This window comes from Pseudaestuariivita rosea (assembly GCF_017592335.1).
Classification (GTDB): Bacteria; Pseudomonadota; Alphaproteobacteria; order Rhodobacterales; family Rhodobacteraceae; genus Parasulfitobacter; species Parasulfitobacter rosea.
This window is the reverse complement of sequence record NZ_JACNMP010000022.1, coordinates 1-56,047: the sequence shown is the minus strand read 5'-3', so window position 1 is coordinate 56,047 and position 56,047 is coordinate 1. Positions and strand designations below refer to the sequence as shown.

General features: G+C 54.7%; 58 protein-coding genes and 1 pseudogene. 25 read left to right on the top strand and 34 right to left on the bottom strand.

Annotation, left to right across the window (positions count from 1 at the left end; translation table 11 throughout):
* Window positions 1–346 precede the first annotated feature (346 nt).
* The 5 genes from H7848_RS14220 to H7848_RS14200 all read right to left on the bottom strand — a co-directional run bounded on the left by H7848_RS14220 (window position 347) and on the right by H7848_RS14200 (window position 4,945).
* Window positions 347–1,381, bottom strand: coding sequence for a HesA/MoeB/ThiF family protein (locus H7848_RS14220; RefSeq protein WP_208352716.1), 1,035 nt, complete (start codon window positions 1,379–1,381; stop codon window positions 347–349).
* Window positions 1,378–1,848 (bottom strand): dUTP diphosphatase, encoded by a 471-nt coding sequence (gene dut, locus H7848_RS14215; RefSeq protein ID WP_208352715.1) that lies wholly within the window; start codon window positions 1,846–1,848, stop codon window positions 1,378–1,380. The genes H7848_RS14220 and dut overlap by 4 nt, the downstream gene beginning before the upstream one ends.
* Entirely contained in the window at window positions 1,845–3,044 is a 1,200-nt protein-coding gene (gene coaBC, locus H7848_RS14210; RefSeq protein ID WP_208352714.1) for a bifunctional phosphopantothenoylcysteine decarboxylase/phosphopantothenate--cysteine ligase CoaBC, read from the bottom strand. The genes dut and coaBC overlap by 4 nt, the downstream gene beginning before the upstream one ends.
* Before the next feature lie 210 nt (window positions 3,045–3,254).
* On the bottom strand, window positions 3,255–3,938 hold the full coding sequence (locus tag H7848_RS14205) for a ChaN family lipoprotein (protein WP_336512109.1): 684 nt from the start codon (window positions 3,936–3,938) through the stop codon (window positions 3,255–3,257).
* 128 nt (window positions 3,939–4,066) lie between these two features.
* Entirely contained in the window at window positions 4,067–4,945 is an 879-nt protein-coding gene (locus H7848_RS14200) for an RNA polymerase factor sigma-32 (RefSeq protein ID WP_208352713.1), read from the bottom strand.
* A 100-nt stretch (window positions 4,946–5,045) separates the two neighbouring features.
* On the opposite strand from H7848_RS14200, the gene cobU reads away from it, so the two are divergent.
* From cobU to H7848_RS14180, 4 genes are read left to right on the top strand one after another with little or no spacing between them, the layout of a single operon-like run.
* On the top strand, window positions 5,046–5,570 hold the full coding sequence (cobU, locus tag H7848_RS14195; protein ID WP_208352725.1) for a bifunctional adenosylcobinamide kinase/adenosylcobinamide-phosphate guanylyltransferase: 525 nt from the start codon (window positions 5,046–5,048) through the stop codon (window positions 5,568–5,570).
* Window positions 5,571–5,614: 44 nt separating this feature from the next.
* On the top strand, window positions 5,615–6,142 hold the full coding sequence (locus H7848_RS14190) for a histidine phosphatase family protein (protein WP_237072748.1): 528 nt from the start codon (window positions 5,615–5,617) through the stop codon (window positions 6,140–6,142).
* A 57-nt stretch (window positions 6,143–6,199) separates the two neighbouring features.
* On the top strand, window positions 6,200–6,880 hold the full coding sequence (locus H7848_RS14185) for a glutathione S-transferase (protein ID WP_208352711.1): 681 nt from the start codon (window positions 6,200–6,202) through the stop codon (window positions 6,878–6,880).
* A gap of 58 nt (window positions 6,881–6,938) precedes the next feature.
* Entirely contained in the window at window positions 6,939–8,450 is a 1,512-nt protein-coding gene (locus H7848_RS14180) for a YifB family Mg chelatase-like AAA ATPase (RefSeq protein WP_208352710.1), read from the top strand.
* Between the two features lie 11 nt (window positions 8,451–8,461).
* On the opposite strand, the gene H7848_RS14175 is transcribed toward H7848_RS14180, so the two are convergent.
* Genes H7848_RS14175 through H7848_RS14160 form a run of 4 tightly spaced genes read right to left on the bottom strand, consistent with a single transcriptional unit; the run spans window position 8,462 to window position 11,164 of the window.
* Window positions 8,462–9,109, bottom strand: a complete 648-nt coding sequence (locus tag H7848_RS14175) for an RluA family pseudouridine synthase (RefSeq protein WP_208352709.1) — start codon at window positions 9,107–9,109, stop codon at window positions 8,462–8,464.
* A 38-nt stretch (window positions 9,110–9,147) separates the two neighbouring features.
* Window positions 9,148–9,522 (bottom strand): GFA family protein, encoded by a 375-nt coding sequence (locus H7848_RS14170; protein WP_208352708.1) that lies wholly within the window; start codon window positions 9,520–9,522, stop codon window positions 9,148–9,150.
* A gap of 14 nt (window positions 9,523–9,536) precedes the next feature.
* Complete coding sequence (locus H7848_RS14165; RefSeq protein WP_419555513.1) at window positions 9,537–9,992, bottom strand: GAF domain-containing protein; 456 nt, start codon at window positions 9,990–9,992, stop codon at window positions 9,537–9,539.
* A complete protein-coding gene (locus tag H7848_RS14160; RefSeq protein ID WP_208352707.1) occupies window positions 9,992–11,164 on the bottom strand; it encodes an acetyl-CoA C-acyltransferase in 1,173 nt (390 codons plus the stop codon). Before H7848_RS14160 ends, H7848_RS14165 begins: the two co-directional genes overlap by 1 nt.
* 85 nt (window positions 11,165–11,249) lie before the next feature.
* Here H7848_RS14160 and H7848_RS14155 point away from each other — a divergent pair, with 85 nt between their 5' ends.
* From H7848_RS14155 to H7848_RS14140, 4 genes are all read left to right on the top strand, one after another.
* Entirely contained in the window at window positions 11,250–11,588 is a 339-nt protein-coding gene (locus H7848_RS14155; protein ID WP_208352720.1) for an STAS domain-containing protein, read from the top strand.
* A gap of 31 nt (window positions 11,589–11,619) precedes the next feature.
* A complete protein-coding gene (locus H7848_RS14150; RefSeq protein WP_208352703.1) occupies window positions 11,620–12,060 on the top strand; it encodes an ATP-binding protein in 441 nt (146 codons plus the stop codon).
* Window positions 12,061–12,425: 365 nt separating this feature from the next.
* A complete protein-coding gene (locus H7848_RS14145) occupies window positions 12,426–13,997 on the top strand; it encodes a gamma-glutamyltransferase family protein (protein WP_208352700.1) in 1,572 nt (523 codons plus the stop codon).
* Window positions 13,998–14,006: 9 nt separating this feature from the next.
* A complete protein-coding gene (locus H7848_RS14140; protein WP_336512106.1) occupies window positions 14,007–14,981 on the top strand; it encodes a glycosyltransferase in 975 nt (324 codons plus the stop codon).
* A gap of 13 nt (window positions 14,982–14,994) precedes the next feature.
* Here H7848_RS14140 and H7848_RS14135 read toward each other — a convergent pair whose 3' ends face one another.
* Together H7848_RS14135 and ychF are read right to left on the bottom strand one after the other, a co-directional pair.
* On the bottom strand, window positions 14,995–15,918 hold the full coding sequence (locus H7848_RS14135; RefSeq protein WP_208352697.1) for a nucleoside hydrolase: 924 nt from the start codon (window positions 15,916–15,918) through the stop codon (window positions 14,995–14,997).
* The gene (gene ychF, locus H7848_RS14130; protein ID WP_208352693.1) at window positions 15,915–17,012 is read right to left on the bottom strand and encodes a redox-regulated ATPase YchF; all 1,098 of its coding nucleotides are present in this window, start codon (window positions 17,010–17,012) and stop codon (window positions 15,915–15,917) included. Before ychF ends, H7848_RS14135 begins: the two co-directional genes overlap by 4 nt.
* A 117-nt stretch (window positions 17,013–17,129) precedes the next feature.
* On the opposite strand from ychF, the gene trpA reads away from it, so the two are divergent.
* Window positions 17,130–17,921, top strand: coding sequence for a tryptophan synthase subunit alpha (trpA, locus tag H7848_RS14125; protein WP_208352692.1), 792 nt, complete (start codon window positions 17,130–17,132; stop codon window positions 17,919–17,921).
* 1 nt (window position 17,922) lies between these two features.
* Here the strand turns inward: trpA and H7848_RS14120 are convergent, their stop codons facing one another.
* From H7848_RS14120 to H7848_RS14045, 16 genes are all read right to left on the bottom strand, one after another.
* Window positions 17,923–18,372, bottom strand: a complete 450-nt coding sequence (locus tag H7848_RS14120) for a MarR family winged helix-turn-helix transcriptional regulator (protein WP_208352691.1) — start codon at window positions 18,370–18,372, stop codon at window positions 17,923–17,925.
* The gene (locus H7848_RS14115) at window positions 18,365–19,468 is read right to left on the bottom strand and encodes an Acg family FMN-binding oxidoreductase (RefSeq protein ID WP_208352690.1); all 1,104 of its coding nucleotides are present in this window, start codon (window positions 19,466–19,468) and stop codon (window positions 18,365–18,367) included. The genes H7848_RS14120 and H7848_RS14115 overlap by 8 nt, the downstream gene beginning before the upstream one ends.
* An 84-nt stretch (window positions 19,469–19,552) precedes the next feature.
* Window positions 19,553–20,356 (bottom strand): NAD(P)-dependent oxidoreductase, encoded by an 804-nt coding sequence (locus H7848_RS14110; protein ID WP_208352689.1) that lies wholly within the window; start codon window positions 20,354–20,356, stop codon window positions 19,553–19,555.
* The gene (locus H7848_RS14105; protein WP_208352688.1) at window positions 20,356–21,666 is read right to left on the bottom strand and encodes a P-loop NTPase family protein; all 1,311 of its coding nucleotides are present in this window, start codon (window positions 21,664–21,666) and stop codon (window positions 20,356–20,358) included. Before H7848_RS14105 ends, H7848_RS14110 begins: the two co-directional genes overlap by 1 nt.
* 151 nt (window positions 21,667–21,817) lie before the next feature.
* Window positions 21,818–22,321 carry a prepilin peptidase gene (locus H7848_RS14100; protein WP_208352685.1) on the bottom strand — a complete coding sequence of 168 codons (504 nt, stop codon included), beginning with the start codon at window positions 22,319–22,321 and terminating at the stop codon, window positions 21,818–21,820.
* Window positions 22,322–22,372: 51 nt separating this feature from the next.
* Window positions 22,373–23,233 carry a tetratricopeptide repeat protein gene (locus H7848_RS14095; protein ID WP_208352682.1) on the bottom strand — a complete coding sequence of 287 codons (861 nt, stop codon included), beginning with the start codon at window positions 23,231–23,233 and terminating at the stop codon, window positions 22,373–22,375.
* A 30-nt stretch (window positions 23,234–23,263) separates the two neighbouring features.
* Window positions 23,264–23,791, bottom strand: a complete 528-nt coding sequence (locus H7848_RS14090) for a tetratricopeptide repeat protein (protein WP_208352680.1) — start codon at window positions 23,789–23,791, stop codon at window positions 23,264–23,266.
* Between the two features lie 50 nt (window positions 23,792–23,841).
* A complete protein-coding gene (locus H7848_RS14085; RefSeq protein WP_208352679.1) occupies window positions 23,842–24,828 on the bottom strand; it encodes a type II secretion system F family protein in 987 nt (328 codons plus the stop codon).
* A 10-nt stretch (window positions 24,829–24,838) separates the two neighbouring features.
* Window positions 24,839–25,807 carry a type II secretion system F family protein gene (locus H7848_RS14080; RefSeq protein ID WP_208352678.1) on the bottom strand — a complete coding sequence of 323 codons (969 nt, stop codon included), beginning with the start codon at window positions 25,805–25,807 and terminating at the stop codon, window positions 24,839–24,841.
* Between the two features lie 5 nt (window positions 25,808–25,812).
* A complete protein-coding gene (locus H7848_RS14075; RefSeq protein WP_208352676.1) occupies window positions 25,813–27,273 on the bottom strand; it encodes a TadA family conjugal transfer-associated ATPase in 1,461 nt (486 codons plus the stop codon).
* 24 nt (window positions 27,274–27,297) lie between these two features.
* On the bottom strand, window positions 27,298–28,536 hold the full coding sequence (locus H7848_RS14070) for a CpaE/TadZ family protein (protein ID WP_208352674.1): 1,239 nt from the start codon (window positions 28,534–28,536) through the stop codon (window positions 27,298–27,300).
* A 199-nt stretch (window positions 28,537–28,735) separates the two neighbouring features.
* The gene (locus H7848_RS14065) at window positions 28,736–29,392 is read right to left on the bottom strand and encodes an OmpA family protein (protein WP_208352673.1); all 657 of its coding nucleotides are present in this window, start codon (window positions 29,390–29,392) and stop codon (window positions 28,736–28,738) included.
* Between the two features lie 14 nt (window positions 29,393–29,406).
* Window positions 29,407–30,801, bottom strand: a complete 1,395-nt coding sequence (locus H7848_RS14060; RefSeq protein ID WP_208352671.1) for a type II and III secretion system protein family protein — start codon at window positions 30,799–30,801, stop codon at window positions 29,407–29,409.
* Between the two features lie 206 nt (window positions 30,802–31,007).
* A complete protein-coding gene (gene cpaB / locus H7848_RS14055; RefSeq protein ID WP_208352670.1) occupies window positions 31,008–31,859 on the bottom strand; it encodes a Flp pilus assembly protein CpaB in 852 nt (283 codons plus the stop codon).
* A gap of 135 nt (window positions 31,860–31,994) precedes the next feature.
* Window positions 31,995–32,171, bottom strand: a complete 177-nt coding sequence (locus H7848_RS14050; protein ID WP_208352669.1) for a hypothetical protein — start codon at window positions 32,169–32,171, stop codon at window positions 31,995–31,997.
* A gap of 271 nt (window positions 32,172–32,442) precedes the next feature.
* Window positions 32,443–32,643, bottom strand: coding sequence for a hypothetical protein (locus H7848_RS14045; protein WP_208352668.1), 201 nt, complete (start codon window positions 32,641–32,643; stop codon window positions 32,443–32,445).
* A 561-nt stretch (window positions 32,644–33,204) separates the two neighbouring features.
* Between H7848_RS14045 and H7848_RS14040 the strand changes: the two genes are divergently transcribed.
* On the top strand, window positions 33,205–33,798 hold the full coding sequence (locus H7848_RS14040) for a lytic transglycosylase domain-containing protein (protein ID WP_336512105.1): 594 nt from the start codon (window positions 33,205–33,207) through the stop codon (window positions 33,796–33,798).
* A gap of 9 nt (window positions 33,799–33,807) precedes the next feature.
* On the opposite strand, the gene H7848_RS14035 is transcribed toward H7848_RS14040, so the two are convergent.
* The 5 genes from H7848_RS14035 to H7848_RS14015 form a co-directional block, all read right to left on the bottom strand.
* Window positions 33,808–34,791, bottom strand: a complete 984-nt coding sequence (locus H7848_RS14035; protein ID WP_208352663.1) for a lysylphosphatidylglycerol synthase transmembrane domain-containing protein — start codon at window positions 34,789–34,791, stop codon at window positions 33,808–33,810.
* Window positions 34,792–34,926: 135 nt separating this feature from the next.
* Window positions 34,927–35,211, bottom strand: coding sequence for a GNAT family N-acetyltransferase (locus H7848_RS14030; protein WP_208352660.1), 285 nt, complete (start codon window positions 35,209–35,211; stop codon window positions 34,927–34,929).
* Window positions 35,204–35,830: a 3-oxoacid CoA-transferase subunit B gene (locus tag H7848_RS14025; RefSeq protein WP_208352658.1), complete on the bottom strand. Its 627-nt coding sequence runs from the start codon at window positions 35,828–35,830 to the stop codon at window positions 35,204–35,206. The genes H7848_RS14030 and H7848_RS14025 overlap by 8 nt, the downstream gene beginning before the upstream one ends.
* Before the next feature lie 30 nt (window positions 35,831–35,860).
* Window positions 35,861–36,076 (bottom strand): hypothetical protein, encoded by a 216-nt coding sequence (locus tag H7848_RS14020; RefSeq protein ID WP_208352657.1) that lies wholly within the window; start codon window positions 36,074–36,076, stop codon window positions 35,861–35,863.
* A gap of 10 nt (window positions 36,077–36,086) precedes the next feature.
* Complete coding sequence (locus H7848_RS14015; RefSeq protein ID WP_208352656.1) at window positions 36,087–36,782, bottom strand: CoA transferase subunit A; 696 nt, start codon at window positions 36,780–36,782, stop codon at window positions 36,087–36,089.
* Window positions 36,783–37,121: 339 nt separating this feature from the next.
* Between H7848_RS14015 and H7848_RS20335 the strand changes: the two are divergent.
* Window positions 37,122–37,187: pseudogene (locus H7848_RS20335) on the top strand (SEC-C metal-binding domain-containing protein); the annotation flags it as partial.
* A gap of 95 nt (window positions 37,188–37,282) precedes the next feature.
* Here the strand turns inward: H7848_RS20335 and topA are convergent.
* The gene (gene topA, locus H7848_RS14010) at window positions 37,283–39,829 is read right to left on the bottom strand and encodes a type I DNA topoisomerase (protein ID WP_208352655.1); all 2,547 of its coding nucleotides are present in this window, start codon (window positions 39,827–39,829) and stop codon (window positions 37,283–37,285) included.
* A gap of 89 nt (window positions 39,830–39,918) precedes the next feature.
* Window positions 39,919–41,046: a DNA-processing protein DprA gene (gene dprA, locus H7848_RS14005; protein ID WP_208352653.1), complete on the bottom strand. Its 1,128-nt coding sequence runs from the start codon at window positions 41,044–41,046 to the stop codon at window positions 39,919–39,921.
* Window positions 41,047–41,288: 242 nt separating this feature from the next.
* Here dprA and H7848_RS14000 point away from each other — a divergent pair, with 242 nt between their 5' ends.
* From H7848_RS14000 to H7848_RS13935, 14 genes are all read left to right on the top strand, one after another.
* Window positions 41,289–42,050 (top strand): electron transfer flavoprotein subunit beta/FixA family protein, encoded by a 762-nt coding sequence (locus H7848_RS14000; protein WP_208352650.1) that lies wholly within the window; start codon window positions 41,289–41,291, stop codon window positions 42,048–42,050.
* A gap of 1 nt (window position 42,051) precedes the next feature.
* The gene (locus H7848_RS13995; RefSeq protein ID WP_208352649.1) at window positions 42,052–42,978 is read left to right on the top strand and encodes an FAD-binding protein; all 927 of its coding nucleotides are present in this window, start codon (window positions 42,052–42,054) and stop codon (window positions 42,976–42,978) included.
* A 145-nt stretch (window positions 42,979–43,123) separates the two neighbouring features.
* Window positions 43,124–43,411 carry a DUF2484 family protein gene (locus H7848_RS13990; RefSeq protein ID WP_208352648.1) on the top strand — a complete coding sequence of 96 codons (288 nt, stop codon included), beginning with the start codon at window positions 43,124–43,126 and terminating at the stop codon, window positions 43,409–43,411.
* A 146-nt stretch (window positions 43,412–43,557) separates the two neighbouring features.
* A complete protein-coding gene (locus tag H7848_RS13985; protein WP_208352646.1) occupies window positions 43,558–43,803 on the top strand; it encodes a DUF2484 family protein in 246 nt (81 codons plus the stop codon).
* 1 nt (window position 43,804) lies between these two features.
* Window positions 43,805–44,086: a hypothetical protein gene (locus H7848_RS13980; protein ID WP_208352644.1), complete on the top strand. Its 282-nt coding sequence runs from the start codon at window positions 43,805–43,807 to the stop codon at window positions 44,084–44,086.
* Window positions 44,083–45,003 carry a UDP-N-acetylmuramate dehydrogenase gene (gene murB, locus H7848_RS13975; protein ID WP_208352642.1) on the top strand — a complete coding sequence of 307 codons (921 nt, stop codon included), beginning with the start codon at window positions 44,083–44,085 and terminating at the stop codon, window positions 45,001–45,003. The genes H7848_RS13980 and murB overlap by 4 nt, the downstream gene beginning before the upstream one ends.
* A gap of 103 nt (window positions 45,004–45,106) precedes the next feature.
* On the top strand, window positions 45,107–45,985 hold the full coding sequence (locus tag H7848_RS13970; protein ID WP_237072746.1) for a D-alanine--D-alanine ligase: 879 nt from the start codon (window positions 45,107–45,109) through the stop codon (window positions 45,983–45,985).
* Window positions 45,973–46,857 carry a cell division protein FtsQ/DivIB gene (locus H7848_RS13965; protein ID WP_208352637.1) on the top strand — a complete coding sequence of 295 codons (885 nt, stop codon included), beginning with the start codon at window positions 45,973–45,975 and terminating at the stop codon, window positions 46,855–46,857. Before H7848_RS13970 ends, H7848_RS13965 begins: the two co-directional genes overlap by 13 nt.
* A complete protein-coding gene (gene ftsA / locus H7848_RS13960) occupies window positions 46,854–48,188 on the top strand; it encodes a cell division protein FtsA (RefSeq protein WP_208352634.1) in 1,335 nt (444 codons plus the stop codon). The genes H7848_RS13965 and ftsA overlap by 4 nt, the downstream gene beginning before the upstream one ends.
* Window positions 48,189–48,362: 174 nt before the next feature.
* Window positions 48,363–49,856: a cell division protein FtsZ gene (ftsZ, locus tag H7848_RS13955; protein WP_208352632.1), complete on the top strand. Its 1,494-nt coding sequence runs from the start codon at window positions 48,363–48,365 to the stop codon at window positions 49,854–49,856.
* 380 nt (window positions 49,857–50,236) lie between these two features.
* Window positions 50,237–51,157: a UDP-3-O-acyl-N-acetylglucosamine deacetylase gene (lpxC, locus tag H7848_RS13950; RefSeq protein WP_208352630.1), complete on the top strand. Its 921-nt coding sequence runs from the start codon at window positions 50,237–50,239 to the stop codon at window positions 51,155–51,157.
* A 131-nt stretch (window positions 51,158–51,288) separates the two neighbouring features.
* A complete protein-coding gene (locus H7848_RS13945) occupies window positions 51,289–52,119 on the top strand; it encodes an outer membrane protein assembly factor BamD (protein WP_208352629.1) in 831 nt (276 codons plus the stop codon).
* A gap of 26 nt (window positions 52,120–52,145) precedes the next feature.
* Window positions 52,146–53,795 carry a DNA repair protein RecN gene (gene recN / locus H7848_RS13940; RefSeq protein ID WP_208352628.1) on the top strand — a complete coding sequence of 550 codons (1,650 nt, stop codon included), beginning with the start codon at window positions 52,146–52,148 and terminating at the stop codon, window positions 53,793–53,795.
* A 111-nt stretch (window positions 53,796–53,906) separates the two neighbouring features.
* A complete protein-coding gene (locus H7848_RS13935; RefSeq protein WP_208352626.1) occupies window positions 53,907–55,595 on the top strand; it encodes a chloride channel protein in 1,689 nt (562 codons plus the stop codon).
* Window positions 55,596–56,047 lie beyond the last annotated feature (452 nt).

The window sequence follows — 56,047 nt, the reverse complement described above, 5'->3', positions numbered from 1 at the left end:
CGAGACGCCGCCGAACGCACGATAGAGGCAACATGGCGCAGGATCGGTAAGCTGCTCGACCGCTTCACCCCGCAGGAATGTGCGAATTACCTTGTCAACTCAGGATACGCTTCAACCTGATCTCATCTTGCTCTAGAGCATAATCCTAAAAAACTGCGATGTATTTGATAAGCGCTAAGGGCAGCGACCGGCCCGAGGGTGGGTGCTGGAAGCGCCCGCCCTGGGGGGCGGGTCGGGCGCTGCCCGGTGGTGCCCACCGGGCGGGATGGGTGGATATAACGTTACAGGTTCTAAGGCGATGCTCTAAACCGGTGGTGCCCACCGGGCGTTTGCTTGGAACTTCATACTATCCACCACACACCGGGCAGTCGGTGCGCTTTTTCAGCTTGATTTTCCTGGTCTCGGCATAAAGCCCGTCGTAGATCAGCATTTGGCCCGTTAGGCCCTGACCAGCGCCAGTGATTTCCTTGATCGCCTCAACCGCCATCATCGTTCCAAGAACACCGGGCAGGGGGCCAAGCACGCCGGCCTCGGCACAAGAAGGCGCTAGGCTGGGGTCGGGGGGCTTGGGGAAAATGCACTGATAGCAAGGGCCGACGGTGGCGTTATAGGTGCTGATCTGGCCTTCCCATTGAGTCAGGGCGGCAGCGATCAGGGGTTTGCCAAGCGCGACGCAGGTTCGGTTGACCAGATACCGGGTGTCGAAGTTGTCGGTGCCGTCCAGCACGATGTCATACTCGGCGATCAGGTCTTGGGCGATATCCTCGGTCAGGCGGCGGTTGTAGGGGCGGACGGTCGTATAGGGGTTCTGGGCCTTCATCGCGGTTTCGGCCGAAAAGACCTTGGGCATGCCGATACCGGCGTCCCGGTGGATGATCTGGCGCTGCAGGTTGGTGTTTTCGACCGTGTCGTCGTCGATCAAGCCGATGGTGCCGACGCCCGCTGCGGACAGATACATCAGCGCGGGCGCGCCCAGACCACCGGCGCCGATGACCAGCACCTTGGCCTCTTTCAGCTGTTTCTGACCCAGCCCGCCGATTTCGCGCAGCACGATGTGGCGGGCATAGCGTTCCAGTTCGACCTCGGCGAAAAGCTCGGTGCGTGGGGGTGGATCGGCGCTGACCGGGTTGGTGCGCGCGCGGATCCACATCAGGCCGCGACGATAGAGCAGGGCGACACCGACAAAGCCGCCAAGCAGCAGCCAGAGCTGGGGTGAGCCGCCCGTGCCTTCGCGGATCGGGTGACCATCGGGCAGCGCGATTTGCAGGGCCATGACTCCGGTGAAGAGAAGCCCGATCATGATCCAGCGCGCCTGATGCGGCGTTTTCATCAGCGCGCCGATGCCCCAAAGCACGCCTGCCATGACGAAGACAAAGATCATGCGCGCCCCGTTGATCCGAAGCCGCCCTGGCCGCGGTCGGTGTCTGATAGGTGGTCGGCGGCGGTGAACCGGGCCTGTATCACGGGTGCAATGACCATCTGCGCGATGCGGTCGCCGTGGGCGACTGTGAAAGGTTGATCGCCCAGGTTCATCAGGATCACACCTAGCGGGCCGCGGTAGTCGCTGTCGATGGTGCCGGGCGTGTTGGGCAGGGTGAGCCCATGTTTCAGAGCCAGGCCCGAGCGGGGTCTGATCTGCACCTCATACCCCGGTGGGATTTCGATGTGCAGGCCGGTGGGGATCAATGCGCGCGCCATGGGGGGCAGGGTGATGCCCTGGGCGCGCTGGTCAGGCGGCAAGTTGGCACGGATGTCGGCACCTGCGGCACCCGGTGTTTCGTAGGTGGGCAGGGGGATGGTCTGGTCGGCGTGCTCGGTCCAGATGTATCGGATGATGGGTGTAGTCATGCGGTCAGGGCCTGAGCGATACGGTCGGCCAGCTTGCGTGCGACGGCGGTTTTGTCCATGCGCGGCCAGTCCTCGGGGCCCTGATCGGTGATCAGGGTGACGTCGTTTTCCGACCCGCCCATGATGCCCGTTTCGGGGCTGACGTCATTGGCGACGATCCAGTCGCACCCCTTGCGTTGACGCTTGGTCGTGGCGTTTTCGATGACGTTGTCGGTTTCGGCGGCAAAGCCGATGACAAGGGGCGGGCGGGTGTCGGTCATTTGTGCGACCTTGGCCAGGATATCGGGGTTTTCGGTGAAGCTGAGCGTTGGCAGGGTGCCGGAGCCATCTTTTTTGATCTTGCTGGCGCTGGCGTCGGTGACACGCCAGTCGGCGACGGCGGCGGTGAAGATGGCGGCGTCTGCGGGTAGGGCGTTTAGGGTGGCGTCGTACATCTGCTGCGCGGTCTCGACCCGGATGACCTGGGCGCCGGTGGGCGGGGACGTGTCGGCGGGGCCGGTGATGAAGGTGATGCGCGCTCCCAGGGTCAGAAGCGCCCGGGCGATGGCGGTGCCCTGCGCCCCGGACGAGCGGTTGGCAATATAGCGCACCGGGTCGATGGGTTCATGCGTGGGGCCCGAGGTGACGAGGATATGCTTGCCCTTCAGCGGGCCATCGGTCAGCGCGGCCTCAATCGCCGTGACGATTTCCAGTGGTTCGGACATGCGGCCGGGTCCGTATTCACCGCAGGCCATATCGCCTTTGTTGGGGCCGACGGTCAGGATGCCGTCGCCGGTCAGAGTGGCCAGATTGCGCTGCGTTGCGGGGTGATCCCACATGCGGACGTTCATGGCGGGCGCGATCAAGACGCGTTTGTCGGTGGCCATCAATAGGGTTGAGGCCAGATCATTCGCGTGCCCGCCCGCCATCTTGGCCATCAGATCAGCGGTGGCGGGGGCGACGACGACCAGATCGGCGGCGCGGGACAGTTCGATATGGCCCATCTCGGCCTCGTCTGTCAGATCGAAGAGGTCGCGATAAACCTTCTGCCCGGCCAGAGCTGACACGCTGAGGGGGGTGACGAATTCTTCGCCCGCGCGGGTCAGAACGGGGGTCACGGCCGCGCCGCGTTCGCGCAGGCGACGGATCAGGTCGAGCGATTTGAACGCCGCAATCCCGCCGCCGATGATCAGAAGAATGTCTTTTCCTGCCAGCATTTGTGGTGCTCCGATAGGGTCAGTGCAGGTTTAGGCAGGTCGAGGGGGCTGCGCAAGTCTGCTTGGGGTTTGCTTATGAGGTCCCGGATCAAGTCCGGGACTGCGCAGCATGACAAATTGAGGCGGGCCGGCGATGGCCCGGCGCCTGCGGCGCGCTTACGGACCAATTTGCGCAGTGGCACGTCGGCACTTTAAACTTTCCACCGATTTTTATCGGAAGTTCAGGCATGGATCGGGGCGGTCAACGGGGTCGGTGATCAGCCACAGATCATAGGGTGGCGTATCTTCTGGGTGTGCTTCCAGCTGGCCAATCGATAACACGGTGACATTTGGCCGGGCGGATTGGATTTTCGCAGGCACGGCCCAGTCGGTGCGCGCATGTCCGTTGCCGGTGATCACAACGACGGGTCCGCCGGTTTCGTCCAGCGCTTGCAGAGTGGTGCGGGAGAAGGCGGCGTCGCGCAGGCGTTGTGCCTCGACCATGCCGGGCAGCATCTCACGTGGCAGGGCGTCGCAATGGGCGGTGAACTGCAATTCTTCGCGCGTGGCTTGCTGATCTTCGGGCAGGGGGTCCAGCAGAAAGGCCGCCGCGTTATCGCCGAACACTACCGCCGCGGTTTCCTGCATGGCGGACATCAGGTCATCGCGCCCCACAGCTGCGCCGTAGACCGTGGCATCAGGGGCGGCGGTAAAAATCGAGTGATACATAGCAAAATCGGGCCAACCAGACTGATCCCAAGCCAGAGTGTCCGCCATCAGGGTCTGATCCATTCGATCAATATTGCGTATCGCATCGGCCTGACCCGGCGTCAGCATTTCAAAAACCAGTGCCTTTGGGGTGATTGCGCCAACGGCCTGCGCCTGATTGACGTGATGGTGCGGGTTATCGTGGATTTCGCCAATGATATAAATGTCGGCGACTGGAAGTTTATCAAGATTGTCCGTGCCGATCAGCTCGGCACGGACGGGACTCGTTACGTTTATGATACTGGTTACAATGAAAACGGTGGCAATCGCCCGAGTTAGCCTAGAAATTCCAGAACCTCACGCGATTGAGTTTCAAGACTTTTGCGCATTTTGGCAAAGGCTGCGGCTTCAAGCTGACGAACACGCTCTTTCGAAAGACCCAGTTCCTGCCCCAGACTTTCCAGTGTGCGGGGGGCTTCACGCAGCTTGCGTTCACGTACGATGAATTGTTCGCGTTGGTTCAGCCCCGACATCGCGTCGACGAGCCAGTTGCGCAGAGTTTCCGTGTCATGCTGATGCTGGATCGTTTCAGCGGCTTGTTGACTGTCGTCTTCAAGCGTATCGATCCATTCACGACCTTCTTCTTCCGTTGATTGGGTCGCGTTCAGGGAATAATCCGATCCCGCCAGACGACCCTCCATCATTTCAACGTCGTGCAGGGGGACGCCGACCTCGGTCGCGATCATCTGGCGCAGTTGGTGCCGATCCAGCGTTTCGCCAGCGGCGGCGGCTTCACGTTCCAGACGCGCCTGTACGCGGCGCATGTTAAAGAATAGTGATTTTTGTGAGCTGGTCGATCCGGTGCGAACCATGGACCAATTGCGCATTACGTAATCCTGGATCGACGCTTTGATCCACCAGACAGCATAGGTTGAAAAGCGCACGCCGCGGTCTGGGTCGAATTTATCTGCGGCTTTCATCAGGCCAAGCCCGGCTTCCTGGATAAGGTCGTTCATCGGGGCGCCATAGCGTTTAAATTTGGCAGCCATTGATATGGCAAGGCGCATGTAAGCTGTTACAAGACGGTGCAGTGCGGCTTCGTCGCGCCGATCCCGCCAAGCATAGGCCAGTTCAAGTTCGGTTTCCGCGTCAAGAAGCTCGGCCTTCATGGCGCGCCGCGAGAGTGATTGATCAGAATATGCATCAAGTGGCATTTTGGACCCCCCGGTCTATACCCACAGTTGGGTTTGTGCTTCCATGTCATTCGGTGTTACGGAACGTTACCTGGATTGGATCACAAAAAGTTTGGAAAAAATGGTCTTGCCGGAAATTTCTTTGGTTCTAGGGGCGGCGGCCTCGGGTAAGTCGACCTTTGCCGAGCGTCTTGTTCGCGGAACGGGCGCGCCAAGGGTCTATATCGCGACGGCGCAGGTTTTCGATGACGAGATGCAGCGTAAGATTGATCGGCACCGCGACATGCGGGGGCAGGGTTGGCGCACAATCGAAGAGCCGTTGCATGTTGTGTCAGTCTTAGGCGACGCCACTGCGGGCGAGGTCATATTGCTGGATTGCGCAACGCTTTGGCTGAGCAATCACCTGTTGGCCGAAAATGATCTGGTTGAGGCCCGTAATGTGCTGCTGCACGCGCTTGAGGTCTGTCCGGCGCGCGTCGTTGTCGTTTCAAATGAAGTCGGGGCGGGAATCGTGCCGGATACCCCGCTGGGTCGTCGTTTTCGCGAAGCGCAGGGGCAGTTGAACCAGCGATTGGCGGAAAAAGCTGATCTGGTGGTCGCTGTTATGGCGGGGTTGCCAATAGTGCTGAAGGGCGAATTGCCTTGACGCGGTTGTCTTTGGTACGTCACGGGCCGACACATGCGAAAACGATGGTTGGGTGGAGTGATCTGCCCGCGGACCTGTCGGATACGGGTCAGGTGGCCCGGTTGGCGGCGTATTTGCCCGACGATGCTGTTATTGTGTCTTCGGATTTGACGCGTGCTGTTCAAACCGCTGATGCGATTGCGGGTAAGCGTCGACGCTTGGCGCATGATTGTGATTTGCGAGAGATGCATTTCGGGGCTTGGGAGCTGCGCAGTTTTTCTCAGATTGAGGCCGAAGACCCCGAACGCATCCGCGCCTTTTGGGATCATCCGGGCGATGTACGGCCCCCCGGTGGCGAAAGTTGGGATGATATCAGCCAGCGTGCGACGCGTGCGGTGGACGGTTTGCTGCAATCGGGGGTTAGCCACGTTATCATCGTGGCCCATTTCGGGACAATCCTGACTCAGCTGCAGCGGGCGTTGGGGATCACGGCCTATGAAGCCTTTGGCCACCGCATCGATAATCTGTCTGTGACCGAGCTTTCGGTAAATGGTGATGATTGGAGCGTTCAGCGGATCAATCACCGTCCGTGATGGTTCCGTGCACAATTCGTTACTTTTCAGTCAGCCGGTATCTGCTAGGCTTGGGGCATGACATATGACATCGCCCTTGGGGACCGCAGTTATTCATCCTGGTCGTTGCGCGGCTGGTTGCTGTTTAAAAAATTCGGCCTGACCTGCACGCCGCATTTTGCGACACTTTACACGGATGAATTCCCGAAACTGCTTGAAGGTTTCGCGCCAGCCAAAACGGTGCCTGCGGTTCGATTTCCGGATGGAACTGTGGTCGCCGATTCCCTTGCGATTGCCGAAGAATTGGCCAGCCGTCACCCTGATGCTGGGCACTGGCCGTCTGATCCGGTGGCGCGGGCTACTGCGCGGGCTTTGGCGGCGGAAATGCATTCGGGGTTTTCCGCATTGCGGTCTGAATGCCCGATGAATTTGCGTAAATGTTATGTGGATTTCCCGGTATCCGATGCCGTGCATGCCGATCTGGATCGTCTGGATCAAATCTGGGCGCATTCGCGTCAGATCACGGGCAGCGCGGGGCCGTGGCTTTGTGGGCGCTACTCAGTTGCAGATGCCTTTTTCGCGCCGGTGGCCGCACGGATTACGGGGTATGGGCTACCGGTCAGTCGCGCGGCGCAGGATTATGTTGATGCGCAAATGACCGATCCTGCGTTTGCCCGCTGGCGCCAGGCGGCACTGGTCGAGGGGCCGGATCAGGCGGCCTATGCGATGGAGTATTCAACAAAACCCTGGCCATATTAACCAATCCGAAAGACTGCGTAGTCTAGCGGTTAACCAAGTTTTAGCTTGGAGAGATCGCATGGTTGCGCTGGCCTACACGGTGGCATTCGAAGGGGTTGAGGCGCGACTGGTTGAAGTTCAGTGCGCGGTGACGCCGGGTTTGCCCGCGTTTTCGATTGTCGGCCTGCCCGACAAGGCCGTGTCCGAGGCGCGCGAACGGGTGCGCGCGGCGATGTCGGCCCTGGGCATCGCGCTGCCATCCAAGCGGATCACCGTTAATCTGTCACCCGCCGATTTGCCGAAAGAGGGATCGCATTTTGATCTGCCGATTGCGATGGCTTTGCTGGCAGCACTTGAAGTTATCCCTTTGGATGAGGTCGAAGGATCGGTTGCACTGGGCGAGTTGTCTTTGGATGGGACGCTTGTGCCGGTTGTGGGCGCATTGCCGTCGGCCATGGCCGCGGCCGAGGATGACAGAACACTGGTTTGTCCCAAGGCCTGCGGGGCCGAAGCCGCTTGGGTCGGTGCAACACCTGTTATCGCACCTGCTAGCCTTTCCGAAGTTGTGCGGCATTTCACAGGTCAAAGTGTTTTGTCGCCAGCCAAACCGGGCGAGGTTGAACTGACAACGGGATCGCGCGATCTGCGCGACGTCAAGGGGCAGGAACGCGCCAAGCGCGCGCTTGAAATCGCAGCGGCTGGTCGCCATCACATGTTGATGGTCGGCACGCCTGGATCGGGTAAATCCATGTTGGCGGCGCGCCTCCCCGGCATTCTGCCGCCTTTGACCGCGGCCGAGGCACTGGAAACCTCGATGATTCATTCGTTGTCGGGGCTTTTGAACGACGGTGGTATCTCACGCGCGCGACCATTTCGTGAACCGCATCATACGGCGTCGATGGCGGCCCTGGTCGGCGGTGGGCGCGGTGCAAAGCCGGGCGAGATTTCTTTGGCCCATAACGGCGTTTTGTTCATGGATGAATTCCCGGAGTTCCCGCGAACGGTTCTGGAAACGCTGCGGCAGCCTATCGAAACGGGCGAAGTCGTTGTCGCCCGTGCCAACGCGCATGTGCGCTATCCCTGCCGTTTCATGCTAATGGCCGCGGCGAACCCCTGCAAATGCGGGTATCTGCCCGACGCCAACCGGGCCTGCAGCCGCGCGCCGATCTGCGGCGAAGACTACATGGGGCGCATCTCGGGTCCGTTGATGGACCGCTTTGATCTGCGGGTTGAGGTACCCCCGGTCGATTTTCAGGATCTGGATTTATCCGATGCGGGCGAAAGGTCTTCCGATGTGGCGGGCCGTGTTGCTGCCGCGCGCGATATCCAGTCAGACCGATTTTCGGAACAACCCCAAATGCGGGTGAATGCCGACGCCGAAGGCAACATTCTGGAAGAAATTGCAGCCCCTGACCGCGAGGGGCGCGATGTGTTGTTGAAAGCCGCCGAACGCTTTGGTTTGTCGGCCCGCGGGTATCACCGCATTCTGCGTGTGGCCCGCACCATTGCCGATCTGGCCGGGTCAGAAGGCGTCAGGCAGCCGCATATCGCCGAGGCGCTGAGTTTTCGGCTGACGCTGTCGGGGAACTAAATGCGACTAAGTCAAAACGGCGCTTTCGACGTAAATTTCATCCCCTTGCCGCCGTCTGGGTGCTTCAGTTGTAGCGTCTCTGAATGCAGCATTAACCGGGGATAGCCGCGCGCCGGGCCTTCGGCATAAAACGGGTCGCCAAGTATCGGGTGGCCGATCGCCTGGCAATGAACCCTTAGCTGATGTGACCGCCCGGTTTTTGGCATCAATTTCAGGCGCGTTTCCGTGTCGCCCAGTTTCAGCACCCGCCATTCCGTCACTGCAGGCTTGCCGTTTTCATGATCAACCATTTGCCGTGGGCGGTTGGGCCAGTCGACGATCAAGGGCAGGTCGATCGTGCCTGTTTTACCCTCAACCTGTCCCCAAACCCTGGCGATATAAGTCTTTTTCACATGGCGCTTTTCGAATTGTAGCCCAAGATGGCGCTGCGCATGTGGGGTCAAACCAAAGACCATCACACCAGATGTATCCCGGTCCAACCGGTGCACCAACAGCGCCTGCGGAAAGGCTTTTTGCACACGGGCCAACAGACAATCGGCCAGATGTTCCCCCTTACCCGGCACTGACAAAAGCCCCGCCGGTTTATTGACGATCAACAGTTCGTGGTCGTCATGTATGATATCCAGCGGGCCCTGTGGGGGATTATAGGCGTCATCCATGCCGGTCTGATACGTATGTGCTGGCGGGAAGGTCCATCTTACTGATCGCGCTGAGGTAATCCATCAGCGATGTCATAATAGTCACCTTTATCAGACACATAGATGTGCTTTTCCAAACGAAGTCCCGTTGGACTGTCCAGTGATCCAAGCGAAAAACTGATTGTGTCTTCGGAATATGCTTTCCAGAACAGGAACGACCCGCATTTGGCGCAGAACCCGCGTTTTGCGATATCAGAGGCTTCGTACCAAGCGACGGGTCCGTCGATTTGGATATCGGTTTCTTCAATAACAGCCGAGGCCCAGACGTGCCCCGACTGACGTCGGCACTGACCGCAGTGACAGACGGACAACCCGCGTGGAGTGCCGGTCACACGATACGTAATGTCGCCGCAAAGACAGCTTCCTTTTTGCATGTTAACCTCTTTTATCATGTCGCATTCTGAAAGATATCGGCCAGAATGCGGGACAGCGCGTCAGCATCTTTTTGGGTAAAGGCGTCGGGTCGGTCACTGTCGATATCGAAAACGCCCAGCAGGTCACCTTTGCCGTTCCACACCGGCAGAACCAGTTCCGAACGCGTGCTGCTGGAACAGGCGATGTGTCCAGGAAAGGCCTCGACATCGGCAACCAGTTGCACCTGCCCGGTGCGTGCCGCAGCGCCACAGACGCCGCGGGAAAAGGGGATCACAAGGCACCCATGCCCCCCCTGATAGGGGCCGATCTTTAGAGTGTCATTGCCGGTATTGCGATAAAATCCCGTCCAGTCGAAACGGTCGTCGGAATGGTGCACCTCGCACGTGACGGTGGCCATCAGGGCGACCGTATCGGTTTCGCCATCGGTCAGGCTGGCGATTGTTTTGGTCAGGTGATCGTAGTCGGGCATCAGGGACGCTCAATCGCGATAGCGGTGCCTTCACCGCCGCCGATGCAAATGGTGGCGATGCCGCGTTTCAGGTTTCGCTTTTCCAATGCGTTCAGCAATGTCACCATGATGCGCGCGCCCGATGCGCCGATGGGATGACCCAGGGCGCACGCTCCGCCGTTCACGTTGACCTTGTCGCGGGGCAGGTTGAGCTCTTGCATGAAGGCCATGGGCACGACGGCGAAGGCTTCGTTTACTTCCCACAGATCGACGTCATCCGTTGTCCAGCCCAGCTTTTCCAGCAGTTTTTGCGCGGCGGGGACGGGGGCCGTTGTGAACCAGCCGGGTGCCTGGGCGTGGCTGGCGTGCCCAAGAATACGCGCCCGTACGGGCAGATCATTGGCCGCGCAGGTATCGGCATCTGCCAGCACAAGCGCCGCGGCCCCGTCCGAGATGGATGAACTGTTGGCGGCCGTTACAGTTCCCCCATCGCGAAACGCAGGCTTAAGCTGAGGTATTTTTTCGGGCCGCGCCGTGCCGGGTTGTTCGTCTTCGGTGACTATCACGTCACCGCGGCGGGTTTTCAGGGTTACGGATGTGATTTCGTCCTGAAAAGCACCTGATTTCTGCGCCTCAAGCGCGTTTGACAGCGATTTCAGCGCATATTCGTCCTGCGCATCCCGTGTGAACTGAAATGCCTCGGCGCAGTCTTCGGCAAAAGTGCCCATCAGGCGGCCCTTGTCATAGGCATCTTCCAGCCCGTCCAGAAACATCGAATCCTGCACCTGCTGATGCCCGATCCGGGCGCCGCCACGCATTTTAGGCAGCAGATAGGGGGCGTTGGTCATGCTTTCCATTCCACCCGCAACCATGGTTTGGGCGTGACCCAATGCGATCTGGTCAAAGGCCATCATGGCGGCTTTCATCCCCGATCCGCACATCTTGTTCAGCGTTGTGGCCGGGACGTCTTCGCCCAGACCTGCCGCAAAACCGGCCTGACGGGCAGGCGCCTGACCCTGACCTGCGGGCAGGACACAGCCCATCAGAAGCTCATCCACTGTTTTCAGCGTGGCCTGATCCATCGCCGCCTGTATCGCCGCGCCGCCCAGGGTGGGGGCATCGACCGTCGAAAATGCACCCTGAAATCCGGCCATCGGGGTTCGGGACGCCCCGGCGATCATTACGTCTTTCATAAAATCCCTCCGATTTTATCGGTCTTGCATACCGAATGGTAACTATTGGCGTCTAGCTGTTGGGAATGTCTAGGGGATATTCGTGATGCAGCTACACTCTACTGTCGAAAATGATGTGATGGTCGTCATCGTTGCCGAAGCCAGAATTGATGCCGCTGTTGCTATCAAGTTCAAGGATACCATGCGTGAGGTGACGCGCGATGGACCGGATCGCATTGTCTTGGATATGTCAAAGGTCGAATTTGTTGATTCGTCCGGTCTGGGGGCCATTGTTGCGGCGATGAAGCTGTTGCCGAAGGGCCGGGTATTGGAACTGGCCAGTCTGACGCCGACGGTGGATAAGGTTTTTCGTCTGACCCGGATGAACAGCGTCTTTCCCATTCATGCCGATATGCAGGAAGCATTGTCAAACCGCGCCGCTTGAACCGGCCCTGATGCGACTGACGGATGCTGCTATGCAAGATCAATGTTTACATTTTCCCGGCGACGAATTGGCGGTTCGACATGCGCTTCGAAATCTGAAAGACAGGATTGCCCCCTATCTTGATGGCGCAGAAGAAACGGCAACGACCGAGATCGTGCTTGCCGAAGTTCTCAATAACATCGTCGAACACGCCTATGCCGGCAGCGGTGATGGTTGGATCGAGCTGCGTTTTGGTCTTGTTCAAGATGGTATTAATTTCGATATTTTTGATTCTGGCGTACCCATGCCCGATGGCAAACCGCCCGTACCGGAAATTTCGGCATTGGATGTGGATATACAGGATTTGCCCGAAGGTGGCTTTGGCTGGTTCATGATCCATGATCTGACAAAAGGTTTGCGGTACGAACGCGCGGACGGACGGAATCACCTTAGCTTTCGGCTGGTTTTGGGAAAGCATCTGTATGCAAACTGACTGAACGCCCGAAGGTTGCCGGTAACGACGATCTTGTGATTCTTATTCATTGCCCCCCTATATTTTGATCTTCAAGGTATCCACAAGATCGCGGTATTCCCAGAATTGTCGCGTAATTGAGAACAGTTGGGGTCAGTGAAGTTGATCGTACACTCAAAAATACATCTGGTCTCATTATTGCCTTAGTCCGTTCCAACACATGCCTGAAAAGGGTGTGAAGTATTAGGGGTAGCTGCAAATAGCTTCCCTCGGCGTCGCGTTTTACAGCCCCCACCCAGTGCGCGACGTCGAGGTACAATAACCTCAGAACACGGTAGACATTCTGAAAAATACTCTTAGACCAATGTCTTAGAGGGGGCACAAGAATGCGCGATTTTCATCTGCCGGGGCGATCAGCTGTTTATTCATCAAATGGCATGTGTGCCACATCGCACCCACTGGCAGCCCAAGTTGCCATAGAAACACTGAAATCAGGCGGAAATGCCGTTGATGCCGCGATTGCAGGTGCTGTTCTTCTGGGCATTTGCGAACCTCAGATGACAGGCATCGGCGGTGATTGCTTTGTTCTTTTGTCGCCGAAAGACAGTGATGCGATTGTTGCATTAAACGGATCTGGCCGGTCCCCGAAAGGACTGAACGCTGCAGACCTAAGGGCGCAGGGCCACAAAACAATTCCGCCAAGCAGCGCCCATGCGGTTACAGTTCCGGGGGCCGTTGATGCGTTTTGCCGTCTATCGCAAGATTGGGGTCAGCTTGATCTGGCGCGGGTTTTGGCACCAGCGACTCACTACGCCAAAGTGGGCGTTCCGGTCGCGCCACGGGTTGCGTTGGATTGGCAAGCCGATGGTGATGCCCTGCAGGATGTGGCCCGGGCGAAGTACCTGACAAACGGACAGTTTCCGAAAGCAGGTCAGATGTTTCGGGCGCCAGGCCAGGCCAAGGTTCTAGAAAAAATAGCGAAAGAGGGACGCGACGGATTCTATCAAGGTGAAGTTGCCGAAGACATGGTGCAATCGCTGAATGCGGTTGGCGGTACGCACACTCTTGATGATTTTGCCAACACCGAATGTAACTATACCGACCCAATTTCCGGCACCTACGGTGATCTTGAACTGGTAGAGCATCCACCGAACGGCCAGGGGGCAACAGCGATTTTGCTGGCCAATATTCTGTCGCAGTTTGATCTGTCTGATATGAATCCGCTCGGATCACAACGCGCGCATATTGAGGCTGAAGCGGCGAAGCTGGCCTATGACGCCCAGTACCGATTTATTGCCGATCAAACGGAACGGTTGGATCATATGTTGTCGTTGGACACGGCCCAAAAACTGTCCGCTTTGATTGATCGCACGAAAGCCATGCCGTCTGCCACTTCGATCGCTGAGTCTGTTCACAAGGACACGGTTTATATCACTGTGGTCGATCGTGATCGGATGGCTGTTTCGTTGATCTATTCGATCTTCAAAAGCTTTGGGTCAGGGTTGGCGTCGGAAAAATTCGGTATTCTGTTCCAAAACCGCGGCGCGGGCTTTACGCTGGAAGAGGGCCACCCAAATGAAGCAGGCGGCAGTAAACGCCCGATGCATACGATTATTCCAGGGATGTTGAAGAAAAACGGCCGGGTCATGATGCCTTTTGGTGTCATGGGTGGACCGTATCAGCCGAACGGTCATGCGCGTTTTCTGTCAAATATTGTGGATTTTGGTATGACCCCCCAAAGCGCCATTGATGCACCGCGCAGCTTTGCCCACATGAATATGCTGCAAGTGGAACGTGGTTACAGCGATCAGGTCCGACAGGAATTGGCCGATCTTGGTCATATGGTCCAAGTGCCTGATCAGCCGATTGGCGGGGCGCAGGCTATTTTGATCCATGAAGACGGCACGTTAGAGGGTGCATCCGATCCCCGGAAAGACGGATGTGCGTTGGGGTACTAAGGTGCCAACGTGTCTGAGGTGACCAAAGGTACTCAGCTTGTCGCGGTTGTTGTCACCTATAACAGGTTGAGTCAGCTGAAAAAAACGCTGACTCGACTGCTGCAGGAAAATGTCAGTGCGTTGCATCACGTGATTGTTGTGGACAATGCGTCGACGGATGGGTCAGCAGATTGGCTGGATGCGCAGTCCGATCCCCGTTTGACGGTTTATAAAATGACCCACAATACCGGCGGTGCGGGTGGTTTTGCTTTTGGCATGAAAAAGGCAATGGAAGAGCACAATGCAGACTGGGCTGTTGTTCTGGACGACGATGCGCGGCCCTATCAAGGGGCGTTTGATCAGTTTCATGCGTTGGATAAAAGCGGATGGGATGGTTTTGCGGCCGCCGTTTATTATCCTGACGGTCGTATCTGCGAAATGAACCGCCCGTCTCGCAATCCGTTCTGGAGCCTCCGGACGTTTGTTCAGACCACACGAAAAGGGCGCGGTGGCTTCCATCTGAACCATAGCGATTATTCGGATACTGGGGTCGTACTCGTTGATGTCACATCATTCGTGGGATTTTTTATATCGCGTGAGGGCGTTGAGAAAGCAGGTTATCCCGACCCCGATCTGTTCGTTTATGCCGACGATGGGATTTATACACTGGGTCTTAGAAAGGCGGGCGGGCGTATCGGTTTTGTGCCCTGGATCAGGTTTGAACACGACCTGACGACATTTCAGGGGGATAAAAATCGCTTCAAGGCGATGTGGAAGGTCTATTACTATCACCGTAACCTGTTGATATTATATCGAAACGCTGCTGGCCCATGGTTTTGGCCCGTTCTGCCGCTGATCCTTGGTAAATGGTTTTCAAAGGTGCGGTACTACGAAAATGATAAGCGGCTGTTTCTGAAATTACTTACTATGGCGGTTCAGGATGGGCTTTTGCGGCGCAAATCACGGACACATGCAAGTGTTCTGAATATTGCGGGCGATTCCTGACGATGCATCGGTGCTAGGGCAATCGGGCCAGACGGTCATGCAATAGATCGTGAACACGATCCACATCGGCACCCACAGCAGCGTTGATTGCAGGGTAAACACCTGGCGGTTCCGCGACCGTTTTTCCGATCGCCTCGCCCTGCGTTACGACATCAATGGCGGTGCGGCGAAATGCAAAAGCATCGGGCTGCACACAGGCGACGATTGCAGTCGGATCGTGCATTGAGCAGCCATCGAACTTGCCGACGGTTTCGTAGAATTTAATGTAGTGATAGCTCATTTCCTGCAACAGCCCGCCTAGACGCGGTGCTTCCCACGCGACGTTGGAAAAATCGCTTGGGGAAAAGCGGATTTTGTGGGTCACATCCAGGCCGATCATCACCACATTCGCGCCCGAGGCAAAAACCAACTGGGCCGCATGGGGGTCGTGATAGATATTCGCTTCGGCGTGGCGCGTGATGTTCCCGCCCGCATCCACCGATCCGCCCATCACAACGATCTGGGCGCAGTTCTTTGCAAAATATGGGTCTTTTTGAATAGCCGCGGCGATATTTGTCAGGGGCCCGATGGCGCAGACCGTTAGTTCGCCTTTATGCTTTTGCGCCATTTCAACCAGAAATTCTGCGGCGGGCTGGTCAATTGCCTGTCCAGTCGGGGCTGGTGCGGGCAGTGGCCCCAAGCCTTCGTCCCCATGGACGCGCAGCGATGGTTTGTGGGGCGGAATGACCATGGGTTTATGGGCGCCGCGCGCCACAGGAATGGTCAGGCCCGCGGTTTCGGCCAGATAAAGCGCGTTGCGCGTCGCCTGGTCGGTTGTGACATTTCCGAAAACGGTCGTCAGCCCAAGCAGATCAATGTCGGGTGCGGCGGCCGCGTAAAAGATCGCGATCGCATCATCAATGCCCGGATCTGTGTCGATGATCAGTTTCGTCGTCATGTGTTGAAAAGGAAGTGTAACACGTCGCCGTCTTTGACCTGATAGGCCTTACCCTCGGCCCGCATTTTGCCAGCTTCTTTGGCGCCTTGTTCGCCGTTCAGTGCGACAAAATCGTCGTAGGCAATGGTTTCGGCGCGGATGAAGCCCTTTTCAAAATCGCCGTGGATCACACCAGCGGCCTGGGGGGCCAGTGTGCCTTGCTTGATCGTCCAGGCGCGGGCTTCCTTGGGGCCGACGGTGAAATATGTCTGCAGATGCAAAAGATCGTAGCCCGCGCGGATCAGCCGGTCCAGACCCGCCTCCTCAAGCCCCATTTCGGAGAGGAACATTTCGGCCTCATCCGGTTCAAGCTGGCTGATTTCCTCTTCGATCTGGGCAGAGATGATGACATGTGAATTGCCCTGCGACGCAGCCATTTCAGTGACTTTGGCCGAGTGTTCATTGCCGTTCGCGGCCTCGGCCTCGCCCACGTTACAGACATAAAGGACGGGTTTTGTGGTCAGAAGCTGCAGCATCTTCCAGGCCTTGGCGTCTTCGGCATCCACCTCGACTACACGGGCAGGCTTGCCAGCTTCAAGCGCATCCATCGCGGCCTTTAGCAGACGTTCCTGCTGCACCGCTTCTTTATCACCGCCACGGATTTTACGAACAATGTTTTGCAGGCGCTTTTCGATCGACTCCATATCGGCCAGCATCAGCTCCATTTCGATCGTTTCAGCATCAGCCACGGGGTCCACGCGACCTTCAACATGGGTGACGTCGCCATCTTCGAAACAGCGCAGCACATGGGCGATTGCATCGACTTCGCGGATATTGGCCAAAAACTGGTTGCCTAGTCCTTCGCCTTTGGACGCGCCTTTGACCAGCCCGGCGATATCAACAAAGGTCATACGCGTCGGGATGATCTCGCGCGATTTTGCAATGTCGGCCAGCTTGTAAAGACGGGGATCGGGCACCGCGACCTCACCCACATTGGGTTCAATCGTACAAAACGGAAAGTTCGCCGCCTGAGCCGCTGCCGTCTTGGTCAATGCATTGAACAGGGTCGACTTGCCGACGTTCGGTAGACCGACGATACCCATTTTAAAGCCCATCAGGCCCTCCGTCATCTGGTTTCGCGCATCTAGGAGAGGTCGGGTATAAACGTCAAGCAGGGCATTGATTTTCCCCGCTGTCTGGGTCACACCGCTTGGGTCCAGGAAAGGAAGACTATGACGCGCATCGATGCCAAATTCGCCGAATTGAAAGCCGCCGGAAAGAAGGCCTTTGTGGCCTATGTGATGGGCGGTGATCCGGATTATGAGACGTCGTTGCAGGTCGTGAAGGGGTTGCCGAATGCGGGCGTCGACATCATCGAACTGGGTATGCCGTTTACTGATCCGATGGCGGATGGGTCGACGATTCAGCTGGCCGGGCAGCGCGCGTTAGAGGGCGGCATGACCCTGGAAAAGACGCTGCAGATCGCACGCGAGCTGCGCAAAACCGACGACACGACGCCGATTGTGATGATGGGGTACTACAACCCGATTTATAACCGTGGCGTGGATCAGTTTTTGGTGGATGCGAAAGAGGCGGGCGTGGACGGGCTGATCGTTGTCGATCTGCCGCCGGAAGAGGATGACGAACTTTGCATTCCGGCCCAGGCGGCGGGGTTGAACTTTATCCGGCTGGCCACGCCGACAACCGATGACAAGCGCTTGCCGACGGTGCTGCAGAACACGTCAGGCTTTGTCTACTATGTTTCGATCACGGGCATCACTGGGTCGGCCGAGGCGCAGGCAGCTGATGTCGGGCCGGAAGTTGCGCGGATCAAAGCGGCGACAGATTTACCTGTTATTGTCGGCTTTGGCATTAAAACGCCTGATGCCGCTGCGTCCATCGCAGGTGTCGCAGATGGCGTGGTTGTGGGTTCGGCCATTGTCAGCGAAATCGCCGCAGGAAAACCTGTTGAAGATGTTCTGGAATTTGTGAAGTCTCTGGCCGACGGCGCCCATCGCGGCTGATCTAGATATCCCGCGATCTATCCAGGAACATTCGCAGTTTCGTCAAGTGGGGCAGAACACTTTCGACGTTATCTAGTGTGATGGTATCTGCCATTTTCTCAAATTCCGGCATCAGATCTTCGATTGCCTTTTGCCGCATCTGGCGCCCCTTATCGGTCAGCCACGCCCGTTTGCTACGGCCATCATCGGGGTTGGCGCGCAATTCGATCAGCCCGTGTTTTTCAAGGCCGGATAGCGTGTGGGTCATCGTGGTCTTGGCGACTTGAAAGGCGCGGGCCAGTTCGACAGGTGTGCGACCGTCCTGTACCCGGATCAGATGATTTAGCACAGCGAAGTGCGGCGCGATTATTCCGTTGGGCAACCGCGCCTCAAGCAGGGCGCGGCTGAGCTGTTCCAGTATCGCGATTTCGTTGAACAACTGGAAATAGGCGGCGTGTTTGTGTTCAGGCATTCATCAATTTCGTCTCTAACGGCCAGCGCGGCGTGCGGGGCACGGGCGCACCATAGCCAAGAAGCCCCAGCATTTGAACCGTTTCGCCATTAGGGGCATAAAGCTGATGCACTTCGTCAAAGGGGCCGGAAACCTCGGGGTATTCCTGCAGGGCCTGACTGACGGGGCGCAGCGCAAGACCCAGTGACGTTGTTTCAAGATTCAGTCGAAGCCAGTCGCGCCCGGCCTTGATCTGATCAAGGCGCGTATTCGTTGGCGTCGTCTGCACGACAAAAGCGGGGGCGCCCAGAATTGCCGCGGATGTGTCGTTGATTGCGCGCTGACTGCCGGGGTTATTGGGATCAGACGCCGCTTCGCGGGTCAGCATGCCGAACAGGGCAAGGGTATCGAACATAGGCCCACCCAGATCGATCCCGTCAGGGTTTGCATTGATTTCCGATTTCCCAATCCGTAACAGATCGACGCTTTCCTGAAAGGCGGCAGGTGTCGTGGCTTCGATCAGCCAGGCCTCATTCGCGATGCGGCCCAGTGTTGCGACCTCATCCGCGTCAGTTGCGATATTGGCATATTTGGCCAGGGTCGCGGCCATGCCAGCGGGAACCTGGCGTTCTTCGAATGCCTCTTTATGGCTGCGGCGGTTCATCACGTGGGCAAAAAGCGGGTCCGGTTCGGCGGCATTGGCAACAAAGGTGCAGTGAGCGACCGGTCCCGTTTCCCCTTCAGGATACAGAACGGTTTCAACGGCATAGCCGTCTTGCGCGGCGGCCATTTCCATCAGTTCGATAAAGCAGCCCATGCCGATGGTCAGCTGGCGGTCGAAAGGATCGGTGACCGGCAGACTGCGATCCGGGTCAAGATGTATCATCAGTTTGTCCTGATCGACCAGTTCGACCAGCCAGGGCTGCAGGTTGTGCGGATTGGGAGCCAGCAGCGCAAATGAGAGCGCGTTTTGACGTGGATCGGCGTAGGTGCCGGCCGCGTCCCAGGGGGCCAATGCGCGATGGGGCGTGCGGGTTGCAAGGAAGCCGCCAGCAGCAGCCCCGGCCGCGAAAATAGTTCCGCCGCCAAGAAGTGTGAGTGCTTTTCGTCTGTTCATGGATCACCTATTTAATTCGACATCGTACTAATATGATGCAATGTCGTACTAAATCAAGTTAGAACTTAACTTTGTTGAAAATTTCTAAGCTTTATAAGGTTTCAGATGACGAATGAAGTGCTGTACAGCGCGAGGTAGTGCTATGTCTGCACCCTCAGGCAAAGCATCCAAAGCGGCTTCGATATCCTTTACCAGAATACCAATTGTATTGTCTGTCGCGTATCCATCCTTGGCGAATTCGATGGTCTCAAAGCCCGACGCAAGCCAATTTTGACCCGAAGACGTGGCGACAAGATCCAGGAAATTCTGCTGATCAAGACCCGCCTGACCGGCCCAATCCAGTACCTGACGGGTCATCGCGGTTGAACCCGCGGCCAGAAGATTATTAAGCACCTTGGCTTGCATACCCGCACCGAACGACCCCATATGATGCAGAGTCTTGCCCATAGCCATAAAAACGGGATGCAAGGCGTCAAGTTGTTCAGTTGTGCAACCCAGCATGAAGGAAAGTCGCCGTTCCTGTGCTGCAATCTGTGCGCCCGACATGGGTGCATCAATTAGTTGAATATTTTGTGGAACCCGGTCGCGCAGATGCCCGACATAGCGGGGCGAAAGGGTCGAGCTGATGATGATATGGCTTAAACCGTCCGCATGGTCGATCACCTTTTGATCAGTGAAAAGTACAGCTTCTGTTTCATCCTGATCCCGCACGACCGTGATCAGATGAGTCAGCCCTTGGCAAAACGCATCAATATCATTCGTGACGGGAAGATCACGAAATTCAGTTGCTGGCTTAACGTCAAACCCCTGCGCCGCGAAGCCTGATTCAAAAAGGGCGCGCAACATCGGCGCGCCCATTCGTCCGCATCCGGCGACGCCGATCTGCATCAGTGGATGATTTTTTCGTCTTTCACGAACATATTGGCCCAGGCACGGTCGATCAGATCAGGGGACATCTGATAGGGGATGCCTTCGAATTCGCAGATCGAGATCATCTGGTCGATCAGGAAGATCGGCTGGTAGTTCGCGTAAATGTTGTTGATCGTCGGATATTTGACCTTAAGCAGGTGCACCAGAGACTCTTCATTGAGTGGCATGTTGCGCTTTTTCGCGACCATGGCAAAGATTTTCAGGAAGTCTTCCTGGTTCGGACCGTCGATTTTGATCTTAAAGAAGATACGACGCAGCGCCGCTTTATCGAAGATTTCGTTCGGGTGGAAGTTGGTCGAGAAAATGACGAGTGTATCGAACGGCACCTCGAATTTCTCACCCGATTGCAGGGCTAGGATATCCTTGTTTTCTTCCAGCGGAACGATCCAGCGGTTGACCAGCGCCTGGGGCGGTTCAGCCTGACGGCCAAGGTCGTCGACGATAAATACACCGCCGGTCGACTTTAACTGCAAGGGCGCCTGGTAGGTCCGCGCGGTTGGATTGTAGACCAGATCCAGCATTGACAGCGACAGTTCACCACCGGTGATCACGGTGGGCCGTTCGCAGCGCACATAGCGTGTGTCGAACCGATTGCTGCTCCGACGAATCGAGTTCGGATCATCCACCTGCGCTTCGGCCGCCGAGTGAACGATCGGGTCATAGACCGTGATGACCTGACCAGTGTATTCGATGGCGCGAGGCACAAATATCTTATCGCCGAGTGCGTCACGAATACCGTTTGAGATTGAGGATTTACCGTTACCGGGCGGGCCATACATCAGGATTGAACGGCCAGCACCAACCGCTGGTCCCAAATGGTCCAGCAGTTCATCGGGCAGGATCAGATGCCCCATAGCGCCGGTCAACTGGTCGCGTGTAATCTGAATGTTGCGGATCGACTGACGTTTAACCTGTTCGGCATAGACCTCAAGTGGGACGGGCATTGCACCATAGTACTCGGACTGTGAAAGCGCATCTAATGCCCGCGCTTTTCCAGCATCGGTCAGTTGATAGCCCATTTCGTTGCCGGATGTAGCATGAAGTGTACCCGTTGACTGAACAAGGTTCTGTGACCGTGTCATATCGATCAGTTCTTGTGTGACCGGAACAGGCAGGCAGACGGCCTGGGACAATGTGCTGACGTGTTCCAAATTCATGCGGAACATCGTTTTCAGCAGAATATCCCGCATCATGACGATTGACAGCTGCATCTGATCCAGCGATCGCGGCGCTGGTGGCGCGATAACCGATGTCGTCTCCATATTCATGGTCTGACCCGCTTTCCTAGTAAATTCACCCAGACGGTATCGCCCACATCGACATCTGCCAACCGAAACAACACCGCACGTTCAAAATAATGGCGGTTCGTGGCGTATCTTTGACTAAATTGTGGTGCCGGGAAACAAACTGTTGCCGACCTTACGGCAATTCAGCGCCGAAACGTAGGGCAAGCGCCAGATAAATGACCAAGGTTGCGCTTATGGTAAAGCCCATCGGAAATTTTGAACCAGTGTTCCAGCTTTCCCAGTTATTGGCCAGCTTTCGAAGTAGGCTGTATTTTACCAGACGATGCGTGGTCCAGGCCCCAAGAAGTGCTGCACAAAAAATTTGCACGACGATAATCATATCGGGAAATGAGAAAAGAGGGGCGGCAGCGGCTAGGTATTTCGCATCGCCTGCGCCTAAAACGCCAGCAGCATTAAATAAAATACCCAGAACCAATACGATGATGACAGCGAGAAAACCCCAAAGATAAGTCGAAAGGGGCAGTGCAATCGGACCAATAATCGCGTAAACCACAAATAATGTAATCACGGCATGGTTCGGGATCTTCATACGGCTTAAATCAGTCCACGCGATGTAAAATGCGATGGGTGCGACGAAGGGTAGGAACCAGAGTGCTGTGTATGCGGCGATATTCATTATGCTGTCCGAACGTTAGAGTGATTGGCCGAGAATAAACCCGGCCAGCCTTTAGTTCGAGACGTTATTTTCCAAAGCACGCAAGCTTCGCACCGCATCCTCAAAGTGTTGCGGATGTGTATCAATCGCTTCACGAAGCAGACCTTTGCCAACATTCACATCGCCCTGCTTGATAGCCGCCAGCCCCATTGTGTGCAGCAGCTGCGCGCGCTCAACTTGTGTGATATCGATCAATGGGATCGAATATTTACGTTGCGCGGCCCGTGCCAGAATAAGATTATTTTTGGCCGTGAACATTTTGGGGTTGTCCTGAAGGGACTGTACGAACAGCCGTTCAGCGCCAGCATGGTCACCGCGATTAAGTTTCGAGAAGCCCCAATTGTTCAGGACGCTCGCCGGACGCGTGGTTAGACCGACTGCAGTTTCATAGAAACTATCCGACTTATCCCATTCTTGATTGCTATCGGCTACCATGGCCTCAAGCCGGTAACGTTTGTAAGTTTCATGGGTTGGTGGAATGCTGTTCAAAACGCTTTCTGCCCGATCCCATTCATTGTTTCGGATCAGGGCATCGGCCAGTTCAACACGATCATTCAAGGTCGACTCTTCGTGGTCGACAACCTTGGCCCAAGCCGCAACGGCCTGCGCATTTTGCTTGGCCCGGATTAGGGATGAGGCCAAACCCCGCTGCAGATCAATCCGATCCGGGGCATTCGCTGTCGCACGCCTGAAATAAGATACGGCTTCATTCGGATCTGCCGCGGTGGCCATGACGTCGTTAAGATTGCTTTCATCGATAACATTGAGCTCTTTCAACGCACGTTCGACTTCAGCCTCACCATTTTGTTGACCACATGCCGACAGCCCGAAAGCCGCTGTTATACAGATGCCAAAAATTACCTGCTGGCGCATTTTCTGCGTCCTCTTACTGCTTCGCCTCATTCATGGTGTCGTCAGGATCAGGTAGTCCCCTGTGCCACGACGCACCAATTGTATTTTTTGTTCTTCTTCATCATACGTCGGATTTTCGACTTTTGCGAGCGCTAAGCGCAAATTATCGCGAATTTCGTCACTATTTCCGCTATCTAAGGCAAAAGCACGCTGAAAAGCACGGGCTGCCTCGCGATATTTGCCTTGTTCGTAGTAGACAACACCCAAATTATTCCAAGCAGGCACAAAGGTTTCATCTTCATCCAACGCTTGCTTCAACACGCGTTCTGACTGCCCTAGCCGTCCTAGGCGCAGGTTGGCAGATCCAATTGCGCTAAGAACATCGACCGTCAGTCCTTGATCGCTAATTGAGCGAATATAGGATTTCAGTGCTAATTCGTATTGCCCCGCCGCCATCAACCGGTGACCAACCGTCAGACCATCAACAGCCTGCCCGCCGCGCGCGACTCCGGGTGCAAAGGGGCTATCACTACTACGCCCAAAGCCGCCTGTATCACAGGCGGCTAAGATAACCAGCATAGTGCTACAAGTAAGTAGAGTTTTAGTCATTTGATGACATCTGATATTATTTATTGGCCTGCCATTTCAGCCAGTTCACTGACAACACTATAGACCGACGGTCCAACTAAAATGAGCAAAAGTGGCGGAACTGTAAATATCATCGTCATCAGGGTCATTTTGGTTGGAAGCTTATTAGCTTTTTCTTCAGCGCGCATAACGCGCTTATCCCGCATCTCTGCTGCGTATACGCGCAACGAGTCCGAGATAGAAGTGCCAAAACTAGAAGCCTGGATTAAAACAGTTGTAAAGCTAGCGACATCTTGAACATCAGTTCGTTCACCCATATCACGAAGAACAGCGGACTTCTCTTTCCCAGCTTTCATTTCGTTAGCAACAATATCAAATTCTTGTGCAAGAGCAGGATAACCTGCTTCAATTTCACCCGATACGCGAAGAATTGATTGGTCCAACGATTGACCAGCTTCGACGCAAACCAACATCATATCCAACGCATCAGGAAAGCCATTGATAATCTCTTCTTGACGTGCCTGTCTTCGACGCTCAACCCAGTAGCGCGGCAGAAAATAACCTGCGAGCGCCGGAAGAAAGGCAATCAACATGAGGGTTGTTGACGACATATTATCATCCGTAGCCATTCGCACCAAGGCCAACAAACCGCCAATAATCAAAAGACATATTGCCAGAGCAAAACTAACGAAGTGATACATACGGACAGCATCTTTGCCACGATAACCTGCTTGCATTAGCTTTAACCGCGTGGCGGAATATTCTTGCTCGTCTTCAGGCTCAAGAAAGTTTGAATATTTATTTAGCGCTGAGAACTTGCCACCCATACGCAAAGATTGCTTCGTGTCAGAGCTTCTACGTTGCTTTTCTTCGCCTCTAAGCTTTGCTAATGGGTCTTTTTGTTTTTTCAAAAAAACAGGCAGCGTCAGAAGAACAAGTAAAACGCCAAGTGCACCTACGACTAAAAGAGGACCCATTGGGCCGAACTGTTCGATAAGCGTAGAGTTAATTTGATCGAGAATTTCCATTTTAGGATTCCTACACTTTAATGTTGACTAGCGCTCTCATCACAAAGATGTTCGCGATCAAAAATGCTGCTACAACCAGACAAGCGGGAATGAAAATCGCAGTTTCACTAACTTCATCGTAATAATCTGGTCGAACTACATTCATACCAATTAGAACAAGAATTGGAAATCCGGATAAGAACATACCCGAGAAGCGAGCCTCAGATGTAATAGCTTTTACACGTCTAAAAAGGCGAAAACGAGATCGTATGACCTGTGCTAAACCATGTAAAATCTCTGCTAGGTTACCACCTGATGTTTGCTGAATTGTAACCGCAACCGCTAAAAAGCGCATATCCTGATTGTCTAAGCGCTCAGCCATTGCTTTCAAAGCTTCTCCCACATCACGGCCATAGGCCGCTTCATCTGAAATAACGCCCATTTCGCTTCCAAGCGGGTCTTTAATTTCTTTCGCGACAACGTTTAGCGCGCTGGAAAACGGATGACCTACCCGCAGGCTTCGCACCATAAGCTCAACTGCTTCTGGCAATTGCTCTTCAAGCATCGCCATGCGTTTATTTGCGGTATTATTAACCCATACAAAAACACCGCCGACACCCATCACGACTGATACGACCAGTCGGATTACCAAACCGGCCTCGGTTAGAAGCGTTAGTCCAACGAAAGCGAATACCGTCATACCACCCATGATCATAACCAGCTGGGCAGGAGTGAATGCAATATTCGCTTTTTGTGCTTTGTCGGCCAGCATCGAATAGAACGGAATGGACCGCGACTTCATATGCTGGCTCATTTCCTTGCGGAGTTGTTCAAGCACCTGTTCGCGGGCAACACCCTTTTCAAGCATTTCAAGGCGACGGTTCACCTTGGAATTCAGGCTGATGGACTTGCCAAATACAACAAGATATAGACCTTGAACCGCCAGCAAAACACCAACAAAGATAAGGCCATAAATAAAGATGGCTGGATCGAAACTCATACCGCTTACTCCGCTGCCATTGGCTCAAAGATGGACGAAGGCAGATCGTACCCCCACAAACGGAACCGTTCTGAGTAGTGTGACCGAACGCCGGTGGCCGTGAAATGCCCAAGGATTTTGTTGTCAGGTGTCAGACCGACGCGCTGGAAGCGGAACACTTCTTGCATCGAAATCACGTCACCTTCCATACCGGTCACTTCGGTGATCGAAACCATCCGGCGCGAACCATCCTGCAGACGGTTAGCCTGCACGATAAGGTTCACAGCGCTTGCGATCTGGCTGCGGATTGCCTTGATCGGCATTTCGATACCGGCCATAGCCACCATGTTTTCCAAACGAGACACAGCATCACGGGCCGAGTTTGCGTGGATCGTTGTCATTGATCCGTCGTGGCCTGTGTTCATCGCCTGCAGCATGTCGATAACTTCTTCACCACGGGTCTCACCCACAATAATGCGGTCGGGACGCATCCGAAGTGCGTTTTTCAAACAGTCGCGCTGACTGACTGCACCCTTGCCTTCAACGTTTGCAGGGCGGCTTTCCATCCGGCCCACGTGTGTCTGTTGTAGCTGAAGTTCCGCTGTATCCTCAATCGTCAGAATGCGTTCTGCATCATCGATGAAGGACGACAACGCATTCAGGGTTGTCGTTTTACCAGAACCCGTACCACCTGACACGATCACATTCAGGCGGGTTGATACTGCGGCCTGAAGATAGGCTGCCATTTCTTCCGTAAAGGCGCCGAAATCGACCAGTTTGTCGATACTTAGCTTTTCTTTCTTAAATTTACGTATCGAAACCAGCGATCCATCAACTGCAACAGGGGGAACCATTGCGTTGAAACGAGATCCATCAGCAAGGCGGGCGTCGACATATGGATTGGATTCGTCAACGCGACGACCCACGGCAGATACGATCTTATCAATGATCCGCAGCAGGTGGCGTTCGTCTTTGAAAGTGATGTCACTTTGCATCAGCTTACCATCACGTTCGACAAAAATCTGCTGTGGGCCGTTGACTAGGATGTCGTTAATCCCTTCGTCTTTCAGAAGGGGTTCAAGCGGGCCAAGGCCTGTCACTTCGTCATAAAGCTCTTGATTGAGATGAGAACGCTCTTCACGGTTAAGAACGATACTCATCTCATTGAGTGCTTCTGTCGCGATTTCGTTAATCTCAGCACGTAAATCCGACTCTGTCGCATTTTCAAGGGCTGACAGATTCAAGTTGTCCAGAAGGCGGCTGTGCAGTTCCAGCTTGATCTCGGCCAGACGCTCTTTACGCTTCTTTTCCTTGTCCATCACGACGGGCTGTGCTGCCGCACGTTGCGGCTTCATTAGGTTTTTTGCCGGTGTCGCAGCTGGTGCTGCGGTCGGGGCAGCCCCGGTTTTGACTGGTTTCAGATCAGCGGGTTTTCCAGCATCGGCCGCTGGCTTTGTTCCCTGAGGTTTCTTGTAACGTGAAAACATCGATAAACGCCCTTTTCAGTACTATCACAATGCCGCTTCAGCCGCAGCCAGATTCAATTCATGTAGCGACTGAGCAAGTTTTTGGATTTCCTTGCGCAGGGGATTTTTGCCAGCAGTTTCTGCAAGTGGTTCACCATGGTCCCCAGATTCCATGACCTGTTTTCCGCCATCTGGCAGAAGAACTTCAATTTTGATATCAAGCGTTTCGCCCATACGCTTAACGCGTGATTTGCCCTGCATGTCCGTGAATTTTGGCGCACGGTTCACCGCATAGCGCAGTTTTTCGTATGGTAACTCTTCTGCTTTGAGGGCTTTAATCATACGCAATGCGTTTTGCGCCGATCTCATATCCATTTCAAACAAAGCAAAATAGACTTGCGCGTCGTTCAGAACTGTTTCAGTCCATGCCACCAGTGTTGACGGCATATCGATAACCACGTAGTCGAAGTTTGCCTTTGCCATGTCAAGAATTCGGATCACATCTTCTTGTCCAAGAATGTCCAGTGGAAGGATATCCGTTGGGGCTGTCAGAACCTGAAGCTTTTCCTTAAAAGGTAAAAGGGCCTGAAGAAAGCTGTCGCGATCCATATTTTCCGTATCAACCAGCATTTCATAAACTGTTTCACGGCGTGCCAGATCCAGGTAAGTAGCAGTGTTTCCAAACTGCAAATCAAAATCCAGAAGACATACAGTAGGTGCATCTTTCTTTTGGACGTTTGCAAGCTCCCAAGCCAGGTTAACAGCAAATGTCGTTGAGCCAGAGCCACCAACAAGGCCATGAACAGGAAGCACGACGCCGTTTTTGTTGCCCAGGAACTTCTTGGCGGGTTGGCCTTCTGTTTCTTGTACTTCGGGCTCAGCCGTGCGGATGCGTTCGATTGCAGCGTGTAGCTCACCATCAGGCAGCGGGTAGGGGATAAAACCATCAGCCCCGGTTTTCATAAGCCTGTGCAGAGCACCTGGGCTCACTTCATCAGCGATCAGGATGGCTTTGATTTTCGCATCCTTCGCTGCTTTGACGATATCCTCGATCAGCGAAAGATCTTCTTCGTCTTCGGCGTCGACTGCGATGGCCACAAATTCAAGCTGTGCTGCATCGGGTTGTTGAAAAAACGGAAGCGCGTCGTTGAAGCCTAGATCACCCCAGCTTTCACCTAAGGCAGCCTCCATATCATCGATCAGCAGATCGAAGTTTTGAATATCTCGACAAATGGTACAGGCTGCGATCGGTGCCGCTTCCTCTTGCAACATAGCGCTACTCATCGCTTATAATCCTCTTAACTTTCCCAGCTCAGGGCCGACTCACTACAAACAAGCAGATTATGTTTGATTATAAGCCCGCCCAATACAAAAAGCGCCAGGGTTTTCCTGGCGCTTTTCCCCTATTTAAGAGAATGTTGTCAGACTTTGGCAACATTGCGGCCAAAAAACCGCGATTATGCGGTTTCTTGGAACGGTTTTTTTAGCCACCGGTTGCAACTTCTCCCGACACGCCACCTAGGTCACTCTCAATACTTGCTCCGGGAGCAATATATTCACGGAAGATCACGTTTGCATATTTTCCGTTAAGAAGAGCTGGGCTGTTTTTGACAAACCCGGCTACCTCGGTAACAGCCCTGCGATTGCGGCGCTCACGATCTTCAGTGGCCACAACTGGCTGAGTTTCACCGAATGAAACCAGTGCCTCCAGTCTGCTGCGATCAACACCTTGGCTCACCAAGTAGTTCACCACTGCAACAGCCCGTCTGCGACCAAGCGTCTGATTGTAATCACTTGATCCCACCAGATCAGCATGTCCAAAGACACGGAAGTGTACTTCAGGGAACTGATTGATCCAGCTTGCTTGACGGCGCAGTGTTTCACGTGCTGCTTCGTCAAGAACTGCACTGTCGAAAGCAAAAGTCACCGTAGGATCGACCTCGCTTGCAAAGCGGCTGGACAGGTTGACTATGGCTGTCCGCTGGCCCGATTGGATTAGGACATTGTTCATCGTTGCGTTGCCAAAGTTGCCCTGGTCGACCTGAGATCCCGTTTCCTGGGCCAAGCCGGCTGCACCAGTGCCGCTTTCACAAGCGGCAACAAGGGCCAGAACGCTTACCATTAAGATTGTCTTTTTCATAGCTCTCAAGCCCCTTAGTCCATTACGTAGCCATAGGACCCGTTGAAGTCCTGTTTGGCAACTTCTGCCTCGACGCTACCAGCCCGCAAAGGACCTTGTGCACGACCGTTCAGGAAGAATTCAGCTTCCGTTGGCAGTGTGACACGGTCGGTTGGCAAGGCCAGCGCTTCACCACGAGTTGGGGTGACCAGATGTGGTGTTATGACGATCACCAGTTCAGACTGACCACGCTCGAACTGAGCACTCCGGAACAGGCTGCCCAAGATTGGAACATCACCCAGCCACGGAGTTTGCGTTTGCGAGTTGTTAAAATTGTCTTCCAAAAGACCAGCGATTGCAAAGCTTTCACCATCACGCATCTCAACAGTCGTTTGCGCCTCGCGTCTGCGGAAACCGAAGATTTCGATGCCATCTGCGGCTGAAGAGAAACTGATTGAAGTGTCAATCGAACTTACTGCAGCTTCAAGTGACAAATTGATTGTATCACCGTCCACAACGCGTGGTATAAAGTTCAATTCGACACCGAACGGCTTGAACTCAACTGTGACGGTGTCTTCATCCTGTGCTACCGCGACAGGATATTCACCGCCTGCCAAGAAACGAGCTTCCTGACCGGAAAGTGCAACTAGATTTGGCTCTGCAAGTGTTCTGACCACCCCTTTTGATTCAAGCGCTTCCAAAAGCCACTCAACCTGATAATCACCAATACCAAAAGTGAGTTGTGCAGTATTTGGTGGAGATTCAAGAGCACGTCCACCAAGAGTTGCGTCTGGTCTTGGATCTTCAACATTTCCTGGTGCAGGATCACCATCGATTATACGCAATCGTGATCCCAACGCTTTCGCCGCTGTCCGCTGCATCTCTGCAAAACGTACTTTCAGCATAACCTGTTGTGTGCCACCAACCATCATCAGATTGGAAACGCGACCAGGTGCATAGCGTTCAGCTAGGTCCAGCGCGCGATCAAGTCTTGCTGTGCTTGAAACAACGCCAGATAGAACGATACCGTCGTTAGCGGTACGCACTTCGATATTTTCACCAGGAAGGATCTGACGAAGACGTTCCTTGAATTCGCCCAGATCAGGACCCACGCGAATTTCAACATTTGAAATCAAGCGACCGTCACCACCCAAAAGGGTTAGTGTCGTGCGACCTGGTTCCTTACCCAACACATAGATCGTGCGATCTGATAATGTTGAGATGTCAGCGATTGCCGGGTTGGCAATACTGAGTTCGGCAAATGGGACGTCACTTTCGACGACCACAGCCCGACTCATCGGCACGTTCAACGCACTCGATGGAGCACCACGCATTATGCGTAATGTTTCTGCACTAACCCCCGTAGGAATCGTAGCAAAGGTAACAGCAAACCCCAAAAGGGCTGCCTTAAACAGTTTTGTATATTTCATGTGACCTGCCTCTCCGATCACGCCCAGTTTAAACAGGTCTAACGCCTGCGATTATGTGCACAGTGCGCGATTTCGGGATTTATTGCAAGAATCAATGTGTTGCGGGGAAAAGTTTATGTGATTCCACTGCAACAATTACACATTTGTAGTGGTATTAAAAAAAAACGCCACTGCATTTAGTGGCGTTTTACTCCGGCATGAAGTTTTTAGTTTGTGCAGGGAATTTCTATTCTTTCAGTCTGGGCGCCTCGCCTGACAGTCTGGTAACATCTTTCTTCTTGTTGGATAGCTTCCGGGGCTTGAATCCCAAGGACATCATTCGCGTTGATTGTTGTCGTTGACCCAGCTGTCGCGGCGGCGTTTATATCTTCGCCCAAACCGATAAGCGATAGAGAAAGAGTTCCGATATTTTGGGCCGCCTGCAGTCTTAGAACCTGTTCTGATGTTGCTTCGACGGTCACTGTCCGCGCAATCTGGGTCCCTTCGAAGTCTGGATCTGCAGATTGGTCAATAGCAATAATCTCAACGCCGCTTTCAATCTGTTGCGTAATCGTCTGACCCGTTGTCGGCGACCTACCTGTCCAACTTACGTCGACCTTGTCACCGGGCCTTAGTAAGCCACCAACACCAGTGCCGACGTTCACATTGATCGTGAACGCACGCATACCAGGGGATATTCTGGATCGTATGCCCGCGTCAGCGCCGGGGGCAGACACTTTGACAGCCATCAGTGGTTCACCCTGCTCAAGGGCGCGCAAGACATAACGCGGTTGGCTTCCGCCATTCGGGAAGAGATCTTCAGCGGTTTGAAAGGTGCCTTCAGGGACGGCATCCACAGGCCATCTGACTGCGGCAACATCATCTTGGCCAAGGCGCTCGCCATATCTGATCGGCCGAGTTGTAATATAAACTTCTGTGGTCGGAACAATCTGAGCTCTTGCTGCGCGTTCAGCTGCAAGCTGTGCTTCTTGTTGAGCATAAAAGTCACGTGCCATATAAACGGCAAAGCCGGCCAACCCAAGGCCGAGCAATAGTACGATACCGAAAACCAAACGCATTACATTCCCCTTTGTAAGCTCGCTACGATTAATACAACGACGCTAATTGTAATGCAAAGTCAATTAAGTGAAATAATGTCAGTGTTCGCTACGTCACTACCGTTTCTATTTAGCAAGCATTTAAATAACATGAAGCTACATAATATTTGAAATTGCGGCTACGATAGAACCTGCTAAGCCTTCGGTTGCGCCACCAATTGTTCCTATAACAAGCGTCAAAACCAGAAAAACTGCAGCTGCTGTAAGAACAATGTAGTCAACGGTGATTGCGCCTTCCTCAGCGCGCCAGAAATTCCACGATATTACTTGCATTGGGATATCCGTATTTTATATTTTCATTATTAAACTTGGCGGGTAAGTAAGCCGTTTGTGTGAGCTAAATGTGTTGAAATAATGAATTTATTTGGCTTATTCAAAATGCATGGCGCCATAGATAGTGCATATATCAATTTATAAAAATGAAAAAGCTGCGCAAATACGCAGCTTTTTCTAAAGTTCTGATAAAGAACTTTATACGGCAAATCTGTCGTTGACTTGGTTAAACCGATCACCAATCGAGGTTGCCAGTGTCGTTGTTGATTCTCTAGTCGGCGGGGGGTGTGTTAAAATTGGTGTTAACCTGGTTAACCCGATCACCAATCGAGGTTGCCAACCCCGTTGTTGAATCTCTAAGGAATGCAAACACGACGACCGCCAAAAGCACAACGCCAGCAGTCAACACAATGTAGTCAACAGTTACAGCACCGGACTCGTCGTCACGGAAATTTTTCAGGAACTTAAGCATTACATTTCTCCATTACTCATCGCTCAGTTATCCATCGCAGGGCTGTCATGGTCAGCCTCTCAAGACCAAGCCCGCTTTGGATGCCTAAGATATAGCCAGTGGAATGGGGCAAGAGTTGGGCGGCGGGTGCACAAACGCTAACAATGTATAAAAGTACTCAAAAAATTTCCTAAGATACTGTTTTAAAATCAAAAAAATGGACATTTTCTTGCCGATCGGCACTTTTAAAGGTGTGTTTATGGCACAATAGACATTTTTTGAATTCACAGATCATGGATAAAGCTCGCCTGAAAGTGGTTTTCGTTACTAAATAGGAAACAAGTATAACAAGAGCAGGATCCGCACATGCGGTTAATGGCAAGTCTTCTTGCAGGGGTGATTCTTTTGTCATCACCTGCTTTTCCAGATGATCCTCCTCCGTTTCCGGAGTTTACGTTTAAACGTGTGAAACCGCCGACGCCTGATACCCGGAAGTTCATCACGGTTCAAATTGAACCAAAGGCAGATACAGCCCCAGAGACTGCAAAGCCCGACGGGTCTGTTATTGAAGACAATCTGGCTATGTCTTGGTTTTGGAAAGAGATATCGCCGGATATGACAAGTGCAGGTGGTCACAGGTTAGAGCTGGCCGTGAACCACTTGCGCAACGCGCCTGCGGGCAGCGGTGTCAGCACTCCGCGATTGAGCACTTTGCAAAATATCGCAGATGATCATGGCATAGAGATCCTAAAACAAACTGTTGGAACCAATGTTTCGCCTGCGTTGGTCCTGGCGGTTATAAGTGTCGAATCCTCGGGACAGACAGATGCCGTCAGCTCAGCAGGTGCAGCCGGGCTGATGCAACTTATGCCTGCAACGGCTGCGCGGTTTGGTGTGACGGATCGTATGCAGCCTGATCAGAATATCAAAGGTGGTGTTGCTTATCTAAGTTGGTTACTGGAACGTTTCAATTCGGATCCGGTTTTGGCTTTGGCAGGCTACAACGCAGGTGAAAATGCGGTTCTCAGCAACAATGGAGTGCCGCCTTATAATGAGACTCGGGCTTATGTGCCCAAAGTTTTGGCGGCTTGGACTGTTGCGCGTGGTTTGTGTCAAACCCCACCCGAATTGGTGACCGATCCTTGCGTTCTAAGGATCCGGTCCGGCGATACCTGAAATCAGAGTTTATTTCGCTAGGCCAGCTTTGCGTTCTGCGATGGGAAAAATGAAAAGTCCGATACCGATCGCGAACCAGAATGTTACCAGACGAATAATTAGTGTTGCTGCAACTGCAGTCTCAAGTGAGACACCATTCAAGGACAACAGACCGATCATTGCGGCCTCGGCCCCACCGACCCCACCGGGCGCACCGGTCAAGCCACCAGCAAGAGTTGAAAAAACAAAGATAGCGGTTGCTGTCCAGAAACTGACATTGCTGCCCAGCCATCCCAGTATCAGATAAAAGGCATAGCCTTCGGCCATCCAGCCAATAATTCCCAGAAAAGCACTTATAATAAGCGTCCAAGGCGTCGTGAATGCCCCCAAAGATCGCGCCGCGCGTCTGACTTTGCCCATCAGACGCGGGAAAAGCCCGGTGCTTCGATAACCAACGGTCACGACGTTTGACAGCAAGTCGGGGTGGGTAAAGACAAAGGCCGTCCCCAGTGCCAAAATCGCAAGGGGAATGGCGCCGGCTATCCCGGTCTGAGAAAAGATCAAAGCCAATCCCAGAATAATAGCCATGGCCGCCAGATCGGCCGCTCGATCCACCAGAACAAGGGGGGCAAGCCTATCATAGCTCCAACCCGTTTCGCGGCGCAGCCAGCGCATGCGGATCAGTTCGCCGACCCGGCCTGGTGTCGCGCTCATTGCGAAACCGCCCAGATAATGGCGTATGTCGCGAAGGGCACCACTGGGTAATCCCAGACGTCTGGCGAAGAAATGCCAACGCACCGTGCGCGCCAGATAGTTCACCAAAGACAGGCCCAGCAATGCGGCAATCTGGATGACGCCCAGTCGCATTAATTGCGCTTTTGTTTCGGACCAACCGGTTGCAACCGCAAGCCCCGCCAGACCGCCAATCATCAGCGCCAATAGCACTATCATCAGCGCGATATCGCGCCAGTTCCGGCTTGGTGTTCGGACGTCAGGGGTGCCTGCGTTACTCATCCATACTGCTCAAGAAACAGGTTTTCGTATCAGGCGCCTTACCACAAGTGCCCAATCTCACAAGCGTTTTCGAATCAATGCACTAAGTTGTGTTGCGTACGGTCTTCGCAAAAAAGACCGCCGCAGATCTGCTAACTAGACCTGAAAGACATCTGCCCAATCGGGGTGTTTTTGTCGCTGCGCGTTCACGAACGGGCAAAGCGGAACGATCTTGAAGCCGTTCTGCCGTGCATCCTGAACCATACGTTCGACCAGGACATGACCTAATCCAGTTCCCCGTAGCTCTTCCGGCACGCCGGTATGATCGGCGATGATGGTGCTGGCGGACAGGACGGAAAACGTCAGCTCGGCTTCTTGGCCGTCTTGTTGGATGAAATACCGACCCTTGGAGCCATCAATTTCTTTATGAACTTCAGACAATAGTAGCCTCGGTCGCTGAAACCAGTTCTTCGCGCGTCACACCGGGGGCCAGTTCAACGACTTGCAAACCCTTGTGCGCCACGTCCAGCACGCCAAGATTTGTGATGATCCGGTCCACCACGGCTTTGCCGGTCAGAGGCAGAGTGCATGATTTCAGAAGTTTCGACTCACCCGCCTTATTCGTGTGATCCATAACCACGACGACACGGCCCACACCGGCAACCAGATCCATCGCGCCGCCCATGCCCTTAACCAGCTTACCCGGAATCATCCAGTTGGCCAGATCGCCATTTTCGGCTACCTCCATCGCGCCCAGGATCGCCATGGCAATTTTACCGCCTCGGATCATGCCGAAACTGGTCGCGCTGTCGAAATAAGCCGTATGCGGCAGTTCGGTGATCGTCTGCTTGCCCGCGTTGATCAGGTCCGCGTCAACTTCATTTTCGGTCGGGAAGGGGCCCATGCCCAACATTCCGTTTTCAGACTGCAATGTCACCTCGATCCCATCGGGTATGTAATTGGCGACAAGCGTCGGGATGCCGATCCCAAGATTGACATACATGCCGTCTTCAAGCTCTTGCGCCGCGCGTTCGGCCATCTGGTTTCTGTCCCAGGGCATTTACTTCTCCTTCTGCAGGCTGCTGTGCGGCTAAGTCTGCCGGTTCATTATAGTAAGCATCTGTTCCTGGGCTTCGGCCTGAATATCGGCTGCTTCAAGATGGATCATAGCCGTGGCCAAAGCGACAGTTACATTCGAATTATCGTGGGTTGGGTCGACACCAAACAATTCCAGCGTCATCCGTTTGGCGCGGTGCAGATATTCTTCGACCCGGGCGGCGCGACGGGCATCATCCAAACGATCCATAACTATTCCCTTAGGCTGCGCGCGTGGTACGCTGTTCAATGCGCTTTTCATGTTCGCCCTGGATCAGGCGGTGCACGTAGATACCGGGTAAATGAATATGGTCGGGATTCAGACTGCCGGTTGGTACGATCTCTTCGACCTCAACCACGCAAACCTTACCACACATGGCGGCGGGTGGATTGAAATTGCGTGCGGTCTTGCGGAAGATCAGATTACCTGTTTCATCAGCTTTCCAAGCCTTCACGATGGATAGATCGGCAAAAATGCCCTCTTCCATAATATACGTCTCGCCGTTGAAATCCTTGTGTTCCTTGCCATCGGCGATCACGGTGCCCACACCCGTTTTGGTGTAAAAGCCCGGAATGCCGCAGCCGCCCGCCCGCATGCGTTCAGCCAATGTGCCTTGTGGGTTGAATTCCAGCTCAAGCTCACCCGACAAATACTGGCGCATGAATTCAGCGTTTTCACCCACGTATGAGCTGATCATCTTTTTCACCTGCCGCGTCTGCAGCAGGATACCAATGCCGAAATCATCAACACCCGCGTTGTTCGAGGCAAAGGTCAAATCCTTTGTCCCGGCGTCCTTGATCGCCTGCAGCAAAAGCTCGGGTATCCCGCACAGCCCGAAGCCCCCGGCGGCAATGAACATGCCATCGAACAGAAGCCCATCAAGCGCCTCAGTCGCATTCGCGTAAATTTTTTTCACCTAATTCCCCTTCGTGCCATGGCTGGGTAAACATGACCGTGCCGTAACGTAATGTGACCATATGGGAAAGACCCAAGCAAGGTCCAGAGGGGAAGAGCTAGACCGATCTGCCCCTTCAGCGTCTTCGCTTGGAAATATAAATGTCGTTGCCAAAACTGTTGTCGATCTGGGATGCGCCAGGCTAATGGGCCTTTAGGTAAACTTTAAGATGGAGGGTACAATGGCAAAACGTATCAAACCCGAAGATCAAGCCTCCTTTCGAGGTGATCTCTAAACGTCGCAGATCCTTCCCGTCGGAAACACGGGTCAAGACCGGCACTCAAACGGTGCGCGGGCGATTTGGAGCTTCAGGAAAATGATCCCTGCCCATGTAGTTCGGGGCGGCGCTACAAACGATGCTGCCTCAAGAGCGGTAAGTTCGACGGTAGCCTCAGGGACTATTACTTTCAGAGAGCGCTGGTGATCCGGCGCTCATTTCTTCCGGATCGATCAGGAACTGCTCAATCAGCCTTTTTCGCGGCTGTTTTCTTCTTCGGTGCGGCTTTTTTGCGGGCGGGTTTCTTGCCACCTTTTGCGGCCTTTCCTTCGATCAGCTGCACGGCCACTTCCATCGTCACGTCTTCGGGATTGACGTCCTTGGGCAAGGTCGCATTGATCTTTTCCCACTTCACATAAGGCCCGTAGCGCCCGTTCATCACATTTACCGGACCACCGTTTTCGGGGTGCTCGCCCAGTTCCTTCAGCGGTTTGGCGGGGGCGGCGCGACCGCGGGTGGGCTTTGCAGCCAGAACCTCAACTGCGCGGTTCATGCCGATGGTAAAGACCTCATCCACATCGGGCAGGTTTGCGTATTTCTTGCCGTGTTTCACAAACGGACCATAACGCCCGATGCCGGCTTCGATCATTTCACCATCGTCTGGATGCGGCCCGACGTCGCGCGGCAGGCTCAGCAGCAGCAGTGCTTTTTCCAGATCGATGTCCTCGGGCGCCCAGCCTTTGGGCAGCGAAGCGCGCGGCGGCTTTGGTTGGTCTTCGGTCGGCTCGCCACGCTGCACATAGGGGCCGAAGCGCCCTTTGCGCAGGGTAATCGCGTCACCCGCATCATCGCCCAGGTGTTTCCCGTCCGGGCCAATTTCGTCGCCCTCGGCGCCCGGTGGACCAAAGGGCCGCGTATATTTGCAGTCGGGGTAATTCGAACAGCCGATAAAGGCCCCACCGGATCGTGCCGTCCGCATCGAAAGCCGCCCAACACCGCAGTTTGGGCAAAGCCGTGGATCGGTACCGTCTTCGTTCGGTGGGAACAAATGCGGTTCCAGAACCTCGTTTATTTTTTCCAGAACATCCGTGATGCGCAGTTCGGATGTTTCGGCAATAGCAGCCGAAAAATCACGCCAGAATTGATCCAGAACGTCCTTATATTCCCGCTCACCCGCGCTGACATCGTCCAGTTGTGCCTCAAGATCAGCCGTAAAGTCATAACCCACGTATTTATGAAAGTAATTCGCCAGAAACGCCGTAACCAGCCGCCCCTTATCTTCGGGGATCAGGCGGTTTTTCTCTTTGCGGACATAATCACGATCCTGAATGGTGGTCACGATCGAGGCATAGGTCGATGGTCGCCCGATACCCAACTCTTCCATTCGTTTGACCAGAGTCGCCTCGGTGTAGCGGGGTGGGGGCTGGGTGAAATGTTGTTCAGGCGTAATCGAGCGCTTATCCAGAGGTTCGCCCTGCGCGATTTGAGGAAGACGCTTGTCATCGTCATCAACCACCGCATCATCGCGGCCTTCCTCATAGATCTTGATAAAACCATCGAAAAGCACGACCTGACCCGTAGCACGTAATTCAACCTGACCATCGGCCGACGCGATATCAACAGTCGTACGCTCCATCCGGGCTGCCGCCATTTGGCTGGCGATGGTACGTTTATAGATCAGGTCATACAGTTTGCGTTGATCGGGCTCGGAAATCTTTAGCTTATCCGCCGATTTCGACATATCCGTCGGGCGGATACATTCATGCGCTTCCTGAGCGTTTTTCGCCTTGTTCTTATACATACGTGGCGATTTCGGCAGGTAGTTTTCGCCATATTTATTCTTGATTGCGTCACGCGCCGCCATCACAGCTTCGGGCGCCATGTCAATGCCGTCGGTCCGCATATAGGTGATCAGACCGGCTTCATAGAGCCGTTGTGCCGTGCTCATCGTCTGCCGCGCGCCAAAGCCGAATTTGCGGCTGGCTTCCTGTTGAAGGGTCGAGGTCATGAAGGGTGCCGATGGGTTGCGACTGGCTGGCTTTGCCTCAACCGATTTCACCGTCAGATCGCGCGAATGGACGGCCTGAACGGCCAGTTCGGCGGCGGTGTCGTTGGCGATATCGAATTTGTCCAGTTTCTGGCCGCCCAGAACCGTCAGCCGGGCCTCAAAATCCTGACCACGGGGGGTGCCCAGCATCGCCTTGACCGACCAGTATTCCTGCGCACGAAATGCCTCAATCTCCATTTCGCGTTCGACGATCAGTCGCAGGCAGACTGATTGCACGCGACCCGCTGACTTCGCACCGGGCAGCTTGCGCCACAGGACGGGCGACAGATTGAAACCCACCAGATAATCCAGTGCGCGACGGGCCAGATAAGCCTCGACCAATTCCATATCTACGGCACGCGGGTTCTGCATCGCTTCGGTCACGGCAGACTTGGTGATCGCATTGAACACAACGCGACTGACCGGCGTATCCTTTTTTATCGACTTGCGCTTGGTCAGCGCTTCCTGCAGGTGCCAACTGATCGCCTCCCCTTCACGATCAGGGTCGGTCGCAAGGATTAGTTCACCATCTTCGGCCAGGGCATCGGCAATCGCTTTGATATGTTTTTTGCTGTCGCTTGCCACTTCCCATTTCATGTCGAAACCGTGGTCAGGATCGACAGACCCATCTTTGGGGGGCAGGTCGCGCACATGCCCATAGGACGCCAGAACGGTATAATCCTTACCAAGATATTTGTTGATTGTCTTGGCCTTGGCAGGCGATTCCACCACAACAACAGGCATCTTGATCCTCGCGACTCAAATAGGGTGTTTAGCGGCGCAAGATGTGGGGGCGAACCGCGGATTGTCAATGCGCAGGATTTTGCAATTGCTTAGGACAGCGATAAAAGACCGCCGGGATGACGTTGAATTTTCCCCGATAGCTCCAGTTCCAACAGGATCGGAGCAATGACATCGGGGCGTGTTTTTACATCACGTATCAGTTGGTCCTCTGACATGGGGGTGGGGCCCATGCAATTCAGCAGCTGCTGATGAAGTTGTGCGGTGTTAACCTGCGGGGATAGCTGTTTGGCGGTCTCGGCGATGGGTGCCCGGGGTGCAGGCACTTTGCTTTGAAGGCATTCAAGAACATCATCCAGACCACGCACCAATGTGGCGCCATCACGGATCAGCATATTGCAGCCAGATGCACGTGCGTCAAAGGGATGACCTGGCACCGCCAGTACCTCTCGGCCCTGATCCAAGGCGTTGCGTGCGGTGATCAAGCTGCCCGATTTCGCAGCGGCTTCCACCACCACAACGGCTTCTGATATGCCCGATATTATACGGTTGCGGATCGGAAAGTGTCTGGCAGTCGGTTGTAAACCGGGCGGCTGTTCTGACAGCCGAAGACCCTTTTCCGCGATCTTAAACGCAAGTTCAGTATTTTCAGCAGGATAGATCACGTCGATGCCACCCGCTTGCACGGCGATGGTCCCACCCTGCAGCGCCGCGTGATGGGCGGCGGTGTCAATGCCGCGGGCCAGTCCGGACACAACGACAATGTTCTGATCCACCAGTCCCTTTGCCAGCGACTTGGTCATTCGGGTTCCCAAAGATGACGCATTGCGCGCCCCCACCAGCGCGACCATTTGCCTTTGCATCAATGAAAGATCGCCCAACGCCCACAGAAACGGTGGCGCATCGGTCAGACTTGCCAGGGTGGCGGGGTATTCAGGCTGGCCAATGAAAATAAGCTGCGCGCCTGCTGCATGACCAGCCTTTAACTCAGCCTCAATCATGGTTTCGGGGCAAATCTGATAATTCTTGACCCCCGCGGCTGACGCGATTTCAGGCAAAACATCCAGTGCAGCTTCGGCCGAACCGTATTCACCCAACAACCGATAAAATGTTGAAATCCCAACCCTGCGAGAGCGCAGCAGACGAAGCCATGTAAAACGTTTGTCTTCCGTGGTGGGTGGGAGTGGGGGGTGAGTGGAAGAGTGTGCGTCTTCAGTCATCCATGTCTCCGCCTGCTTGCAGAATCGTTTCTAGGGTGAATCGGTTAATGGTAGGTAAACTAGGATTGAACAAATTTAGGCATGTCTGCCGAACCGCCAATTCGGCCCGTTATGAAAAACGCGACGTCGAAAATGCATCCCGCGTCGATTTTGCCCTGTTTTCCTGATATCCAACCCGCTAACAAGAGCCGAAGATTGAATATGGGTGCATAACATCCATAGAAAATGGGAGAATTACGCCAATGAAGGTCCTGGTGCCAGTCAAACGCGTGATCGACTATAACGTAAAAGTTCGCGTCAAGGCGGACGGCAGCGGTGTCGATCTGGCAAATGTCAAAATGTCGATGAACCCTTTCGATGAAATCGCAGTCGAAGAAGCGATCCGTCTGAAAGAAAAAGGCAAAGCCGACGAAATCATCGCGGTGTCGATTGGCGTGAAGCAAGCCCAGGAAACTCTGCGCACAGCGTTGGCCATGGGTGCCGACCGTGCGATTTTGGTCGTGGCGGCTGAGGATGTTCACCAGGATATTGAACCGTTGGCAGTTGCGAAAATCCTGAAGGCAGTCATCGACGAAGAACAGCCTGGCCTGGTTCTGTGCGGCAAACAGGCCATTGATAACGATATGAACGCCACAGGTCAGATGCTGTCAGCTTTATTAGGCTGGAGCCAGGCCACCTTTGCATCTGAACTTGATGTGGATGGAGACAGCGCGACTGTCACCCGTGAGGTCGACGGCGGTCTGCAAACGATCAAGGTCAAGATGCCTGCCATCGTGACCGTCGATCTTCGCCTAAACGAGCCACGCTATGCATCGCTGCCAAACATCATGAAGGCCAAGAAGAAGCCTTTGGACGAAAAGACAGCTGCCGATTATGGCGTTGATGTCAGCCCGCGGTTGGAAATCGTGAAAACCGCTGAACCGGAAGAGCGGAAAGCGGGCGTTAAAGTCGGATCAGTGGACGAACTTGTTACCAAACTGAAAGAAGAAGCGGGGGTTCTGTAAGATGGCTGTACTTCTGATTGCCGAAGTATCCGGCGGCGAACTGGCCGTCGATGCAACCGCCAAAGCGCTGACTGCGGCCAAGCAAATGGGCGATGTCACGATCCTTTGTGCCGGTGCCGATTGTGCCGCGGCGGCTGAGGCTGCTGCAAAACTGGATGGCGTGTCCAAGGTGCTGTGTGCCTCAGACGCCGCTTATGGTCATGATCTGGCCGAACCGTTGGCCGATCTGGTCGTGTCACTGGCCGGTGACTACAGCCATATCGTTGCGCCTTCGACAGCGGCTTCAAAAAACCTGCTGCCGCGTGTCGCGGCTTTGCTGGACGTCATGGTAGTTTCTGAGGTCACCGCCGTTGTAGATGCGAACACATTCGAACGTCCGATCTATGCGGGCAACGCGATCCAGACGGTTAAAACTGCAGACGCCAAAATCGTCGCGACGATCCGCACATCGACTTTCGATGCGGCGGGGCAGGGTGGTTCGGCATCTGTCGAAAGCATTGATTCGGCTGCGAACCCCGGCTTATCCGAATGGGTCGAAGATAAAGTCGCTGAAAGCGATCGGCCCGAACTGACATCGGCCGGGGTTGTCGTATCAGGTGGGCGCGGTGTTGGGTCCGAAGATGACTTTGCCCTTATCGAAAAGCTGGCCGACAAGCTGAATGCCGCCGTGGGCGCATCCCGCGCCGCGGTTGACTCAGGGTATGCGCCGAACGACTGGCAGGTGGGCCAGACCGGCAAGGTTGTCGCGCCCGAACTTTACATCGCAGTTGGGATCTCGGGCGCCATTCAGCACCTTGCGGGGATGAAGGATTCGAAGGTCATAGTCGCTATCAACAAAGACGAAGACGCCCCCATATTTCAGGTTGCTGATTACGGATTGGTCGCGGATTTGTTCGATGCTGTGCCGGAGTTGCTTGAAAAGCTATAGTGTACCGACACAGATATAGGTTCCAAGACCCCGGATACCGTCCGGGGTCTTTTTCTTTCTGAAGTGCCCTTCGAGGCCTACAAGGCATTGATCAAACGATGCGCTTCTATGTTGTCGTTCGGTGCCAAATTGGTAGATTTGCAAAATGCTGGAATGGGTCACCATCGCAATAAATGGCATCAGTCTGTCCCTGTTCTTGGGCATGATCTGGATATTGGTCGGCACCTTTGTCGCATTTCTGCCAATGCGGCTTCAGTATCCGCCGGGGATCATCTTACTGATCGCCGCGCCTTTTCTGCTTGGGCTCCTGGCCTATGAACATGGCCCTTGGATTTTCTTTGCCGGTCTCTTTGCTTTTGTATCGATGTTCCGAAACCCGCTGATCTATTTTTATCGTAAATGGCGGGGTTTGCCGTGGGATGGCCCTGGCTGATCTACGCTGATTTTACCTTTGAACGCCCATCATCCAAGCTGAGCAGAACCTGTTAACAGATGGTCCCGGTCAGCAAGTTTACGATTTAAACGGTCAGGCTGATTTTCTATGATCGTTTTGAAAACTCACACCAAGCGGTTGATCACGTGAACAGTTCTTTCATATTGGCGTGCCTTTGGATTTTGACGGCCAGCATCATGGGTATGATCCCCAGCAAAGATAACCATTGGACGCGTGCTTATTTTCTGATCGCGGTCGGTATTCCGCTTTTGGTTTATCTGATCTATCAGAATGGGCCGGTCATCGGGTTTTTGTTTCTACTTGCTGCGACGTCTATTCTAAGGTGGCCGGTTATCTATTTGTGGCGGTGGATCAGACGGATGGTGAGTTAGGATGATCGTTCAGTATATATCATTGATCTTGATCGTCAGCGGTCTGGGTATCGGTATGAAGTTGATGCAGATTGGTATGACAGATACGCAGCGGTGGGGTGCCTCTGCACTGGGCAGCGCGATATTCTTACTCTGGCTCTTTTCCATGTGGCTTTTCGTCAGCTGGTTTGACCATGTTGATTGGGTGGACTTTGCGCGATTGGGATTTGGTGTGGTGATGATGGCTTTTGGATTGGGGGCACTGGGTCTGTTGATGCGCCCTGGAAAAAGGACGCGCGGATGATGTTGAAGGTACGCGGGCGATTGACGCCTGATCGAATGTTGGCCGATCTGACCTGGCTGCGCGTCGGCGGGCCTGCGGATTATCTGTTTCAGCCTTCAGATGTCGAGGATTTGCAGACGTTCCTGCAGGACTTGCCTTTGGATGTTAAGGTCTTTCCGATGGGCGTCGGATCAAACCTGATCGTCCGCGATGGGGGACTGCGCGCGGTTGTCATCCGCATGGGACGTGGCTTCAACAATATCCACGCTGAGGGACAGCGCGTGACCGCTGGTGTGGCAGCACTGGATGCCCATGTGGCGCGCAAGGCGGCCGAGCTTGGTGTCGATCTGACTTTCCTGCGGACGATTCCTGGCGTCATTGGCGGCGCTGTGCGGATGAATGCGGGCTGTTATGGGTCATATATTGCCGATGTCTTTGTCAGTGCGCGAGCCGTGACGCGGGCAGGGGACCTGGTCACGCTAAGCGCCGATGATCTGAACTTTCGCTATCGCCAGACGGACCTGCCCGATGGCTGGGTTCTGATAGACGCAACATTTGAGGCACCAAAGGGCGATCCTGCAGAGCTGGCTGCGCGGATGGAAGCGCAATTGGCCAAACGCGATGCCACCCAACCCACAAAGGATCGCACGGCGGGCAGCACCTTTCGCAATCCGGCCGGATTTTCCAGCACAGGCCGCGATGATGATGTCCACGATCTGAAGGCATGGAAGGTCATTGACGATGCAGGAATGCGCGGCGCAACACTGGGTGGGGCGCAGATGTCGCCCAAGCATTCCAACTTTCTGGTCAACACAGGTAACGCCACGGCGGCTGATTTAGAAAATTTGGGCGAAGAGGTCAGAAAAAAGGTTTACGCGTCCAGCGGAATACAGCTAGAGTGGGAAATCATGAGGGTCGGTGAACCGGCCCCGGAATAAACTCCCCGTAAACGGGGCAATAAGAACCGGTCAACGTGCCGGATAAAACTGAGGCAGTAACGTGGGACAGTCGGGCAGACATCCCCACAAAGTGGCCGTCCTGATGGGTGGACCTTCGTCTGAGCGCGAGGTGTCTTTGTCCACAGGGCGTGAATGTGCCGCCGCTTTGCGGGACGAAGGATTTGACGTGGTTGAGGTTGACGCCAGCCGCGATCTGTCTGCGCGCCTGATAGACATTCAGCCTGATGTGGTTTTCAACGCGCTTCACGGTCGGTGGGGCGAAGATGGTTGTGTTCAGGGCCTGCTGGAATGGCTGCAGATGCCCTACACGCATTCCGGTGTTCTTGCCTCGGCTCTGGCGATGGACAAACAGCGCAGCAAAGGGTTTTATCGCTCGGCCCAGCTGCCTGTTGTAGAAAGTGTCCTCGTTCCAAGGGCCGAGGCCGAGGGCAGGCACGTGTTAAAGCCGCCCTATGTTGTCAAACCCAACAACGAAGGCTCTAGCGTCGGGGTCTATCTGGTGCATGAAGATGCCAACGGCCCGCCGAAGCTGGCCGAAACGATGCCGGATACGGTCATGGTCGAAACCTTTGCGCCCGGACGCGAAATGACGACAACCGTTGTGGGTGATCGACCGCTGACGGTGACGGATATCCTGACCGACGGCTGGTATGACTATGATGCGAAGTATGTCGAGGGCGGCTCGCGTCATGTTCTGCCTGCCGATATCCCGAAAGATGTATTTGACGCCTGTATGGATTACGCCTTGCGGGCCCACCAGGTGCTGGGGTGCCGCGGTGTAACCCGTACGGATTTCCGGTGGGACGAGGCACGCGGGCTGGATGGCCTGATCCTGCTTGAAACGAACACCCAGCCCGGCATGACGCCGACATCGTTGACGCCCGAGCAGGCGGAACACTGCGGCATGGGCTTCGGCGCGCTGTGCCGCTGGATGGTCGAGGACGCCTCATGCAACAGATGAACGTCCCCCGGCCCAAGCGCGATCCGGCGCCGTCCCGCGTGGCTTACCGCATTCACCGGCTTTGGCTGACGCCGCTGTTCCGCGCGCTGATGCGCGTTGGGGTGCCCGCATTTATGGTGGCACTCGTTGTCGGTCTTTATGTGTCTGACGAAGAAAACCGCGATGCGATCAACGGCATGGTGCACGATATGCGTGTGGCAATCGAAACGCGTGACGAATTCATGGTCAAATTGATGGCCATCGACGGGGCAAGCCCGATCGTCGCAGAAGATATCCGCGAAACACTGTCGCAGGATTTTCCGATCAGCTCGTTCGATCTGGATCTGGAGCAAATGAAAGCGCAGATTGAAACGCTGGATGCCGTCAAATCGGCGCGTCTGCGCATTCAGTCGGGCGGCGTGCTGCAGGTGAATGTCACCGAACGCGTGCCTGCCGTGGTCTGGCAAAGCCCTGAGGCACTGACGCTTTTGGATAATACCGGTGCGCGGATCATTGCGATTGGGGATCGCTCGGAACGGTCTGATCTGCCCCTGATCGCGGGCAGCGGGGCCGATGCAAAGGTCGGCGAGGCGCTGGAGCTGCTGACTACAGCGGAGCCATTATTGCCGCGCATCCGCGGGCTGGTGCGGGTCGGTGAACGGCGGTGGGACGTCGTGCTTGACCGCAATCAGCGCATTTTATTGCCCGCAGATGACCCTAATCTTGCCATGGCAAGGGTTATAACACTGAACGACGCGCAAGAAATGCTGTCGCGCGACCTGGCTGTCGTCGACATGCGGATTGCGCATCGCCCGACGATCCGACTTCAACAAGATGCTGCCGCTGAACTGAGACGTATTCGAGTATTTGAGATGGGAGTAACGCAGGAATGACCGATCTTTATGCCATGCAGCGGGCAATGAGACAGATGCGAAAAGCCGCGATGCAACGCGGTGTTGTGGCTGTGCTGGATATCGGAACATCTAAGATTGCCTGTCTGATCCTGCGGTTTGACGGGCCCGAGCGGTTTCGTGAACAAGACGGCATAGGGTCGATGGCCGGCCAAAGCTCATTCCGGGTTATTGGTGCTGCGACGACGCGGTCACGCGGCATCAAGTTTGGCGAAATCGCAGCGATGGGCGAAACCGAACGTGCCATTCGTACGGCTGTTCAGGCGGCACAGAAAATGGCCAATCAGCGTGTTGATCACGTGATCGCCTGTTTTTCCGGTGGGCGGCCCAAATCATACGGCCTGGACGGTGCGGTGGACCTTTATGAGGATGCGGTCAGCGAATATGACGTGGCCCGCGCCCTGTCGGCCTGCGATGTGCCCGATTATGGCGATGGGCGTGAGATTTTGCATGCTCAGCCCGTGAACTTTGCGCTGGACCACCGTAGCGGTCTGGCAGATCCGCGCGGGCAGATGGGCAATCAACTTGCCGTTGACATGCATATGCTGACCATCGATGCAAATGTCATTCAGGACCTGCTTTATTGCCTGAAGCGGTGTGATCTGGAACTGGCCGGACTGGCCTCATCTGCTTATGTGACGGGCGTTTCATCCCTGGTCGAAGATGAACAGGAACTAGGCGCGGCCTGCATTGATATGGGCGGTGGCGCTACGGGCCTGTCGATCTTTATCCGCAAACATATGATCTATGCCGACAGCGTGCGTCTGGGCGGTGATAGCGTGACCAGCGATATCTCGATGGGGCTTCAGGTGCCAACAGCTGTCGCAGAACGCATCAAAACCTTTTACGGCGGTGTTGTCGCCACGGGCATGGACGATCGTGAAATGATAGAGGTCGGCGGCGATACCGGCGACTGGGAACATGACAGGCGCCGTGTCAGCCGCGCTGAACTGATCGGGATCATGCGCCCCCGGGTCGAGGAAATTCTGGAAGAGGTGCGTGCACGCCTTGATGCAGCGGGTTTTGATCATCTGCCCAGCCAACAGATCGTATTGACAGGTGGGGCCAGTCAGATTCCGGGTTTGGATGGATTGGCCAGCAAGATACTCGGCCAGCAGGTCCGCCTTGGGCGTCCGTTGCGGGTTCAGGGTTTGCCACAAGCCGCAACCGGGCCTGCATTTGCCGGGTCTGTGGGTCTGAGTCTGTTTGCGGCACATCCGCAAGACGAATGGTGGGATTTCGATATTCCGATGGACAAATATTCCGGTCGGTCACTCAAACGCGCTTTGAAATGGTTCAAAGACAACTGGTAGGCGCAAAATATTGCCCGTTTGCGGATACCAAGCGGAATCGCGCTTAAAACCGGCTATATTTTGTGGAGATTTTGCGTTTTTTTCGTGACGTCCGCGAATCAAGTCTGTAAACTATTGGCAGAGTAGGCAAAAAAGCCCGAAAAATCGGGCACAGTAAAAGCAGGCGGATTGACTATGACATTGAATCTCACCGTGCCCGTTCACGAGGAACTGAAGCCGCGTATCACCGTGTTCGGTGTGGGTGGCGCTGGCGGAAACGCCGTTGACAACATGATCGAGAAACAGCTCGAAGGCGCAGAATTCGTCATAGCCAACACCGATGCGCAAGCGCTTCAACAGTCAACGGCACCTGCCAGAATCCAGCTTGGTGTTAAAGTCACCGAAGGTTTGGGCGCTGGTGCACGCCCCTCGGTCGGGGCTGCGGCCGCCGAAGAGAGCATTGAACAGATTGTCGATCATCTGGCTGGCGCGCATATGTGCTTTATTACGGCAGGCATGGGTGGCGGCACCGGGACAGGCGCCGCCCCAATTATTGCTCAGGCCGCCCGCGAGTTGGGCGTTTTGACCGTTGGCGTTGTCACCAAGCCCTTCCAGTTCGAAGGGGCCAAGCGGATGCGTCAGGCCGAAGAGGGTGTGGAAGCGCTGCAAAAGATGGTCGATACGCTGATCATCATCCCCAACCAAAATTTGTTCCGCCTTGCCAACGAAAAGACTACGTTCACCGAAGCCTTCAGCATGGCGGACGATGTGCTTTATCAGGGCGTTAAGGGCGTCACCGATCTGATGGTGCGCCCCGGCCTGATCAACCTGGACTTTGCTGACGTTCGCGCTGTGATGGACGAAATGGGCAAGGCGATGATGGGCACGGGCGAAGCAGACGGTGAAGATCGCGCCATTCAAGCCGCTGAAAAAGCCATCGCAAACCCGCTGCTGGATGAAATCAGCCTGCGCGGCGCGCGCGGGGTGCTGATCAATATCACCGGTGGTTATGATCTGACCTTGTTTGAGTTGGACGAGGCCGCGAACCGTATTCGCGAGGAAGTCGATGCGGACGCCAATATCATCGTTGGCTCGACCCTGGACACAGATATGGAAGGCAAGATGCGTGTCAGCGTTGTTGCCACTGGTATTGATGCCGCCGAGGGCATGGACGAAGCCCCGATGCCACGCCGTAGTATGGCCCAGCCATTGCAACAGGCTGCTGCAGTTGAGGAAGAAATCCAGGAAGTAGCTGAAGAGCCGGCCCTGTTCCCTGAATTCGAGGCACAAGAGGATGACGTGGCCGAACAGGATGATCTGCCGCCCCCAGCCTATCAACCGGAAGTCGCTACACAAGAGCCAGAGCCAGCGCCGCAACCTGTCGCCTCGACGCCAGGGACACCAACTGCACAAGCCTTGCAACGTTTGCAAGCCGCCGTTGAAAAAATCCCAGCGCGTGAACCTGTCCAAGCGGCTAATCAGCCCGACGAAGAGGAAAAGCCGCGTTTTGGCATTAACTCTTTGATCGGCCGTATGACCGGTGCACATGAGGCTGGGCATGAACGTCCTGCGGTGCAACCGCTGCGCCAACAGCCGCCCGTACATCAGGCCTATGATGATGAACAAGACGCTGGTTCAGATCAGGATCGAATCGAGATTCCAGCGTTCCTTAGACGACAAGCTAACTGATAATATGCAATTAGAACTGAAAATCGCCCCTAAAACGGGGCGATTTTTCATTTTAGTATAAGTTTTTCATGAATGTTTGTTACATGTGATGTGACAATAAGCATATTAAGCATATTTTGGCGATTTCTGACAACTTCAGCCGTTCGATTGATAAAAATACTTTTAAAACAAAAGGCTAGGCGTTTTAAAATCATTCCAGCACCATATCAGGTCATTTGGCCGTTAATAATTTCTGCAATTGCAGCATGATCAGTGGCAGGATTTGCCGATCAGTGTTTCAAGGCGTTGCAAAGAGTGAATTGTCCTTTGGGTCAGACCCAATTACCTAAAATCCAAGGCAGTAATTAATCAATCGTTAAGAATCGGCAGGATAATCGACCGTGCAGACGACACTGAAATCTCCGATCAGCTTTACAGGCGTTGGCCTGCACTCTGGCGTACAGGTTCGCATGACACTGCATCCTGCTTCCGCTGAATACGGCATCTGGTTTCGTCGCACGGATGTGCAATTGGGCAATGCACTGATCCCCGCACAGTGGGATCAGGTTGAAGTATCGCCGCTTTGTACACGGCTGGTCAACGATGCAGGCGTATCCGTTTCAACGGTGGAACACGTGATGGCAGCCTTGGCTGGATGCGGCGTTCACAACGCGTTGATCGAAATTGATGGCCCCGAAGTTCCCATTCTGGATGGCAGTTCTGCGCCGTTTGTCCGGGCCTTTTTGAACCGTGGAATCAAGCAGCTTGCCGCCCCAGTCAGCGCGATTGAGGTTCTAAAGCCTGTTCAGGTGACACATGGCGACGCAACTGCGCGCTTTGATCCTGCGCAATCCCTGCATATCGACTTCGCGATAGATTTTGCTGATCCGGCCATTGGACGGCAATTTAAGTCGCTGGACATGTCGAATGGCACTTTTGTACGTGAATTGTGTGACAGTCGTACGTTCTGCCGCAAGTCCGATGTTGATGCGATGCATGCGCAAGGGTTGGCCTTGGGGGGTACGCTGGATAATGCCGTTGTCGTTGATGGTGACAAAATTCTTAGCCCAAGTGGGCTGCGCCATCACGATGAAGCGGTGCGGCATAAAATTCTGGATGCGATGGGTGATCTGGCCTTGGCGGGCTATCCTTTACTGGCCCGCTACACCGGAACACGGGCAGGCCATGCCATAACAAATAAATTGCTGAGGGTGCTTTTTGCGGATCCGACAGCTTATCGCATTATCAAATGCGATTCGTCCCATATTGCTAAGTTGCCCGGCTTCGACCTGCACGAAGAAGACCTGCCGCTGATTGCCTAAGCAAACAAAGGCTTGTGAGGTGTTTGAAACTGCATCCTTAGCCGTTTTGCCCGGAAATTTTCTGTGCTAGACCCATTTCGATTACTGGTGTTCGTCCATCGGGCACACGCTTATCCAAGGGGTTATTGGGAATGATGGGGCTTAGGGCAAAAGGCTTTGCGGCAATTCTGGCCATGGCACTTTTGGCAGCCTGCGGCGGCAATCAGCGCGAGCAGTCGCTGGAAAATTTTACCGCGGAAGAGATTTATCGTCAGGCAGAGGCTGAACTGGAAGAGGGTAACCCAGACGAGGCTGCCCGTCTTTTTGGTGAGGTCGAGCGACTTTATCCATACTCTGAATGGGCCAAGCGTGGTCTGATCATGCAGGCCTTCGCCTATCACCGTGATCGCGACTACGAAAATAGTCGGGCCGCTGCGCAAAGATACATCGATTTTTACCCTGCCGATGAAGATGCGGCCTATGCGCAGTACCTCTTGGCACTTAGCTATTACGATCAGATCGATGACGTGGGCCGCGACCAAGGGCTGACGTTTCAAGCCTTGCAAGCCTTGCGGACCGTAATCGAACGCTATCCCGAAAGCGAATATGCGCGATCGTCCATCCTGAAATTCGATCTGGCCTTTGATCATTTGGCCGCGAAAGAGATGGAGATCGGGCGCTATTATCTGAAGCGTGGACATTATTCTGCGGCGATCAATCGGTTTCGTGTGGTTGTCGAGGAATTTCAGACAACAACCCAAACGCCCGAGGCATTGCATCGCCTTGTGGAAAGCTATCTATCCCTTGGTCTAACGGAAGAGGCGCAAACAGCGGGTGCGATTTTGGGCTATAACTATCGTTCAACTGACTGGTATGATGACAGCTACAAGCTGTTGACCGGTCGCGGGCTAGAACTTGAAGCGGCCGGCGACAACTGGCTTAATCAGGTCTATCGTCAGATGATACAGGGGCGCTGGCTCTGACCCTCGTGGCGCGTTAAGGTCTGCAAATGCTTAGGGGTCTGGATATCCGCGATATGCTGATTATTGACCGGTTGGAATTGGAATTCCAGCCGGGTCTGAATGTGTTAACCGGTGAAACAGGCGCGGGTAAGTCTATTTTGCTGGATGCTTTGGGGTTCGTCTTGGGTTGGCGCGGGCGGGCCGAATTGGTCCGCGCAGGGGCAGATCAGGGCGAAGTAACAGCCTGGTTTGACCTGTCTGCCGATCACCCGGCCCAAGCCGTTCTGGAAGACGCTGGTCTGACACGCAGTGATGAGCTGATCCTGCGCCGTGTGAATACGCGTGACGGACGCAAAACCGCGTATGTCAATGACAGGCGGACCAGTGGCGATGTGCTGCGTGCATTGTCCGATACCTTGATTGAATTGCATGGTCAGCATGATGACCGCGGGCTTTTGAATGCCCGTGGACACCGCGCTTTGTTGGATTCCTTTGCAGGTAACAGCGCTATGCTGGAAGCGGTGCGTGCTGCTTGGCGCAGCATGTCAGATGCGCAAAAACGACTGCACATGGCCGAGGCAAAACTGGATGAGGTCCGCGCCGAAGAAGATTTTCTGCGCCATGCCGTAGGTGAGTTGGATCAGATCGATCCGCAACCAGGTGAGGAAGGTACATTGGACGCGCGTCGCCGGTTGATGCAAGGCGCTGAACGGCTGCGCGAAGACGTCGGCAAGGCCTTGGCGGCCCTTGGGTCTAATGGGGCAGAGGGTTTAATGACCGACGCGTCACGCTGGCTGGGGGATGCCAGCGACAAAGCAGAAGGCGCGCTCGATACGGCGCTGGCGGCGCTGGAACGTGCGATGGTCGAACTGGGCGAGGCGCAGCAGGGCGTAGAGCAATTTCTGAATGACCTGACTTTCAACCCGCATGAGTTGGAAGAAACAGAAGAACGCCTGTTTGCAATCCGGGCAATGGCGCGCAAGCATGGTGTTTTGCCCGATGAACTGTCGGAATTAGCCAATGATCTAAGGGAAAAACTGGCGGCTTTGGACGGCGGGGCGGCTGATATTGAGGCGCTGAGTAATGCAGTTTCTTCGGCGCAGGACGCTTATGATCGGGCGGCATTGCAGCTTAGCAAAGCGCGGCAAACGGCGGCCAGAAATCTGGATCAGGCGATGGGCGCCGAGCTTGCGCCACTGAAGATGGAACGCGCGGTCTTTGCAACGCAGATCACCAAAGGCGACCCAGGCCCTGAAGGGTATGATCAGGTGGCGTTCTCTGTTGCGACCAACCCCGGTGCGCCGGCCGGACCACTGAATAAGATTGCTTCAGGCGGGGAACTCAGCCGATTTCTGTTGGCGCTTAAAGTGTGCCTGACGCAAGAAACCCGCGGCCTGACCATGATTTTTGACGAAATTGATCGCGGGGTTGGCGGCGCAACGGCTGATGCAGTTGGACGGCGCCTCGCATCTTTGGCAGAAAACAGTCAGGTCCTGGTTGTGACGCATTCGCCGCAGGTAGCTGCCCTTGGGGGCCATCATTGGCGTGTCGAAAAACGGGTGCAGGATGATATGACGACCTCAACCGTCTTGCATCTTGGTCCGCAGGACCGCATCGATGAAATTGCGCGTATGTTGTCGGGCGATACGATCACGGATGAGGCACGCGGTGCAGCCAGGGCACTGTTGGCGGGTTAGTGCGCTGGCGGGGTTGGATACGGACCGGCTTTGGCCTAAGACATTCGCTATAAACATAAAATTGCCAGCCGCGCTGACTGATCATGCGGCATAGCCAACCGGATGCCAGTTATGGCGCAGAACACTGATAACCCTGTTGCGAAACAGCTGAACGACGTCGTTGCAGCCTGTAAAAATGGCTGGCAAGTGCTGAAACATCGCGGACCGGGGCAGATTCAGTTCTGGTTCATCGCCCTGCTGATCGGGATTGCTGCGGGGTTCGCAGCACTGTTTTTTCGCAAAGGAATCATAGCGTTACAAAGCTGGCTTTACGGCGTGCCGGATGTCCGCAGCATTCACAGTTTTGCTGAAACGCTGCCATGGTACGTGGTGCTGATCATCCCTGTCTGCGGCGGATTGGTCGTGGGTCTGATCCTGCATTGGTTCACGCCTGACGGGCGGGCACGGTCGGTGGCCGATGTGATCGAGGGGGCGGCGCTGAAAGATGGCCGCGTGGAAAAAAGGGCCGGTCTGGCGTCTGCATTAGCGTCGATGATCACACTGTCGTCGGGCGGATCAACGGGGCGGGAAGGGCCGGTGGTGCACTTGGCTGCGGTCATCTCAAGCTGGGTATCGAACCTGATCCGGGCTGATGGGATCACGGGGCGGGACTTGTTGGGATGTGCGGTGGCAGCAGCCGTAAGTGCTTCATTTAATGCACCAATTGCCGGGGCGCTGTTCGCGCTTGAGGTCGTTTTGCGGCACTTCGCGGTGCACGCCTTTGCGCCCATTGTCATCGCCTCGGTCGCGGGTACGGTGATCAACCGGCTTGAGTTCGGCGATGTGACCGAATTCACTCTGGCCACCGAAGGGGCGCTGGCCTTTTATGTCGAACTGCCCGCCTTTCTGATCCTGGGGCTGGTCTGTGGGCTGGTCGCTGTTGCGCTGATGAAATCAATCTTTTGGGCGGATGATTTTGGGGACTATGTTCAGGCAAAATGGCGCATTCCACGGTACATCAGACCCGCGATTGCAGGCCTTGGGCTGGGTGCGCTGGCGATCTGGTTTCCGCACATCATCGGGGTCGGGTACGAGACGACGTCAGCTGCCCTGACGGGTGAGCTGATGTTGCACGAAGCCTTTGTTTTCACAGTATTAAAGGTCATCGCAGTGGCCATCACAATGGCCGGTCGGATGGGGGGCGGAGTGTTCTCGCCCTCACTCATGATCGGGGCCTTGACCGGGCTGACATTCGGTCTGATTGCCACGGGGCTTTTGCCCGATGTCAGCGGGTCACCCACGCTTTACGCCCTGGCTGGAATGGGGGCCGTGGCCGCGGCGGTTTTGGGTGCGCCGATCTCAACCACTTTGATCGTTTTTGAGCTGACGGGTGACTGGCAAACGGGGCTTGCGGTGATGGTCGCGGTGTCACTTTCGACGGCGTTGTCGTCGCGGTTGGTGGATCGGTCGTTCTTCCTGACACAGTTGGAAAGGCGGAACATTCATCTGGCGGCGGGGCCGCAGGCGTATCTGTTGGCGATGTTCCGCGTGGCCAAGGTGATGCGCCCGAAAGAGGCGGAAAATGCGGCCAGCGAAGACACCTGTTGGGAGCTGATCCAACAGGGCATTTATGTCGATATGAATGCCACGTTAGAGCAAGCCATGCCATTGTTTGAAAAGGCGAATTTTCCGTTTGTGCCTGTTGTGACACTGGGCGCGGGCGATGCCCCACCGGAACTGATGGGCGCCTTGTTTCAGGTTGATGCGCTCAAGGCCTATAACCGCGCTTTGGCGGCCACTGCGGCCGAGGAGCATTCGTAACGCAACGTTACAAAAGTAAACGCCCCGTGCGTATGGATTTTGGGGCAAAAACAAATGTGCAATTTGCACATTTATCGCAAAACCGGACAAATCAGATGTGCAATTTGCACATTTTTCGTAGGATTTGCCGCGATTTCGTGATTCCCACGGATTTTGCCTGAAATCACCCTGTGGATAAAGTTCATGTCAACGCGCGCGGAGGCGATAGAGTTCGGTAACACTCTGCCCTAGTTAACCATTTCCCGAGGCCATTAACGTCTCATAAATCGCACCGCACGGTGCCAAAGTTTGCAACTTTACAAAAATTGTCTGACTTCAGCACCTACCGGTTAGATTTAGGGGTTTGCGCAAGGGAGGATTTCTGGTTCATCGAAGCCATTATGGAGCGAAGATGAACAAGAAGTCCGGGACATCGAAGGATGCCGCTGACAAGTTGGTCAGGGGGATCAAGC

Bases quoted from the DNA above. Each gene is read 5' to 3' on its own strand.
- H7848_RS14220 (WP_208352716.1), bottom strand. From the start codon at position 1,381: ATGATCTTTGTCTTCGTCATGGCAGGCGTGCTTTGGGGCATCGGCGCG.
- dut (WP_208352715.1), bottom strand. From the start codon at position 1,848: ATGACTACACCCATCATCCGATACATCTGGACCGAGCACGCCGACCAG.
- coaBC (WP_208352714.1), bottom strand. From the start codon at position 3,044: ATGCTGGCAGGAAAAGACATTCTTCTGATCATCGGCGGCGGGATTGCG.
- H7848_RS14200 (WP_208352713.1), bottom strand. From the start codon at position 4,945: ATGCCACTTGATGCATATTCTGATCAATCACTCTCGCGGCGCGCCATG.
- cobU (WP_208352725.1), top strand. From the start codon at position 5,046: ATGGTCTTGCCGGAAATTTCTTTGGTTCTAGGGGCGGCGGCCTCGGGT.
- H7848_RS14190 (WP_237072748.1), top strand. From the start codon at position 5,615: ATGGTTGGGTGGAGTGATCTGCCCGCGGACCTGTCGGATACGGGTCAG.
- H7848_RS14185 (WP_208352711.1), top strand. From the start codon at position 6,200: ATGACATATGACATCGCCCTTGGGGACCGCAGTTATTCATCCTGGTCG.
- H7848_RS14180 (WP_208352710.1), top strand. From the start codon at position 6,939: ATGGTTGCGCTGGCCTACACGGTGGCATTCGAAGGGGTTGAGGCGCGA.
- H7848_RS14175 (WP_208352709.1), bottom strand. From the start codon at position 9,109: ATGGATGACGCCTATAATCCCCCACAGGGCCCGCTGGATATCATACAT.
- H7848_RS14170 (WP_208352708.1), bottom strand. From the start codon at position 9,522: ATGCAAAAAGGAAGCTGTCTTTGCGGCGACATTACGTATCGTGTGACC.
- H7848_RS14165 (WP_419555513.1), bottom strand. From the start codon at position 9,992: ATGCCCGACTACGATCACCTGACCAAAACAATCGCCAGCCTGACCGAT.
- H7848_RS14160 (WP_208352707.1), bottom strand. From the start codon at position 11,164: ATGAAAGACGTAATGATCGCCGGGGCGTCCCGAACCCCGATGGCCGGA.
- H7848_RS14155 (WP_208352720.1), top strand. From the start codon at position 11,250: ATGCAGCTACACTCTACTGTCGAAAATGATGTGATGGTCGTCATCGTT.
- H7848_RS14150 (WP_208352703.1), top strand. From the start codon at position 11,620: ATGCAAGATCAATGTTTACATTTTCCCGGCGACGAATTGGCGGTTCGA.
- H7848_RS14145 (WP_208352700.1), top strand. From the start codon at position 12,426: ATGCGCGATTTTCATCTGCCGGGGCGATCAGCTGTTTATTCATCAAAT.
- H7848_RS14135 (WP_208352697.1), bottom strand. From the start codon at position 15,918: ATGACGACGAAACTGATCATCGACACAGATCCGGGCATTGATGATGCG.
- ychF (WP_208352693.1), bottom strand. From the start codon at position 17,012: ATGGGCTTTAAAATGGGTATCGTCGGTCTACCGAACGTCGGCAAGTCG.
- trpA (WP_208352692.1), top strand. From the start codon at position 17,130: ATGACGCGCATCGATGCCAAATTCGCCGAATTGAAAGCCGCCGGAAAG.
- H7848_RS14120 (WP_208352691.1), bottom strand. From the start codon at position 18,372: ATGCCTGAACACAAACACGCCGCCTATTTCCAGTTGTTCAACGAAATC.
- H7848_RS14115 (WP_208352690.1), bottom strand. From the start codon at position 19,468: ATGAACAGACGAAAAGCACTCACACTTCTTGGCGGCGGAACTATTTTC.
- H7848_RS14110 (WP_208352689.1), bottom strand. From the start codon at position 20,356: ATGCAGATCGGCGTCGCCGGATGCGGACGAATGGGCGCGCCGATGTTG.
- H7848_RS14105 (WP_208352688.1), bottom strand. From the start codon at position 21,666: ATGAATATGGAGACGACATCGGTTATCGCGCCACCAGCGCCGCGATCG.
- H7848_RS14100 (WP_208352685.1), bottom strand. From the start codon at position 22,321: ATGAATATCGCCGCATACACAGCACTCTGGTTCCTACCCTTCGTCGCA.
- H7848_RS14095 (WP_208352682.1), bottom strand. From the start codon at position 23,233: ATGCGCCAGCAGGTAATTTTTGGCATCTGTATAACAGCGGCTTTCGGG.
- H7848_RS14090 (WP_208352680.1), bottom strand. From the start codon at position 23,791: ATGCTGGTTATCTTAGCCGCCTGTGATACAGGCGGCTTTGGGCGTAGT.
- H7848_RS14085 (WP_208352679.1), bottom strand. From the start codon at position 24,828: ATGGAAATTCTCGATCAAATTAACTCTACGCTTATCGAACAGTTCGGC.
- H7848_RS14080 (WP_208352678.1), bottom strand. From the start codon at position 25,807: ATGAGTTTCGATCCAGCCATCTTTATTTATGGCCTTATCTTTGTTGGT.
- H7848_RS14075 (WP_208352676.1), bottom strand. From the start codon at position 27,273: ATGTTTTCACGTTACAAGAAACCTCAGGGAACAAAGCCAGCGGCCGAT.
- H7848_RS14070 (WP_208352674.1), bottom strand. From the start codon at position 28,536: ATGAGTAGCGCTATGTTGCAAGAGGAAGCGGCACCGATCGCAGCCTGT.
- H7848_RS14065 (WP_208352673.1), bottom strand. From the start codon at position 29,392: ATGAAAAAGACAATCTTAATGGTAAGCGTTCTGGCCCTTGTTGCCGCT.
- H7848_RS14060 (WP_208352671.1), bottom strand. From the start codon at position 30,801: ATGAAATATACAAAACTGTTTAAGGCAGCCCTTTTGGGGTTTGCTGTT.
- cpaB (WP_208352670.1), bottom strand. From the start codon at position 31,859: ATGCGTTTGGTTTTCGGTATCGTACTATTGCTCGGCCTTGGGTTGGCC.
- H7848_RS14050 (WP_208352669.1), bottom strand. From the start codon at position 32,171: ATGCAAGTAATATCGTGGAATTTCTGGCGCGCTGAGGAAGGCGCAATC.
- H7848_RS14045 (WP_208352668.1), bottom strand. From the start codon at position 32,643: ATGCTTAAGTTCCTGAAAAATTTCCGTGACGACGAGTCCGGTGCTGTA.
- H7848_RS14040 (WP_336512105.1), top strand. From the start codon at position 33,205: ATGTCTTGGTTTTGGAAAGAGATATCGCCGGATATGACAAGTGCAGGT.
- H7848_RS14035 (WP_208352663.1), bottom strand. From the start codon at position 34,791: ATGAGTAACGCAGGCACCCCTGACGTCCGAACACCAAGCCGGAACTGG.
- H7848_RS14025 (WP_208352658.1), bottom strand. From the start codon at position 35,830: ATGCCCTGGGACAGAAACCAGATGGCCGAACGCGCGGCGCAAGAGCTT.
- H7848_RS14020 (WP_208352657.1), bottom strand. From the start codon at position 36,076: ATGGATCGTTTGGATGATGCCCGTCGCGCCGCCCGGGTCGAAGAATAT.
- topA (WP_208352655.1), bottom strand. From the start codon at position 39,829: ATGCCTGTTGTTGTGGTGGAATCGCCTGCCAAGGCCAAGACAATCAAC.
- dprA (WP_208352653.1), bottom strand. From the start codon at position 41,046: ATGACTGAAGACGCACACTCTTCCACTCACCCCCCACTCCCACCCACC.
- H7848_RS14000 (WP_208352650.1), top strand. From the start codon at position 41,289: ATGAAGGTCCTGGTGCCAGTCAAACGCGTGATCGACTATAACGTAAAA.
- H7848_RS13995 (WP_208352649.1), top strand. From the start codon at position 42,052: ATGGCTGTACTTCTGATTGCCGAAGTATCCGGCGGCGAACTGGCCGTC.
- H7848_RS13990 (WP_208352648.1), top strand. From the start codon at position 43,124: ATGCTGGAATGGGTCACCATCGCAATAAATGGCATCAGTCTGTCCCTG.
- H7848_RS13980 (WP_208352644.1), top strand. From the start codon at position 43,805: ATGATCGTTCAGTATATATCATTGATCTTGATCGTCAGCGGTCTGGGT.
- murB (WP_208352642.1), top strand. From the start codon at position 44,083: ATGATGTTGAAGGTACGCGGGCGATTGACGCCTGATCGAATGTTGGCC.
- H7848_RS13970 (WP_237072746.1), top strand. From the start codon at position 45,107: ATGGGTGGACCTTCGTCTGAGCGCGAGGTGTCTTTGTCCACAGGGCGT.
- H7848_RS13965 (WP_208352637.1), top strand. From the start codon at position 45,973: ATGCAACAGATGAACGTCCCCCGGCCCAAGCGCGATCCGGCGCCGTCC.
- ftsA (WP_208352634.1), top strand. From the start codon at position 46,854: ATGACCGATCTTTATGCCATGCAGCGGGCAATGAGACAGATGCGAAAA.
- ftsZ (WP_208352632.1), top strand. From the start codon at position 48,363: ATGACATTGAATCTCACCGTGCCCGTTCACGAGGAACTGAAGCCGCGT.
- H7848_RS13945 (WP_208352629.1), top strand. From the start codon at position 51,289: ATGATGGGGCTTAGGGCAAAAGGCTTTGCGGCAATTCTGGCCATGGCA.
- recN (WP_208352628.1), top strand. From the start codon at position 52,146: ATGCTTAGGGGTCTGGATATCCGCGATATGCTGATTATTGACCGGTTG.
- H7848_RS13935 (WP_208352626.1), top strand. From the start codon at position 53,907: ATGGCGCAGAACACTGATAACCCTGTTGCGAAACAGCTGAACGACGTC.